Genomic DNA, 55,115 nt, shown 5'->3' on the forward strand with positions numbered 1-55,115 from the left:
TCGGCGATCGCCTTGAGGGCGCCGACCTGATAGGCGGCGCGGGCACCACCACCGGTCAACAGAAGAGCTGTGTTGGGTTTGGCCATGATACTGCGCCTTATGCATGCCACTGGGGGTGTTGCCACCGAGCAATTTAACTATAAGACGCTGTATCAAATATAAAAACAGGCCTGCCAACCATTTTTTTCAGGCCCTTTTTGAGGCTGTTCAGTTGGCGCGGAGGGCGGCGCTCAACTGATCGAACGCGGCGAATGCGGGAGCACTGGCGAGGATGCGACCGTGGCCGAGGCCGCGGGTGCTCACCAGCCGGGTGCGACCATCCTGAGTGGCGCGCAGGGAATCGCCATGCGGGGCGAAGCGGTCCTCCTCGTCGTGCACTATGATGGCCGGCCCGCTGCGGCTGGCGAGCCGCCCCAGCGGGTCGACCGTGCTCAGGGGGTGCTGGTACTCCTGCTCAATCTCCTTGACCACCGCATCGAACAGCCGGATGGAGTAGCCGGAGCGCGCCACCATGCCGTAGAGCTGGGGCACGTAGTCGAGCACCGGCGAGATGAGCAGCAGCGGCAGGGCATCCAGCTCGCGTCGGCGGCTGGAGAGGGTGACGGCGCCCCCCATGCTGTGGGCGATGACGCCCTGCAGCGGGCCACACTCGGCCGTCATCTTCTCTACCAGTTCGTCGAAGGCGCGCACGAAGCGGGGCAGGTGGCCGGTATGGCCGGCGCTGTGGCCGTGGGCCGGGTGATCGTAGGCAATGGCCGTGAAGCCCTGGGCGGCGATGTGGCTCATCAGGGGGTAGAACTGGCCGGCGCTGCCTGACCAGCCGTGCATCAGCAGCCAGACCGGTCCCTGGCCGAGTCGGTAGCTCATCAGGGGGCCTTCGCTGGTGTGCACGGCCTGTTTGACCAGTCCGGCCGGCGCCGTGTCATCCCGCTGGTTGCGCTGGGGGGTGAGCAGCAGCTTGCTGGCGGTGCGCTTGGCATGAGCGGGGGCCAGGGTGTGATGCAAGCGGGTGCCAAGGCCAAGCAGCCATTTGCTCGGGCTGAAGCGGCGGGTGTTGAAGTAGATCTTGCTGCTCATGGTCATCCTGTGGTTTTTATGTGCGAACGGTCGTGCTTTTTTGTCGGTTTTAAAAAAGAGAGGTCAATCCATCAGCGCCAGCCATCCAGCAGCAACTCCACTTCAGGCCAGAAGTGGCGGGCCGGATCCTGACACAGATCGAGTGCATTGAACACCTGATCCGCCAGATAGAGGCCATAGAGGCGATAGACGGCGCGCCAGGGGTCCATGTCGCTGCGCCACTCGCCCTCGCTCTGTCCCTGCACCACCTGGCGGGCCAGGTAGTCGAGCCAGAAGCGCACCAGCTGGCGGGCGGCCTGCTGCACCTCACCTTCCTGAGCCGAGGTCCAGGCGTCGAGGAACATGCAGCGGCCGGCGAAGCACTGGTTCCATGCCAGCCAGGCCTGCAGCAGGGCCGTCAGCTTCGCTCGCTGGCTGCCGTGCTGCTGCTGGCGCACCGGCTGGATCACCCGCTCCCGGAACACCTCGGCGGCGTACTCCAGCACGGCAATCTGCAGGTTGTCGCGGGACTGGAAGTGGGCAAACAGGCCGCTTTTTGACATCTCGCAGGCGCTGGCAAGGGAGCCGATGGTGAGGCTCTCCAGCCCCTGCTGGCTCGCCTGCTCGAACGCAGTCTGCAAAATGTTGTCGCGGGTCAGCCGGCCCTTGCTCATCGCACTCTCCTTCATTGACCGGGGCAGCATAAAGTACGACCGTGCTATTTGTCGAGCGACGAATCGGTCTGCAAGAGGAGATGAGGCGAGCTCAGTCGTCCTTGATATCCATCTGTTGCAGGGCGATAACCGCCTGGGTGCGGTTCTTGACGCCGAGCTTTCTGAAAGATGGGCGTGATGTGGGCCTTGATGGTGGCAAGAGGCTCAGTCGTCCTTGATATCCATCTGTTGCAGGGCGATGACCGCCTGGGTGCGGTTCTTGACACCGAGTTTTCTGAAGATGGCAGTGATGTGGGCCTTGATGGTGGCCTCGGAGACGTTGAGCTCCCAGGCGATCTGCTTGTTGAGGCTGCCGTCACGCAGCATCACCAGTACCTTGTACTGCTGGGGAGTGAGGCTGGCCAGCTTGCTGGCAAAATCGGCGCCCTCACAAGGTTCGGGGTGGAGCGAGATGCCGGCCGGCACCCAGTTGTCACCCCCGATCACCGTATTGAGGGCGTTGACCAGCTCCTTCATCGGCGCCGATTTGGGGATGAAGCCGAGCGCGCCGAGTCGCAGCACCTGCTGGATGATAGCAGGCTCTTCCGAAGCCGACACCACCACGATGGGCAGGTCGGGATATTGGCCGCGCAGGTGGGCGAGACCGGAGAAGCCGTTGGCCCCCGGCATCTTGAGATCGAGCAGCAGCAGGTCGACTTCCGGGTGCTCACCTAGCAGGTGGGCCAGGCTGTCGATGGAGTCTGCTTCCAGCAGCTGGGCATCGTCGATGGCCATGTGCACCGCTTGATAGAGGGCGCCCCGAAACAGGGGGTGGTCATCTGCGATGACGATGGTAAATTGGCTGTCCATTGCTCACATTGTTGCTAACTGATTGTTTTGGAAAATCAAACTAGCACCGCTCCCGGAGAGGGTCAAACCTGCCGGCGCGCAAATGTGAAGCGACCGTCGGATGTCGTGCCATTGGGGCAGATGGGATGGTCAAGAACAACCCATGCAGGAGGCAATAGATGGGATCTCTGGTATTGACGGTGGGCACGGGCTCCACCTGGGCGATGCGGGCGGCGCTGGTGCTGGCCATGAGCGGGCTGGAGTGGCAGGAGCTGGTGTTCGACTTGGAGGATGCCAAGGAGCTGCAGCGGCTCAAGCGGCTGGCACCCGCCGGCCTGGTGCCCTGGCTCGATCACGACGGCGTGCGGATACACGACTCGCTGGCCATCGCCGAGTACCTGCACGAGCTCTGCCCTGCGCGCCGGCTCTATCCCGAAGCGCGAGCCGAGCGGGCGCTGGCCCGCAGTCTCTGCGCCGAGCTGCACGCCGGTTTTCGCCAAATTCGTACCCTGCTGCCCTTCTTCCTCGGCGCCCCGACCCGTAGTGAACCGCCGGTGGAGGCCATCGGCGAACTGGCCCGGCTGCAGACCATCTGGTCCCAGGCGCGGGGCTCCTTCTATTTTGGCGAGGCGGGGATCCTCGATGCCTTCTATGCGGTGATGGCCTACCGGCTGGCGAGCTACGGCATCCAGTTGCCCGGGCAGGCGGGCGCCTATCAGCAGGCGCTGCTGGCCTGGCCGCTGTGGCAGCAGACCCTGGTCAAGGCGCGTCTGCAGTGGCCGGCGACCGCTCGTCAGCCGCAGTGAGCCCGCGGGCATAACCGCTGTAAACAGCTTGTCTGAACGGCTGGTGTAAACAGAGAGGGGAGCCATTGGCTCCCCTCTCTGTTTGGGTTTGATTCCTTAAGCTGGATTACGGCTGGCGGCCGGCGAACACCACCACCACCTTGTCATCTCCCTTCTCCCGCACGAAGGCATAGGGGCTGTCGGCCAGTTTCTTGTGGCTGCCCGCCGCTACCGCCGGGTGGGCGGCGCGGAACTGGCCGAGCCGCTGCCAGTGCTTGACCAGCTCGGCCTTCTCGCCGCCGGCCAGCTCCTGCCAGTTCATGTCGGAACGCAGTGCCTGATCGAACACGCCACCATCCTTGGCGAGCCCGCGGCCGGACTCATCGCCGTAGTAGATCTGTATACCGCCCGGCAGCAGCATGAAGCTGCTGGCGACCCGGCGCTGCAACGGTACGTCCTGATAGTCGCCGAAGAACAGCTTGGTGTCGTGGGAGCTGATGTAGCTCAGCACGTTGAACTCGGGATCCTGATTGATGCGGCTAGCGTAGCCGGCATAGGTGGGCTCGGCGCTAGCCAGACACTGGGCCTGGGGCAGGGCAAACTCGCGCTGATAGTCGAAGTTGATCAGGGAATCGAAGCCGTGTCGGTACCAGAAATCCTTGGCCACCCCGTGATCCCACACCTCGCCCACCATGTAGAAGGGCAGGTCGTCGAGCTTCTTGGCCGGGTTCGCGGCTTTCCACTCCTTGAGGGCGGTGGTGCCGGCCTGCTTGAGGCGGGCCCACACCTCGGGCTCCAGGTGTTTGACCGTGTCGGCTCTGAAGCCGTCGATGCCGAAGCGGCGCACCCAGTCGGTGTGCCAGGCAATGAGATAGTCGCTCACGGTGGCGTTGGGCAGTGCCTTGGCCTTGGTATCTTTTTTCGCCGCCAGCAGCGGCGGCAGCCCCACCGGCTTGGTGGATTCGGTGAGGAAGTCCGGCAGCCCCGCCACCGAGCCGGTGACGTCGTCGGTGCCGGGCTGTGGGTAGCCGGGCAGGCCGGCTCGCACCCAGTCACCGCTCCACCACTGGTTCCACTTCGGCGACTGGTAATCGATGAACTGGTTGTAGCCATGCCAGTTGAGGCCGCCGCTCGGTTGCCACTGGTTCCAGCGGGCCGGCAGTTTGCCGGTGTTCTGGGTGAGATCGGTGAGCCCCAGATCTTGCAGGTCGGCGAGGGTGGCGTAGCCGGCGTGGTTCATCACCACGTCGAGGATGATGCGCATGCCGCGCTTGTGGGCCTCGTCCACCAGGGTCTTCAGGCTCTCCTCGTCGCCGTAGTTGGGATCTATCTTGGTGAAGTCGAGCGCCCAGTAGCCGTGATAGGCGTAGAAGGGGAAGTTGCCCTGCTCGCCGCCGCCGATGAAACCGTGCACCTGCTCTACCATGGGGGTGATCCAGATGGCGTTGATGCCGAGCTGCTTGATGTAGTCGAGCTTGGCGGTCAACCCCTTGAAGTCACCGCCGTGCCAGGTGGCCACTTCATCCTGACCGTCCTGTTGGCGCCCGAAGCTGTGGTCGTTGGCGGTATCGCCGTTGTTGAAGCGGTCGGTCAGCAGGAAATAGACGCTCGCCTGATCCCAGCTGAAGGGAGCCGCCGTAACCGCTTTGACCGGTTCGAGCAGCAGCAGGCCGCCGCTCTCTTTACTCGGCGTCAGGGTCAGCTTGCCGCCCTTGACCACCCCTTGCTGGCCCGAGTAGGCATCCCGCAGCTGGGTGCCGTCGGGCCAGACTCCTTTCAGGGATACGGTAACCGGGCCACCATCCCAGCTGATGCAGGGTTCTACTGGCGGCTGGCGTTTGAACTCGCTCTTCTTGGTGGCTCGCAGCACCTTGAGGCTGGGGGTATCCGGGTTGAAGGTGAACTGATAATCCCCTGCCAGCATCACCCGCAGGTTGAAATGCTGCCCCTTGCTGCACTTGTCCATCGGTTGGGCAGTGCCGAAGGGGAGCGGTTTAGCCTCGCTCGGGCCGAAGCTGGTGCCGCAGCTGTTGCCTGCGTCGCTGATGCGGATCTGGTGGCTCCCCTTGGTGAGCGGATGGGTCAGCTGCACTGCCCCCTTGTCCAGCGCCAGCGGCGCGCCGACTGGCTGGTCATCCACGTAGAGGCGCACCTCGGCGGCCATGGCCTGATGGAGGAAGAGGGGGCTGGCCAGCAGGGCGAGCCAGAGGGAAGAAACCGAGGGAGTGCGACGCATAAGCCATTCCTTGCTGGGGTTAAGCGGACCAGATTGCCGTCAATGGGGCTCATTCTAGGAGGCATGAGGGCGGGCTTGGACAGGCAAACCGTCGATTTGTGACATCAGTTCAAATGGTTACGTTTTCAAGAATGGAAAAGTGTGAGCGGGGTGTCGCGCCCATAAAAAAAGCCGGTCGATAGACCGGCTTGTTGCATTGCCACCTTCGTCACACGGTGAAGAACTTGAAGTTGACGAAGGCCACCGCGATGAAGGAGGCCACCATGCCGCTCAGGCAGAGCACGGCCGGGCGAATGGCCGGCCAGCGATGGGTCAGCAGGATGATTGCCAGCATGGTCGGATAGAGGCCGAACATGTAGCGCGGCATGGCGTTGAGCCCTGTCATCAGCGGAATGGTGCAGCAGATGAACATCAGGGTCGCCTCGGCCCAGCGCTTCTGGCTGAACAGATAGAGGTTCAGAGCCCAGCCGAACATTACCATGATGGAGAGGTAGGATTTGCGTCCGCCCAGCTCGAAGCCGCTCAGCCACCAGTCCAGCGGGCTGTCCATGTAACGGCCCCAGGCCACCTGGATATGCTTGAAGGCCAGCGCGTCACCGGTGAGGTGATAGAGATAGAACATGTAGGCGAACAGGCCGAGCGGGATCATCCAGAGGGTGAACACCACCTTGAAGGCGCGCTCGGTGAAGCGGAAGAACTCGCGCCAGCCGTAGGCCTGCAGCGCCAGGATCAGCACCGGGAACACCATCATCACCCCCAGGTTGCGGGTGGCGGAGATGAACACGCCGAGCAGCGCCACCATCAGCCACTGCTGGCGATAGGCGAACAGGAACATGCCCAGCATCAGCGCCATGAACATAGACTCGGTATAGCCGGAGACGAAGTAGGCGGAGAAGGGGGAGAAGGCGAGCAGCCAGACGCCGAAGCGGGCGGTGTCGTCACCCAGCTTGAGCTGGCGCAGCACCAGCAGCATCAGCGGCAGGCTGATGAAAAACGCCAGGTTGGCCACCAGCATCAGGCCGATCAGACTCTCGACGTTGAGCAGGTTGGAGATGGTGCCGGAGATCATCGGGTAGAGCGGCATGAAGGCCCAGTTGGCCGCATTGCCCTTGCTCAGCCAGCGCGGGTAGAGATCGTAGCCGTTCTCAATGATGCGCTGGAACCAGACACAGTCGAACTGGCAATAGGCCTGCAGCGGGCCTATGTCGGGGGAGCCGTAGAGCTGGACGCCGAAATAGCCCATGCCGTAGAGGGCGGCCCGGCTCAGCACGAAGGCGGCGATGATCATCAGCCAGTCACGGCTGCTGATGGCCAGTGACGGGCGATAGGGGCCCGCATTGTCAGGGGGGATGGAGGTAGTCATGTCATTCATCAGGCAAATACCCAGATCCTGGAGAGGAGGTAGGTGAGCACGGTGACTGTCAGGGTGGCGATCACCACCGGCAACAGACCGGAAAGACCCGCAAACAGCAGACCGCTCAATATCAGGTTACGCACCGCCAGCGAGAAGAGGGCGACCAGCAAGAACTTGCTGGCGGCACCCTGCTTCTGGAAGGTGATGTAACGGTGACCGAAGAAGGAGAACCAGAAGGCGATGGCAAAGGCCAGCGTTGTCACCAGGTGCTCCGAGATGGTGGGCCAGGTGTGAAACAGGGCGATGGAGGTGCCCAGATCGACGAGGGTGGCACCCCCGCCGACAAACCCGAAACGTACCAGCCGCCAGAATTCCTCGCGGGAGATCATTGAGAAGCCTGCTCCTGCTGATCATCAGCGGCTTTCGCGGCAGCAGCCTTCTTGCCGGCGCTCTTCTTGCTGCCGGTGGCGGCGTCTTGCTTCGGCTCTTCATCCTGTTTGGCATATTGGCCGTACACCCCTTCGATGAGGTAGACGGGGCGCTGCTTCACTTCCACAAACATGCGGCCGATGTACTCGCCGATGATGCCGAGCGACAGCAGCTGGATGCCGCCGAGGAACAGCACCACCGACATCAGGGAGGCGTAACCCGGCACGTCGATGCCGAAGAAGACCACCTGAGTGACGATCTTGAGGATGTAGAGGAAGGCGACGAAGGAGACGCCGACGCCGACGTAGCTCCATACCCGCAGCGGCCAGCTGGAGAAACTCATCAGGCCGTCGAGGGCGAAGTTCCACAGCTTCCAGTAGTTGAACTTGGTCTCACCGGCATGGCGGGCGGGGCGCTCGTAGGGGACGCCGACGGCGCGGAAGCCGGCCCAGGCGAACAGCCCCTTCATGAAGCGGTTGCGCTCCGGCAGCTGCTTGATCGCCTCGACCACCTTGCGGTCGATCAGGCGAAAGTCGCCAGCGTTCTCCGGCAGCTTGGTGCTGGTGGAGAGGGCGTTGAAGAAGCGGTAGAAGCCGCCGGCGGTGAGGCGCTTCATCGGGGTGTCGGCGCTGCGATCCACCCGGATGCCATAGACGGTGTCGTAGTCGCCGGTCTGCCACAGCTTGACGAATTCGAGAATGAGTGCGGGCGGATCCTGCAGATCCACGTCCATCGGCACTACGGCATCACCCTTGGCGTGATGCAGGCCGGCGGTCATGGCCGCTTCCTTGCCAAAGTTGCGGGCCAGGTTGACCAGGGTGACGCGCGGGTCGCGGGCGATGGCCTGTTCGACGACCTCACGGGTGCGGTCGCGGCTGCCGTCGTTGACGAATACAATTTCCAGCTGATCCTTGAGCGGCGCCAGTTCGTTATCTATCGCGTTGATGAAGGCATCTATGCTCTCTTCCTCGTTGTAAACGGGAACGATCAGAGAGAGTCGAAAATCGGCATGCGACATGAAAACTTCCTTATTTGGAAAATTATTTTATAAAACAGCGTATTGGAGAATACGTCTTATTGGGCGACGGTCAAGCGCACCGACTGGACATTGAGCGGCGTCGGGGCAGAGAGCGCCAGAAAGTTGGGACGCTTGGGGTCCGAGGTCAGCGACTCGCCCGGCAGGCTGAGACGGATCTCGTTGATGCCGGCCTTGGCCAGCTTGACGGTGGTGGTGAAATCGTGACCCAGCGCCACCTTGAGCAGCGCACCGGCCTGCGGGCTGTTGACCCGGGCCTGGATGGTCAGCTGTTCCGGCTGCGCCTGCTGCTTGGGCAGCACGAAGTAGAGGCCGCCCTGGCCGCTCAGTTCGGTGCCGTCCGCGCTCGGTTTCTTGGCCCAGCCTTCGCTGGAGAGGAAACGGCTCGGCTTGGTCAGATTGAGCTCGTTGCCAGGCTGATAGGTCATGCTGGAGTTGTGCTCCCAGAAGCGGGTCTTGCCTTCCAGGTAATAGAGCTTGTAGGCCAGGCTCACGTTGGGGTGGGCGGCCAGGTAGAGGGTATAAAGGTAGAAACCACTCAGCGCCATGATGGCGGTCAGAAAACCAAACTTTTTGTACGTCATATCACTCTCTGCGCCTCACGGTTTGTAGGCTGATTTCGCGCATATGCTAATCCAATTGCAAAAAAAGCATAGTGGATCACAAAAATATATTTGGTCACATATTAACCCCTTTCCGGCCGGTGTTCCAAATGTTGCTGTTCCCGTATTTTACCTGCCCTGGCGAGTCGGAGAGCCGGTGCAGGCCAGGCGCATTTAGGCCCGGCTTCGACAAGCATAAATGAGGGCGCCGCTCACACGGCTGGAAGCCTGCATCGCTGTGGCAGGATCTGTCGCCATTTTGCCTAGGCCGATTTATGATGGCGTATCACGCAGTCAAGGATGACCCATGAAGCTGAAACTCTGCTGCTGGATGCTCTGCTTGCTGGCGCCGCTGGCCTCGGCAAACACTCTGTGTCCCTCGCCCTTGCGGGTCGGTTTTGACAACTGGCCGCCTTATCACTATTACGCCGCCACGGCGGCCGGGCAGAAGGAGCTGCGCGGCTTTGCCGTCGAGGCGCTCACCGCCATGCTCAAGCGGCTCGACTGCAAGGCCAGCTATGTGGAGATGCCCTGGAAGCGGGGGCTGCACGGTCTGTCGCTGGGCTCGGTCGACATCGCCATGGAGGCCTATTTCAATGAGGACCGCGCCCGCTATGCCTGGTTCTCCGATGCCTACAATCCGGGCCGCAGCGCGCTCTGGATCCGCAAGTCATCCTCCTACTCTGAAACCGATCTGGCCAGCTGGCTGGCCGGCGGCCATACCCTGGGCATCACCAAGGACTACTACTATGGGGCCAAGATCAGCGAGTTGCTGCGCCGTTATGCTGCTCAGGTGAGCGTGGTCAATGACGAGCAAAACTATGGCAAGCTGGTGCTGGGGCGCATCGATGGCTTTCTCGGCGATGTGCTGGCCACCCCCTGGGGCTTGAAGGAGGAGGGGCTGAGCGATCTGATCGTCCCCCACACCATGGCCGTATATGAAGCGCCGACCTTCTTCATGTTTAGCAAGAAGCGGCTGTCACCCGAATTTGTCAGCGCGTTCAATCGCGAGCTGGCTGAATTTAAAGCAACAAATGAGTATGACATTATCTGGCGGCGCTACGCGCCCGCCAGCTAGTAAAGTCGCGGGCATTCACGCATCATGAGCGCCTTGACCGCCGGGTCTGACAGGCTGAAGTGAACCGATCTTGAGGTAAGCATGGGGAAGAAGTATTGGCTGGCATTGGCAAACCTGATCTGGCTGGGCTGCTGGCCGGCGGCCATGGTACAGGCCAGCGAGGGCCAGGTGGTGGTGAGCAATGCTGCGATGCAGCACGACTGGTATCAGAACAGCACGGCGGAGCAGGCCAGGCGTGAGCTGGAGCTGCAGCTGCAGGAAGCCGTACTGGCCCAGTTGCACCCGGATTTTTACACGCTCTGGAAGAAGCTGCAGGCCAAGCCGGCGGATCAGCGTGGCGCCCTCTATGACGAGGCGTTTGGCAGGCTGGCCCGGTTCCAGCAGGCGTGGCGGGCCATGGATCTGGTCTCCCGCGAGCAGATGCAGACCCTCAAGCTCAACCTCAGCAAGCCGCTGGCCCACGAGCCGGCCGGCGACAACCTGCTGGAGCAGGTCAGGCAGCTCAGACCCCAGGTCGCGGAATATGACGCGGTGCGCGAAGAAGTGCGCAAGCTGCTGGCGCTGCCCATGGCCAAGAAGTGGCCGACCCTGACCATGCCGACCCTGCGGGCCGGCGAGGTCTCCCCGGAACTGGGCCAGATCCGCTCCATCCTCAACGAGCTGGGTGACACGGCCCCGCGCCATGACGATGCCACCTACGACGCCGAGACTCTGCAGGCCGTCAAGCAGTTCCAGCGCCGCCACGGCCTGACCGCCGACGGCATCATAGGCCGGCAGACCCGCAGCTGGCTCAATACCGGGCCCGAGGTGCGCGCCAGCCTGCTGCTGCGCAACCTGTGGCGACGTGACCTGGTGGATCAGCTTTCCGGCGCCCGCTACGTGCTGGTCAACATCCCCGACTATCGGCTGAGCGTGGTGGAGTCCGGCAACGAGGTATTCACCAGCCGGGTGATCGTGGGCAAGGAGCAGCGGGCGACCCCGATCCTCGCCAGCGAGATCCGCTCCATCGTGCTGAATCCGGCCTGGCACGTGCCGCGTTCCATCCTGAGCAAGGACATTCTGCCCAAGCTGGGACGGGATCCCGCCTACCTCAATCGCGAGCAGTTCGAGGTGATCGACGGCGAGGGCAATCCGGTGCAGTTCACCGAAGAGGGCTGGCAGCAGGCGCTGGCGTCCGGCTTCCCCTACCGGCTGCGGCAAAAGCCGGGCGATCACAACGCACTGGGTCGCTACAAGTTCTATCTGCCCAACAACGAGGCCATCTACCTGCACTCCACCCCGCGCAAGGCGCTGTTTGAGCAGGGTGCGCGCGCCTTCAGCTCCGGCTGCATCCGGGTGGAGCATGCCGACGATCTGGCCGAGCTGCTGCTGGCGGACTCCCGCTATCAGCCGGACAAGGTGGCCAGCATCCTGAAAGAGACCCAGACCAAGTGGCTGCCGCTGACCACTCCGATCCCGGTATTCACCGTCTACTGGAGCAGCTGGATCGACGAGGATGGACGTCAGCAACTGCGCAACGACATCTATGGATTTGATCGAGTCAGCTACCAGAGTCGCTTGCTGTGATCCTCGCCACAGAGTGAAAAGCCCGGCCTGTGCCGGGCTTTTTCATGGCCCCTTGCGGTTTGACAGCGCCGGCTCGGCGGGTAGTTTCAAGCGCCTGTATCAAATTCATTCAACGGTTTCACCTCAACATAGCGATGGACGGACAAGGGATGCTTGATCAAGAGATAAGCCGACGTCGCCTGCTGCTGGGTGCCGGTTGCCTGCTGGGGGGCTCGCTGCTGTCCTTCCCCGCCACGGCGAGCCGCAGTACGGCAGGACGTGAACTCAGTTTCTTCAATCTCAATACCGGCGAGCGGGTGCGCGCCAGCTATTGGGAAGATGGCCGCTACCTGAAAGACGGGCTGGCCGAGCTCAACCACATCTTTCGCGACTACCGTCGCAACGAAGTATTCAACATCGACCGCAAGCTGTTCGACCAGCTCTACCTGCTGCAGCACAAGCTGGGTCGTCACGGTGAAATCCAGCTCATCTCGGGCTATCGCTCGCCAGTAACCAATCGCCAGAAGCGCAGCCGCAGCCGCGCCGTGGCCAAGCACAGCTACCATACCCTGGGGCAGGCGGTGGACGTGCGCATTCCCGGAGTTCAGCTGGCGCACCTGCGCAAGGCGGCGCTCCATCTCAAGGTGGGCGGCGTCGGTTACTACCCGAGTGACAACTTCGTGCACCTCGACACCGGGCCCGTGCGCAGCTGGTAACGGCCAGCTGCCGGCCACTCCTGCCCGGCGGGTGACTGGTCAGCGGGGTGGCCGAGCTGGTAGGCTCTGGACACCATGCAGAGGAGAACCAGATGAAACATATTTTGCTTGGCGGGCTGATTGCCCTGCTGCTGACCGGTTGCGGCAAGCTCAACCGTGAAAACTACGACAAGCTGAAGATGGGGATCAGCTACGCCGAAGCGAGCAGCATCCTCGGCAAGGCCGAGCGTTGTGACGATGCGCTGGGGACCACCAGCTGCATCTGGGGCGACGAGGGCAAGAACATCAAGATCCGTTTCATCGCCGACAAGGCGACCTTCTTCAGCTCGGAAGGGATCAACTGAGGCAGCCACAGCCCCGTTGCCCATATAAAAAAGCGCCTGACCGGCGCTTTTTTATTGGCTGCAATCCGTACCGGCTTGCCAGAAGCTGGCGCGCTCAGTGCGTGGCGTACTGGTAGTGGAAGGTAGGAAGCCCCCACTTGAAGCGCACCGCCAGGAGGCGCAGCACGAAGCCGATGCCGATGGCGCCGAAGGCGGCCCAGTCGTTGGGCAGGCCCTGATCCAGCGCCAGGCAGTAGATGGCGGCCGTCACCAGCGAGATGGCGGCATAGAGCTCGCGGCGAAACACCAGCGGAATGCGCTGGCAGAGCAGGTCTCTGAGCACGCCGCCGAAGGCCCCCGTCACCACAGCCATGATGCAGGCGATCCCGGCGCCGTGGCCCATCTCCAGCGCCCTTGCCGCGCCGAAGATGGAGAAGACCACCAGCCCCAGGGCATCGAGCGCCATGAACAGCTTGCCAAGGTAGCGCATCAGCGGCGCCGAGATGACGCCGGCCATGGCCGCGCCGGCGACCAGCAGCACATACTCCGGGTGTTCGACCCAGAGCAGGGGGTAATGGCCCAGCAGCACGTCGCGAATGGTGCCGCCCCCGATGGCGGTCGCCGATGCGATGATCACCACGCCAAACAGATCCATCCGTCGCCGGCCCGCTGCCAGCGCGCCTGTCATCCCTTCGGCCACCAGGCCCAGCAAGAAGAGTGCATGTAACATGAGATATCCCAGGGTGCGAGAAAGCTCCGCATCCTATCAACTCGCGCTATAGGGGACAAGCAATGAAGGGTATGCATTATTTTTTATAATGCAAAAATGAAACAGGGCTCCCCAAGGGAGCCCCGTTGTCACCACCAACTAGCTCAGCGTCTAAGCTGCTCCGCGCGGTAGTGATCGACCCACATGGCGGTGGCGCCGCAGATGGCCACCGGCATCACGAACAGGTTCACCACCGGGATGGCGGAGAAGAGGGTGACCAGGGCGCCGAAGCTCAGGCACTTGCCGCGCCGCTGCTTGAGGGCGTCGCGCATGGTGATGAAGTCGATCTTGTGGTTGTCGAACGGATAGTCGACGTACTGGATCGCCATCATCCAGGCGCTGAACAGGAACCAGAGCACCGGCGCCAGGGTTTGGCCCACTACCGGAATGAGGAACAGGATCAGGCAGCCGATGGCCTTGGGCAGGTAGTATTTGAGCTTGGTCCACTCGCGGCCGAAGGTGCGCGGCACATCCTTGACGATGTCCAGCATGCCGGTATCGCTGACGGTCTCGCCGGTGAGGGCCTGTTCCACCTTCTCTGCCAGCAGGCCGTTGAAGGGGGCTGCTATCCAGTTGGCCACCGAGCTGAACAGGAAGGAGAAGACCACCAGGATGGTGATGAGGGCGATGGGCCAGAGCAGATAGTCAAGCCAGTCGAGCCAGCTCGGGAGCTGCTGGTGCAGCCAGCCGAACAGGCCGTCCAGCTGCAGCAGCAGGGCGTAGAAGGCGCCGGCAAACAGCACGAAGTTGACCAGCAGGGGGATCAGCACGAAGGTGCGGATGCCGGGCTGGCGAATGAGCGAGAAGCCGCGCAGGAAGTAGTCTGCGCCGCTGATCGAGTCTTTTACCATACGGGGTGAGTGGCTCATCTGAGCTCCATCTGTTCATGGGAAACTGCCTGCATATTACAAACAAGCTTTTGATTTGGTAAAGTCGCCTGCCCGCCTCCTCTTTATTTCGTTACCCACATAGGCCGCCATGCGTCTGAAATTGATCAAACTCGCCGGTTTCAAGTCGTTTGTCGAGCCGACCCGCATCGAACTCAACGCCGACATGACCGCCGTGGTGGGCCCCAACGGCTGCGGCAAATCCAACGTCATCGACGCCGTGCGCTGGGTGCTGGGAGAGAGTTCCGCCCGCCATCTGCGTGGCGAAAACATGACCGACGTCATCTTCAACGGCTCCGTCAACCGCAGCGCCCACGGCCGTGCCTCGGTGGAGCTGGTGTTCGACAATCCCCACAACCGGGTGCCCGGCGAGTTCGGCCGCTTTACCGAGATCTCGGTGCGCCGCGAAGTGCTGCGCGACGGCTCCAACCACTACCAGATCAACGGCCAGAAGTGCCGCCGCAAGGACGTGACCGACCTCTTTCTCGGCACCGGCCTCGGGCCCCGCAGCTACGCCATCATCGAACAGGGCACCGTCAGCCGGCTGGTGGAGTCCCGCCCGGCCGATCTCAAGCTGTTCATGGAAGAGGCCGCCGGGGTTTCTCGCTACAAGGAGCGGCGCCGCGAGACCGAGCAGCGCATCCGCCATACCCAGGAGAACCTGGAGCGCCTGGGCGATATCCGCGGCGAACTGGGCTCACGCCTCGAGCATCTCAAGGCCCAGGCCGAGACCGCCGAGCGCTACAAGCAGCTCAAGAGCCGTTCGCGCGCCGCCCGCGCCGAGCTGATCGGCTCGGAACTGTGGGCGCTGGAGACGCGCCTTGGCGAGGCCAAGGCCGAACTGGCCCAGACCGAGCAGGCGCTGGCGGCGCTCGATGCCAAGCGTACCGCCGATGAGGGGCGTCACGTCACCCTGTCGGTGGCCCGCCAGGAGGCGCAGGCCGAGCAGGCCAGCCGCCAGCAACAGATTTTTCTCGGCGGGCAGGCCATCGCCCGCCTCGAGCAGCAACAACTGCACCAGAGCGAGCTTGGCCGCGACTGGCAGGCGAGGCGGCAAGCCCTCGGCGAGCGTATCGAGGGGCTCAAGGCCCAGCTGACCGGTCAGCTGGAACAGCTGAGCGAAAGCACGTTGCAGGGCGAGGTGGCATCGGCGCGTCTGGAGCAGTGTGAGCAGTTGCTTACCGACCAGCAGAGCGTGCGGGCGGCGGCGGCCGAGCGGCTCGAGCAGGCGCGCCAGCGCCAGCAGCAGTGGCAGCAGCAGCTGGGGCAGTTGCAGGGACGGCTCAACCAGACCCGCGCCGAGGTGAACGGTCTGCAGGAGCTGCAGGCCAAGACCCGGCTGGCCCGTCTCAAGCTGGAAGATGAACAGGCTGGGCCCCTTGGCGGGGAAGGGGAGAACCTGCAACCGGCGCTCGATGCGCTGGCGGCGGAGCTCGCGCTTTCCCGCGCCCGCCATGAGGAGTCCGAAGCGGCGTGGCAGGCCGCCGTGGCCCGCCACGAAGCACTCAAGGCAGAGCTGGGTCACCAGCAGGGCTCGCTGCGCGAGCTGGAGGCTCGCCTCGCCACCCTGGATCAGATCCTGGGGGAGCAGATGGCGGGCGCCACCCTGGCGGATCGGCTGCAGGTGCCCCCAAAGTGGGCCCGGGGGCTGGACAAGGTGCTCGGTCGCTGGCTCACCGCCACCCCGGCGGATGAGTGCAATCTGACGCAATCCGGGCTCTGGATCGGCCAGGCCCAGCCGGCGGTTGCCGGTACCCTGGCGGCGCAGCTGGGCGGCGAGCACATCCCTTCCTTCCTCAATGCCATCTGGCTGGTGGAGAGCCGGGAGGCAGCATTGGCCCGCCAGCCGAGCCTGGCGGCCGGTGAGTCGCTGCTCACTCCTGCTGGCGACTGGTTTGGTCCCAACTGGGCGGATCTGGGGGAGAGCATGGCCCTCGGTACCCTGGCGCTGCTCGGCGAGCGTGAGCGGTTGCACACCGAGCAGAGCGCAGGCCGGGAGGCGCTGCGCCGGCTCGATGAGCAGCTTGCCGCCGCCGATGCGGCGCGGGCCCAGCTGCACGGCGCCCATGAGCTGGCTCAGCGCACCCTGCGCGAGCAGGAGCAGCAGTGGCAGCAACTGCGCGAAGCCTGGAGCCTGCGCGAGGGGCAGCGGCAGGAGCGGTTGCAGCGCCTCGGCCAGCTGGGGGAAGAGCTGGCCCGACTGGTGCAAGAGCAGGCCGAGGAGGCGCAGCGGCTGGCGTCGGCCGGGGAGCGGCTTGAGCAGGGTGAAGCGGCCCTTGGCGAGCTGCAGGAGCAGGGCGAGGTGCTTGCCGAGGCGCTGCTGCTCGCCCAGGAGCAGGCGAGCGGGGCGGAGCGGGCGCTGGAGGAGGCACGCCTGCGCCGGGAGCAGCAGCAGGCCGCCTGCCAGCGGCTGCAACTGGAGCAGCAGAACCTGCGCCAGCTCATCGCCCTGCGCGAACAGGAGCTGGCCCGCCTCGGGCTGGAGCTGGCCGAGCTCAAGGAGCCGGGCGCTGCGCCGGGTCAGGATCTGTCGCCCCTGCTGGCCGAGCAGCGCAATCTTGAGGCCCAGCAGCTTGCCTGTCATCAGCGGCTCGCAGAGCTGGAGCGTCAGCTGACCGAACTGGAGCAGGCCAGAAGCGCCGATCACAAGCAGCTGGTGCACATTCAGGAGAAGCTGGCGACCCTGCGGCTGGAGCGTGAACGCAACCTGACGCGCCGGCAGGGGCTGCACGAGCAATTCGAAGAGCTGGGCGTGCGGCTGGTGGATCTCGATCAGGCTGTGCTGATTGCCGCTGATCGCGGCAAGCTGCGCCAGGAGATCCAGACCCTGGAGGCACAGGTGGAGGCGCTTGGCGCCATCAACCTGGCGGCACTGGAGGAGTATGAAGAGGCGAAAACCCGCTCAAGCTACCTGGAAAACCAGTGCCAGGACCTAGAGCAGGCGCTGGAAACCTTGAGCCAAGCCATTAAAAGAATTGATAAAGAGACACAAATACGGTTCCGGGATACTTTCGATAAGGTCAACGAAGATTTAAAATCCCTCTTTCCGAAAGTGTTCGGGGGGGGCAGTGCCTGGCTTGAGCTCACCTCCGATGATCTTTTGGAGGCCGGAGTGAGCATCATGGCGAGACCTCCGGGTAAGAAGAATGCTACCATTGCCCTGCTTTCCGGGGGGGAGAAGGCGTTAACCGCACTTGCGCTGGTTTTTGCCATCTTCAGACTCAACCCAGCACCATTTTGTCTGCTGGATGAGGTGGATGCACCGCTCGATGAAGTGAACGTCGGTCGCTTCTGTTCTCTTGTCAAAGAGATGTCGAGCACAGTACAGTTCGTTTACATCAGTCATAATAAGGTCTCCATGGAGATGGCTGAGCAGCTGGTTGGCGTCACGATGCAAGAGCCCGGGGTTTCGCGCATAGTGTCGGTCGATATCGGTGAAGCCGTCGCTTTGGCTGAGCAAAACTAGAAAGAGAAGCAGCTAATGCAGGAATTGCGTTACATCTTGGTTGCCCTGGGCGGTATTGCCATCGCGGCATTGCTCATTCACGGGTTGTGGAGCAACAGAAAGAATCGTCAGGCACCGATCAAAGAGAAACCTCTGGGCCGGATGGAATCCAAATCACGGGATCGTGACAACGACGCCTTCGACAGCGATGGCATCGGTCAGGTGCGAGTGGTCAGCGGTGGCCGTCGTGCCGAGCCCAAACTCCACCATGATGAGCCCCGCCAGCCGGAAGTCAGCCGTCGTGCGCCTGCGCCCGCCTTCGATGATGAAGATGACGATGCCGATCTGCCGCCGCCCGTGGTACGCAAACCTGCCGCCCGCCCCGTGCCGCCGCCCCCCGTCTATGAAGAAGACGAGGAGGAGTTCGAGGAGCCGGTTGCCGCAGCCGTCGAGGAAGTGCCTGCCGCGCCGGTGCGCAAGCCCGCCCAGGTCATTCGCCGTACCCCGGTCCACCGTTCCCGTCCCCAGCGCGAGCCGCTGCTGCAACCGCTGGACGAAGAGCCGCTGGTCGAGCCCGCCTACGCGACCGCACCCACTTTCGGTGCCCGCGAGCCGGCCCCGGTCGCCGCTCCCGAATACCAGGCGCAGCCCCGTCATGCAGCCCCCGAGCCTGCCTACGAGGAGCCCGTCTATGAAGAGCCGGTGCGTGCCGCGCCGGTCGAGAAGATCTGGCAGGATGTCTATGTCATCAACCTGATGGGCCGTCCGGGTCACGATCTGCAAGGGGCCACCCTGCTATCTTCCCTGCTGGCGCTGGGCTTCAAGTTTGGCGAGATGGATATTTTCCACCGTCACGAAGACCCGAACGGCAAGGGTGAAGTGCTCTTCTCCATGATCAACATGGTCAAGCCGGGCACCTTCAACCCGTACCGGATGGAGCAGTTCGCCACCCCGGGCGTGTCGCTCTTCATGCAGCTGCCGCTGCGCAGCAATGCTGCGTTTGCTTTCGAGGACATGCTGCAGGCCGCCGATCAGCTGGCAAGCGATCTCGATGCCATGCTGACCGATATGGAGCGCAGCCCGCTGAGCGACGAAACCATCGCCCGTTACCGGCATGAGCTGGCCGCCTACGAGGCCAGTCGCGACTAATACGCCATGCGGGTCGAATGAATAAAAAGTGCGGTACCCAGGTGCCGCATTTTTATTGGTCCGCTGGCCGGTTTTTCCATCACACTTCGAGACTTTTTCATGAGCGATATCCTCTCCCGCCACCGTCAACTGTGTGAGCTGCTGATCGAGTACGGTCATCAGTACTATGTGCTGGACAACCCCACGGTGCCGGACGCCGAATACGATCGGCTGATGCGCGAGCTGATCGCGCTGGAAGCCGAGCATCCCGAGCTGAAGACGCCGGCCTCGCCGAGCGTGCGGGTGGGGGGCCAGCCGCTGACCGCCTTCAAACAGGTACGCCACGAGATCCCCATGCTGAGCCTGGACAACGTGTTCAGCGGCGAAGAGCTGCAGGCCTTCGAACAGCGCATGCGCGATCGCCTCAAGCGGGAGGTGAGCTTTACCTTCTGCTGCGAACCCAAGCTGGACGGTCTGGCGGTGAGCCTGCTTTATGTGGACGGCCAGCTGGTGCAGGCCGCTACCCGGGGCGATGGCACCACGGGTGAGGAGATCACCGAGAACGTGCGTACCATCAAGGCCATTCCCTTGTCCCTGCGTGGCGAGGGCTGGCCGGCAAGGCTGGAGGTGCGTGGCGAGGTGTTCATGCCCAAGGCGGGGTTCGAGGCGATGAACGCCAAGGCGCTGGCCGCCGGCGAGAAGGTGTTCGTCAACCCGCGCAATGCCGCCGCCGGCAGCCTGCGTCAGCTCGACTCACGCATCACCGCCAGCCGCCCGCTGGCCTTCTACGCCTATGGCGTGGGGGTGGGCGGCGAGCAGCTCGGTGGCTCTCACTTCGGTCGCCTCAATCAGCTCAAAGAGTGGGGGCTGCCGCTCAGCCCCGAGGTGAAGCTCAAGGAGGGGGCGGCCGGTTGCCAGGCGTTCCACGACGACATCCTGGCGCGCCGCGGCGAGCTCCCCTACGAGATTGATGGCGTGGTCTACAAGGTGGATGCCATCCCCCTGCAGGAGGAGCTGGGCTTTGTGGCCCGCGCCCCGCGCTGGGCCACCGCTCACAAGTTCCCGGCCCAGGAGGAGATGACGGAGCTTGAGAACGTCGAGTTCCAGGTCGGCCGCACCGGCGCCGTGACCCCGGTAGCCAAGCTCAAACCTGTGTTCGTCGGTGGCGTTACCGTCTCCAACGCTACCCTGCACAATGCCGACGAGATCGAGCGCCTCGGCGTGATGATTGGCGATACCGTGATCGTGCGCCGGGCCGGGGACGTGATCCCGCAGATCGTGGCGGTGGTGGAGGCGCAGCGCCCGGCGGATGCCCGCGCGATCCTGTTCCCGACCGAGTGCCCGGTGTGCGGCTCGGCGGTGGAGCGGCTGGAGGGAGAGGCGGTGACCCGCTGCTCCGGCGGCCTGTTCTGCGAGGCGCAGCGCAAGGAGGCGATCAAGCACTTCGCCGCCCGCCGTGCCATGGACGTGGACGGCCTCGGCGACAAGATAGTGGAGCAGCTGGTGGACAAGGGGCTGGTGAAGACCCCGGCGGACTTGTTCAGCCTCAACGCCATTCAGCTGGCCGGGCTCGAGCGGATGGGGCAAAAATCGGCCCTCAATCTGGTGGCGGCCATCGATGCGGCCCGCAGTACCACGCTGCCCCGCTTCCTGTTTGCACTGGGGATCCGCGAAGTGGGGGAGGCGACTGCCTTGAACCTCGCCAACCACTTCCTGACTCTGGACGCCCTGCGCGCCGCCTCGGTGGAGCAGTTGCTGGAAGTGGCCGACGTGGGGGACATAGTGGCCAAGCACGTCTACTACTTCCTGCGTCAGCCCCACAACATCGAGGTGCTGGAGGCCCTGCTGGCCGCCGGCATCCACTGGCCGGCCATCGAGAAGAAGGAGGCAAGCGATCAACCTTTTGCCGGCAAGACCTTCGTGCTGACCGGCACCCTCACCACCCTGTCGCGCAACGACGCCAAGGCGGCGCTGCAGGCGCTGGGGGCCAAGGTGGCGGGCTCGGTGTCGGCCAAGACCGATGTGCTGGTGGCGGGGGAGGCGGCAGGCTCCAAGCTGGCCAAGGCGCAGGAGCTCGGTATCACCGTCTGGAGTGAAGAAGAGCTGCAACAGGCGTTGCAGGGCTGAGTCGCAGCGTCAACCAGATAAACAAAGAACCCGGCATGGCCGGGTTCTTTGTTATGGGGGCACTGATCAGCGCTCAATCACGCCAGAGGATCTTGTAGCGCCACTTGTCGGGCAGGGTGAGCTGCCAGCGGGCCAGCTCGCTCTTGCTGAACACATACTCGCCACGCAGGGCGGCGCGTGGTGCCAGGGTTTTGGGCTGGGCGCCCGCCAGGATGGCGTTGACCAGTTCGGCCGCCTTGGCCCCCTGATCGCGGCCATCCAGCACTAGGCCACCGATGGCCTTGCCCTTGCCCACCGAAAACTCCCAGAAACAGAATAGCGGCACCGGGCTATGGGCGCTGGTCCACTCCAGCAACTTGTTCTCATCCACATGGCGGCCCTGATCGTCGCTGAGGGTGTGGTAGAGGCCGATGAAGATGGCTTCATAACCACTCTGCTTGGCATTGAGCACGGCCTCCTGCCACAGGCTGTAGTCACCAAGGAGCTGGCTGTTGACCCGGGTCTGGCCGACCCGCAGCTCGGTCTGGGTCTTGAACTCATCCTGGATGGCGGTGAGCGCCACGTTGCTCGAGTCAAACAGCACCAGTACCTTCTTGATCCCCCCCATCAGCTGGCTCATCTCGCTGATGTTGCGTTTGAGCAAGGGTCGCTCCAGCACACCGGTGATCTTGGGGTGGCCGACCAGCCCCTTGTGGCGCGGGTTCTCGTTCATGCCGAGAAACACCACAGGGGGGCCGAGGGAGGCGATGTCGCTGGCCAGGTAGTTGATGGCGTTGTCATCGCCGAGCACCACCAGATCCGGTTTCACCTGGCGATAGTAGGCGAGCGCCTGCTCGGCTATCTGATCGAACTCCTCGGGGGGGCGGCGTTTGGTATCCATGTAGAAGTGGCTGATGTGGTGGTCACCCTTGAGGTTGGCGGCCAGGCTGGCGTTGTAGCTCTGATCCCACAGGTATTCGGGGTGGTAGCTGCTGATCACCAGGATTTCGGCCGCCCACAACCGCAACGGCAGGGCACACAGCAGCAGTAGCAGCAATAGCGGGTTGGTCATGTCGCTTCCCATCGAACAAGAGGAGTTGTCATTCATTATGTCCATCTTGGTGCAAACCTGTCCCGGTCAATTACTGTCGGAAGGGAAATCTTTTTCCCTCTGGCCGGTATCGGGCGCCAGCCCGCATCAGGCTTGAATTGGGCCTTGTATGGGGCCGTTTGTGACTGGTCGGGAACTGCGCCACTCGCCTCAAAACCTGTTCTGGATCAAGAAATACGGTCACGCTTTGGTGCCTAATAGACACCACATATAGGGCTGCATTCGTTTTTAATCCCTATATGTTGTGTTATTAAGCTGTGTACAAGCTGTTCCCTTCTCATCGTCAGCCCTGGCTTGTCAAGCCTCGGCTGAATTTATTTGCGCCGAGGACGAGGCGTGGAGAAGGGGGCCAAACAAGGGTAAGCCGAGGGCGAGAGCCTGGCCTTTTTAACGGGGAAAATCCATGAAACCGGTTGTGATCAAACGTGATGGATGTCGCGCACCATTCAATGCCCAGCTGATTGCCGAGGCGGTGGGCCGAGCGGCAGAAGCGGTCAATCAGGCCAGTCCGGCGCTGGCCGAGCGCATTGCCGCCGCCGTCACCCAGGAGCTGGAAGGACGAGGGGAAGTGGACATCCACGAGATCCAGAACCGGGTTGAGAACCACCTGATGGCTTCCGACGACAAGGCCATCGCCCGTGCCTACATCGAATACCGTCACGACCGGGATCAGGCCCGCGAGGCCCGTGGCCGGTTGGCTCAGGAGATCCGCGGCCTGGTGGAGCAGACCAACGCGGCCCTGCTCAACGAGAATGCCAACAAGGATTCCAAGGTGATCCCGACCCAGCGTGACCTGCTGGCGGGCATCGTCGCCAAGCACTACGCCACCAGCCACATGCTGCCCCGCGATGTGGTGCAGGCGCACGAGAGCGGCGATCTGCACTTCCACGATCTCGACTACTCCCCCTTCTTCCCCATGTTCAACTGCATGTTGATCGACCTGAAAGGGATGCTGACCCACGGCTTCAAGATGGGCAACGCGGAGATCGATACTCCCAAGTCCATCAGCACCGCCACCGCGGTCACTGCCCAGATCATTGCCCAGGTAGCGAGCCATATCTATGGCGGCACCACCATCAACCGCATCGACGAAGTGCTGGCCCCCTATGTGACCATCAGCTGGGAGAAGCACCGGGAAGTGGCGCTGGAGTGGGGTATCAGCGATGTAGATGCCTACGCCATGGCCCGCACCGAGAAGGAGTGTTACGACGCCTTCCAGTCGCTGGAGTACGAGGTCAACACCCTGCACACCGCCAACGGTCAGACCCCGTTCGTCACCTTCGGCTTTGGCCTCGGCGACAGCTGGCAGTCACGCCTGATCCAGCGTGCCATCCTCAGCAACCGTATCGCCGGCCTTGGCAAGAACAAGAAGACCGCCGTGTTCCCGAAACTGGTGTTCGCCATCAAGGATGGCCTCAACCACAAGCAGGGCGATCCCAACTACGACATCAAGCGGCTGGCGCTGGAGTGCGCCTCCAAGCGGATGTACCCGGACATCCTCAACTACGACCAGGTGGTCAAGGTGACCGGCTCCTTCAAGACCCCCATGGGCTGCCGCTCTTTCCTCGGGGCCTACGAGGAGCACGGCGAGCTGGTCCACGAAGGGCGCAACAACCTGGGGGTCGTGAGCCTCAACCTGCCACGCATCGCCCTGAAATCCCGCGATGAAGCGGATTTCTGGGACAAGCTGGACGCCGCCCTGCGGGTAGCCAAGACCGCACTGATGTACCGCATCAAGCGCCTCGACGGGGTCAAGGCCCGGGTCGCGCCCATCCTCTACATGGAAGGGGCCTGCGGGGTACGCCTCAAGGCCGACGACAATGTCAGCGAGATCTTCAAGCATGGCCGCGCCTCCATTTCGCTTGGCTACATCGGGGTACACGAGACCATCAACGCCCTGTTTGGCGATCAGGTGCACCTGTTTGACAGCGCCGAACTGCAGCAGAAGGCCATCGCCATCATTGCGCGGCTCAAAGCTGCCACCGACGAGTGGAAGGAGGAGACCGGCTATGGCTTCAGCCTCTATTCCACCCCGAGCGAGAACCTCTGCTCCCGCTTCTGCCGCATCGACGCCAAGGAGTTTGGCGTGGTGCCGGGGGTGACCGACAAGGGTTACTACACCAACAGCTTCCACCTCGACGTGGAGAAGCAGGTCAATCCGTACGACAAGCTGGACTTCGAGGCGCCCTATCCGCCCATCGCCAGCGGCGGCTTCATCTGCTACGGCGAGTACCCCAACATCCAGCACAACCTGGAAGCGCTGGAGAACGTCTGGGACTACAGCTATGACAAGGTGCCCTACTACGGAACCAACACCCCCATCGACGAGTGCTACGACTGCGGCTTCACCGGCGAGTTCGAGTGCACCTCCAAGGGCTTCACCTGCCCGCGCTGCGGCAACCACGACCCGGCCAAGGTGTCGGTGACCCGCCGTGTCTGCGGCTACCTCGGCAGCCCGGATGCGCGCCCCTTCAATGCGGGCAAGCAGGAAGAGGTGAAGCGCCGCGTCAAACATATGTAGGCCGAGCCCTCACCCTAGCCCTCTCCCAAAGGGAGAGGGAACCATCCGGGGTGCTGTTGGCGCCGCGTTGCTCCCTTCTCCTGCTCACGTTGCAAATCGTGGGAGAAGGGCCGGCGAGGAGGGGCCGCAATAGAGAGAGAAGATGCACTACCACCAATACTACCCGGTCGATGTGATCAACGGCCCCGGTACCCGCGCCACCCTGTTTGTCTCGGGTTGCGAACATCAGTGCCCCGGTTGCTACAACCAGAGCACCTGGCGGCTCGATGGCGGCAAACCGTTCGATCAGGCGATGAGCGATCGCGTCATCGCGGATCTCAACGACACGCGCATCAAGCGGCGCGGACTGTCGCTCTCCGGCGGCGATCCGCTCCACCCCGCCAATGTGCCTCAGGTGCTGGCGCTGGTGCAGCGGGTGCGCGCCGAGTGTCCCGGCAAGGACATCTGGTGCTGGACCGGCTATCTGCTGGGCGAGCTCAGCCCGGCCCAGCGCGAGCTGGTGGCCTTGCTGGACGTGCTGGTGGACGGCAAGTTCGAGAAGGCGCTGGCGGATCCCGGTTTGCTTTGGCGTGGCAGCAGCAATCAGGTCATCCACGACCTCAACGCCTGGCGGGAAGGGGGTGAGCGCATTCCCTGTCTGGTTTGCAGTTGAAGCCAGGGATGTTTATGGTTAGCCCATTGCTATCCCTGTGACATCGTTGACGAGGAAATCCGAGATGAACAATCTGCTCAAGATCCTGCTGGCCATCTTTCTGCCCCCGGTCTGTGCCTTTCTTCAGGTGGGCTTCAGCCTGCATTTTCTGATCAACATAGTGCTGACCCTGCTCGGCGGCCTGCCCGGCATGGTGCATGCGCTCTGGCTGGTGGTGAGCGACAAGCGCGGCTGACGCTGAGCCGCTTTGCCAAAAGCCAACCCGATGGGGTTGGCTTTTTTTATGCTGCTCAAACGGGTTTCGATTGTTACAGTAATGGGCCGGCAACCCTGCCGGGGAGGGGTGACCCCTCTGATCTGACTCAACAAGGAGTGTTGAATGGGTTTGAAGGTCTTGCTGCTGGGCACTGTGCTCGGTCTGCTGGGGGGCTGTGCCAGCCCCAGTCCCACCGTGAAGCTGAACCAGCCACCGCTGGAGGTGACCATGGCGGAGCTTGGCAAATACTGGGTGCAGGATGGCGAAGTGCCTCCATTTGAACCGGTGGGCGGCGCGCCAGCCAAGCGGCCCGTCAAGGGCTATGTGGAGATCCGCTATCTCATCGACTCCAACGGCAATCTGTTCAGCCCGGAGATTGTGGCCTCGGAGCCGCCCGGGGTGCTGGACCTGATCGCCCTGTCGGGGCTGGCCAAGACCCGCTATCGAGTGTCGGAGCAGAACCCGCAGGCCATTCCGGTGCGAGTGGTGGGTCGCTACGAGATTGAAGTGGAGTAATGAACAACCCCGGCCTGGCCGGGGTTGCTGTTTACTGCTGCTTGCAGTCGTTGTAGACGCTCTGCCACTCGCCATCCTTGTCGCGCATCTCGACAAAGCCTTCATCTCCCTTGTTCCACCAGACGGCCTCATGGTCGTCGGTGTAGCGGGCACCGGAGGCGGAAACGCTCTGTGGCAGGGTATAGTCCTTGCCGTCTGGCAGTGCCAGCTTGACGAAGTTCAGGCTCTGATCGGAGAGGGCGAAGTAGCGTACCTGCACCCGTTGGCCCTGTTCACACAGATAGGTGACGGGGTCGCCGCCGGTCACGCTCAGAGTGCCGGCGCCGCGTTCGCAGCCGCTCAGCAGGGTCAGGCTCGCGATGCCCAGCAGCAGAAGGTTGGCGTGCTTCATGTTGATTCTCCATCGGTGTCATCCGGGCGTGATCCTAACAGCTTGCCAAAGGTGCGCAATGGGCCTCGACCCGGCTTGCGTCGATATGCGTCCATGGGCGTCAAAAGAAGCGCTAATGAGCAGCGGCTCAATGTAGGCCGAGTCTGGCCTCGAAGGCGCGCACCAGTGCCTCGTAGGTGCCGTTGTTGCGGATCTTCTGCAGCCCCTCCTCGAAGCGCTTGGCCATCGCCTCGCCCTGGGGATGGGCGCGGGAGAAGGCGAGCCAGAAGCCGTCGGTGGAGATCTTGCCCACCTTGACCACCTTACCACTCAGCTGTTTTTGCTGGATCTTGAGGTAGCCCGGCATCTCGTTCATCAGGATGTAGTCGACCCGGCCACGCACCAGCATCTCGATGATCTGGGCATCGGACTTGGCTTGGAAGCGGGTGATCCTGGGGTTTTCCATGAAGTCGGTGGGGTAGGTGTAGCCAAGGGTGATGCCCACCGTCTTCTGTTCCAGCGAGGTGAGCTTGAGATCCCGGCGGGGTTCGCGGGCCAGGGCGAAGATGGCGAGATCCTCCTCGAACATGGGGGTCTCGTGCCAGAAGTACTGGTAGCGGTTCTCCTCGGTGATGGTGGCATCGAAGCAGCCGAGCACCTTGTCGCTGCGCGCCTCGTACATGCAGCGGGCGAAGGGGATGGTTCGAAACTCGACGTCGACCCCCTCGGCGGCGAAGGCCGCCTTCACCAGCTCGGGAGCCAGCCCCTGCGGCTGACCGCTCTGCTTGTCGAGGGCGCAGTAGGGGGCCCAGTCATCCTCGGCGGCAATGAGCACCTGCTCTGCCCGGGCACAGGTCATCCCCAGCAGCAGAGTGATTGCCAACCAGTGGATGTATGCTGCTCGTGCCATGGTCTCTCTCCTGTTGCCGACTGCCCTAGCAAGCATAGTTGCTGGGGCTGGCCGCAGGTGCCGCCAAACGGAAGGCAAAAAAACGCCCCGGTAGGCATAGCGGGGCGAAAGGCAGCACATCCTTGAGCCAACAACAGGGGGTCAATAACCGAACCGAGTGGCCTCGAAGCGGTTAAGCAGTCGGTGGATGAGGTAACAGGCCAGCAGGGTGGCGACGATGGCAAACAAGATGCTGCTGACCCGGTAGAGGGCGCTAAACACCAGATCGTTGCCCGGCGTCAGGTATTGGCCGAACAGGATGCCGAGGGTGGTGAGGGCGCCGAAGCCGACCCCGGAACCGCTCGCCTCCTTCACGTGGGCATGGCTGAACAGCATGGCGCCGAGCCAGAGCATGGGGGCGACCAGCAACAGCAGTCCCGACCAGTCGTATAGCACCAGCTGGCTGATCAGGCCGAAGCTCACCCCGAGCAGGGTGCCCATGGCCCGTTTGCGGGCATAGCTGAGGGCGCCGTCCCAGTGCATGGGGAAGAGCACCAGCAGGGTCGTGGCCTGGGCCGACATGGAGTCCCGCAGATCGAAGATCTGGAACACCATGAAGGAGAGGGTGGCGATACTGGCGCCAAGCAGTGCCTCGTGCCGCATCCGGTGCGGTGCCTTGGGGGAGGGGGTCGGTTTGGGGCGCTCCTCCACGTCCGGGATCAACGCCGTCATCAGGTAGGCGATGAGCACCGACAGCACGCTGGCCCACAGGTTGCTGAAGATGAGGTCGTTGAGATCGGTCTGCGGGTAGCTGGCAAAGTGCAGCATGATGCTGAGACTCAACACCCCGTTGGCACCGAACAGGAACAGACTGCCCCGCGACATGGCGGCAAAGCGGTAGAGAAACAGCAGGAAGGCGATGGGAACCATCAGGCCGGGATGGCCGCCAAACAGCCCCCCCAGCAGCCCCACTTCCAGCCCGCAGACCACGGCGGCGGCGATCAGCTGGCGGGCGGCATGGCCGTTCATCACTGGCACCATGCCCAGCAGCAGCACCGGGGTGACGGTGTAGAAGACGCCGTAGTTCCAGCCGAACAGCTTGCAGAGCAGAAAGCCGGTGGTGCTGCCAAAGGCGATGCGCAGGCATTGGCGCAGTTCGTTGGCGGTGAGGGGCCTGTGCCACAAAGTCATTGCCGTCACCTCAGTAGATGTAGTGCAGCAGGCTGAGCAGGCGGATCTGGGCGCGGGCCAGCAGTCCGGTCAGGGCGTTGTCGGGCAGCAGCTGCACGGTGGCGCGGGCACCGGCCGGCAGATGGGCGGGCAACTGCTCCAGCGCCAGGTGCAGGCGCAGACGCTGGGCGTCGCGCACCCAGCGATCCGACTCGGTAGGGCTGGCCAGGAGGCCGTTGGCATCGAACTGGCCGGCGCTGACCCCGGCATCCAGGCTGGTGACCCGGGCGGGATAGAGGCGACCCGGCTCGCCATCGAAGGCGACCAGTGCCTGGCTGTCCTGATTGACGTGGCGCAGGCTCTTCTCGCGAAAATCGGCGATCACGTCCACCTGCTCGGAAACCAATGCCAGCAGCGGTGCACCCGCCGCGGCGAAGCTGCCCGGCTTGAGCTGCAGGTTGGTGATGATGCCGTCCTGGCTGGCGTGTACCCGGCTGTAGGCGAGGTTGAGCTCGGCCTGGGCGAGGCGGTTGCGGGCTTGGCGCAGCAGCAGGTTGTCGTCGCCGGGCAGACCGCGGTTGACCCGGGCCTGGGTCATGCGGGCCTTGCTGGCCAGCAGGTTGGCCTGGGCGGTGCGAAACGCGCTGTCGGCATCATCCTTCTGCTGCTCGGAGACCATGTGGCGGCGATAGAGGGCATCGATGCGTTCCGCTTCCCGCAATTTGAGGGCGGCCTGGGTCTGCAGCGAACTGAAGTCGGCGCTGGCGGCATTGAGGGTGGCATCGAGCTGGCGATTCTGCTGCTCGGCCTGGGCCAGGGCGAGGCGGGCCTGCTCCACCGCCAGCTCAAAGGGGGCGGGATCGAGCACGAACAGCAGGTCGCCCTGCTTGACGTGCTGGTTGTTGCCGACGGCCACCTCGACTACCTTGCCGCTGACCTGGGGCGCCATCTTGGTCACGACGCGGGTCGCCATGGCTTGCGGGGTGAGCGGCATCTTGAGGTCGGCTAGCAGGAAGTAGGCAAACACCAGTACGAAGGCGCCCATGGCCCATTTTATCCAGCGCTTGAATTGTTGATCCGGGGTCATTTCACTCTCTCTCTTCACTCTGTGTACCTATCTTGCCAAGGGCATTGGCGCAGATGCGGTGCACGATATCTTCAAACTGTTCCAGCTCCCGCTGGCTGATGCCGGCGAGCAGCTCCCGGCGTATCTCCATGATGCGATCTTCAATCTGGTCGAGCAGCGCCTTGCCGGCCGGGGTCAGGGTGACGATGCGGGCCCGCTTGTCCTGACTGCAGCAGTGGCGCTCCACCAGCCCCTGCTCTTCCAGCTGGCCCAGGGTGCGCATCAGGGAGGGCAGTTCGATCTCCAGCGCTTCGGCCAGGGTCTTCTGGCTGAGGTGGCCACCGAGCCGGCTCAGCTTCCACAGCGCTGTCCAGCGGGGATGGGTGAGGCCGAGGGGGGCCAGTTCGAGATCGGCCACGGTGCGCCACAGCCGATGCAGTCGGCCGACCCGCTCGGCGAGGGACAGCTCGCGCAGCATTTCCAGATCCTTCATCATGAGACTCTCCATTTACTTAGCTTGCTAAGCATTGTAGTTGTTTAGCAGGCTAAGTAAATAGTGTGATCGCGATCTTGTTTATGAAAATTGGAGGTAGGTTTCTTGTGGAGCTTGCTTGCTAGGCTTGAGCACCCCGCCGGCAGCAACCTGTGTCTGCCGCGAGCCTATTTGGGTGAACAATTCCCGCCATGGGCCGGTGAAATAACCAAATCATGTCACCCATCGTGCTGAAAATAGTCTTGGAATAGCCATGACCGATAATGTTGGCAGCAGAAAAATATTATCAGCATTCGGCAGACTATTTTTTATCCACTAATATTGATGGGTCAGCTAAACAGGGAGGCGATAGCTGTGGAACGATATGAATCGGGTGACCCCCATTTTTCCATCGAGAGTCTGTTGCTGGAGGTGGAATATGTTGCCGATGGCCATTATGGGCTCAGCCTGGAAAGTACCGAAACCTGTCATGAATTTGACCCTGCCAATATTCCACTGTTATTAGCCGAATAGTTTTTCGGTTGGTGTCATGAGGCCGTCATCATCATCTGACGGTCTGTTGCAGGGCCCGCTTGTATCGGCTCAAACGCTCCCCTGAGGCAGGCACGGCCTGCCATGGGCAGATCATCCTTGTGGGCCTCTGCGTGATCGCCTGTCCTCAATCTTCCAGTTGTCTCTTCCGGTCTGCGGCGGTTTATCCGATTGGGATTTACTGATCTTGAGATCGCCAGTCAATCCTTGCTTGTGATCAGTCGAAATAGCATCGAGTGGCGAAAGCATGGTTTCCCATTATTGAGATGTATGCCGCCCATTATTTAATCGTTATTTGATAATAGCCCCATAAAGAGCCTGTTGGCATTGAGGGATGAGGGCTCTCCGGTTTGATTGGCGCAGCACAATAGTGCGCCTGAATAATGCCAATGACAGGCTGGGCGACATCCTCTGCCAGTCATAACGTTTAAGAATTTAATGTTTTTATATGCCTTTGCAGACAGGCTAACCGACAGGGGTGAGAGAGATGGCTAGAGTGGCGCCACACCACACGCTGGAGCATAACAATGAAAAACCTCTCTACCCCACAGACCCGGATCGCGCTGTTTGGCGACCGGCAGATTGCCGGCATGCCCATGATGATCTTCCTCGGGCTTGCCACCTGCGTACTCTTCTCGGGCTGGAACGGCTCTCTGCCACTCGGCATGGTCGGTGCGCTGGCATTGATGTTCGTGCTCGGCACCCTGCTGACCGAACTGGGGGAGCGCATCACTCCCATCCGTGAATACCTGGGGGGCGGCACCATACTCGCCATCTTCGGCGGCGCCGCCCTGTTTGAATACCGGATCCTGCCCGTCGAGGCGGGCCAGGTGATCATCGGCTTCATGAAGGAGGGGGCTTTCTCAACTTCTTCATCGCCAGCCTGGTGACCGGCTCGGTGTTCGGCATGAGCGGCGCCCTGCTGAAAAACGCCGCCATGCGCTACCTGCCGGTGATCCTGGGGGGCGTCGCGCTGGCGCTGCTCAGCGTCGGTCTGGTGGGCGCCCTGATGGGGTACGGCTTCAAGAATGCGGTGCTGCTGATCGGCCTGCCCATCATGGGGGGCGGCATGGGGGCCGGCGCCGTGCCGCTGGTGGAGATCCTCTCCGGGCCGCTGCAGATGTCGAGCGCCGACCTGCTGTCGCGCATGGTGCCGGCGGTGGTGATCGCCAACACCCTGGCTATCCTGGTGGGCACCCTGTTGGCCCGCCTCGGCCGCCGCTACCCCTCCCTGACCGGCAACGGCAAGCTGATGATAAAAGAGAGTGCTGCTGGCGTGGCCGAGGAGAAGGCGCAGGCGCCGACGCTGGAGAGCCTGGGTCTCGGGCTCTTCATCAGCTCCAGCATGTTCGTGCTGGGCTCATTGCTCGGCAACTTCATCCCCATGCATCCCTTCGCCCTGATGATCCTGGCGGTGGCCGTCATCAAGGTGAGCGGCCTGCTGCCCCGTCGTTACGAGCAGGCGGCGGCCGACTGGTACCAGTTCGTGGTCAGCAACCTGACTCCCTCCCTGCTGGTGGGGATCGGTGTCGCCTACACCAGCATCCCCGAGCTCATCAGCGCCTTCTCCGTCAGCTACTTCGTGCTGGTGTTGGTGACCGTGGTCGGCGGTGCCCTGGGGGCGGCGCTGGTGGGCCGAATGATCGGCTTCTACCCCATCGAGGCGGCCATCACCGGCGGCCTCTGCATGGCCAACATGGGGGGCACTGGCGACGTGGCGGTGCTCTCGGCGGCCCAGCGCATGACGCTGATGCCGTTTGCCCAGATCTCTTCTCGTCTCGGGGGCGCCGTCATGCTGATCCTGGCCACCCTGCTCATTTCGCTGCTGGCATAAGGAACAAGATAATGAACGACATCATGATGGGCACCAGCCTGCCCTATGCCGAACGCAAGCGACAGGGGCTGATGGGGCGCATGCCCCACAAGGAGGAGTCGCTGGCCCAGCAGCGGCGCCGCATCTACCGGCTGGTTTCGGCCATGCAGAGCCCGTTTGATCAGCACCTGCTGCTGCGCCAGCTGCAGGAGGACAACCCGGTACTGTTCTACGAGCTGGTGCGCCACCACCTGCCGGAGCTGTTGCCCATCATCTACACCCCGGTGGTGGGAGAGGCGTGCCAGCGCCACAGCGACCTTTATCTGCGCAGCCACGGCCTCTACCTCTCCTGGCACGACCGGGACGAGCTGGACGACATCTTCGCGGCGGTGGAGCAGGAGGTGGATGTCATCGTCATCTCCGATGGCGAGCGGGTGCTGGGGCTCGGCGATCTCGGCATCGGCGGCATGGGGATCTGCATCGGCAAGCTGGCGCTCTACTCCGCCGCTGGCGGCATCAACCCGGCGCGCACCCTGCCGCTGTGCGTCGACGTGGGCACCAATAACCCCGAGTTGCTGGAAGATGACTCCTACCTCGGCTGGCAGGCACCGCGGGTAGATGGTGAGCCCTATTACCAGTTCATGGACAAGGTGGTGGCGGCCATTCGCAAACGCTGGCCCCAGGTGGTGCTGCAGTTTGAAGACTTTGCCGGCAAGCATGCCGCCAATCTGCTGGCCCGCTACCGCGATGAGCTGTGCATGTTCAACGACGACATCCAGGGCACGGCGGCGGTGGCGTCGGCCTGCGTGCTGGCGGGCCTGCAGCAGGCGGGCAGTGTGCTGGCCGATACCCCGGTGCTGATCGTCGGGGCCGGATCGGCCGGCTGCGGCATCGCCGCCATGCTGGCCCAGCTGGCGGGCGGTACGGAGCGGGTGCAGCTGTTTGATCAGGATGGTCTGGTCTGCCTGGACCGTACCGGGCTCACCCCGGCTCAGCAGCCGTTTGCCCGCCCGGCGGCGGAGGCGTGCAACGCCTTGGCCGCGCTCATCGAGCGGCTGCGTCCCGGGGTGCTGATCGGGGTGAGCGGTCAGGGCGGCCTGTTCGACGAGGCGGTGCTGACGGCCATGGGGGAGGTGTGCGAGCGGGCCGGTGATCCTGCCGCTCTCCAACCCCACCCGCAGCGCCGAGGCGACCCCCACCCAGGTGTGGCAGGCTACCGGTGGGCGCGCCCTGCTCGCCACCGGCAGCCCCTTCCCGCCGGTGGCGGTGGACGGCGCGCCGCGGGTGGTCTCCCAGTGCAACAACGTCTATGTGTTTCCGGGCATCGGCCTCGGGGCCTGCGCGGTCAAGGCGCGGCGCATCAGTGACGGCATGTTGCGGGCGGCGGTGCAGGCAGTGGGCGCCTATCCGCTGGCCGAAGGGCGGCTGCTGCCTCCCATCGAGCAGGTGGGGGAGGTGGCCCGCGCCGTGGCGAGGGCGGTGGCACTGTGTGCCCGTGCCGAGGGGCTGGCGGATTTTGCCGGCGATCCCGCACCTTTGATTGACCAGACCTGGTGGCGCCCGCACTATTGGTCCGCGTCCTGATGTTGCAAGGCTAATCGATGAAACTGCGTCACCAACTGGTCACCCTCTCCCTGGGCTTGTCACTGCTCCTGATCGTCATCCTGGGCAGCCTGCTGGCGCTCTTCATCCGCCACCTGCTGGAAGTGAACCTGGAGGAGAAGGGGGGCGATCTGGCACGGGTGCTGGCGGCGGACCAGCGGGTAGTGCAGGCACTGGAGTGGGGCAGCGATCCGGGTCTGCGCGACTATGTGCAGGGGATCTGCAGCCGCACCGATGCCGCCTACATGGTGGTGACCGACGAGCACGCCCGCCGGCTGAGCCACCCCTCCCCGGAGCTGGTGGGTGGCCTGTTTCGCGGTGAGGATATCTGGCCCTCCCTCAACGAGCGCAGCAGCTACTGCTCCAAGGACGTAGGCACCCTGGGGCCGGCCATTCGCTGCTTCGCCCCGGTGATCGGGGCGGACGGACGCGCCATCGGCGCCGTGGTGGTGGGCTATCTGATGCAGACGGTGGAGGGCATCTATCTGGATCGGATCGCCCTGCTCATCAGCGCCATCGGCGCCGTGCTGGGCTGCGGCCTGCTGCTGGCGCTCTGGATCCAGCATCGGCTGCGCCGCACCCTGCTGGATCTGGAGCCGGAGACCATCGTCAACCGATTCGTGCTGCAGGAGCTGGTGCTGGAGCACATCTCGGAGGGGGTGATCGCTCTCGACAGCCTGGGCCATATCCGCATGCTCAACAGTGCCGCCTTTTACCAGCTGCGTCTGCCCGGCACCGGCCGCCACTCCCTGCTTGGCCAGCCGCTGGCAGAGCTGTCGCCGCCGCTTGCCCCGGCCCTGACCCAGGTCGAGACCGAGCTCGGCTTCACCGTGCACGGCGAGTCGTTCATCGGGCGCTGGCAGGCGGTGGAGGGCAAGATCCCCGGTCGGCTGCTGATCTTCAGTCGCCCCGAGGTGACCGGCAGCCTCGGCATGCAGGTGACTCACCTGCGCCAGTATGCCGAGATGCTGCGGATGCAGACCCACGAGTTCGCCAACAAGCTCAGCAGCCTCTCCGGCCTGCTGCAGCTGGGCCACGTGGATCAGGCGGTGGAGCTCATCCAGCAGGAGAGCGAGGCGTGCCAGACCATGCTGCACGATCTGCTGCGGGCCATCGAGGACAAACCGGTAGCCGGGCTCATCCTCGGCAAGTTCAGCCGGGCTCGCGAGCTCGGGGTGGAGCTGGTGCTGGATCCCGATTCGGCGCTGGGCGAGTACCCGGCAGCGGTGTCGGCGGATCTCATCACCCTCATCGGCAACCTGCTGGACAACGGCATCCGCGCCGCCTGGGCCCGGCGCAAGCAGTGTCCGCCACGGGTGCTCATCTCCCTCAACGACTTCGGGCGTCGGCTGGTGATCGAGGTGGAGGACAGCGGTGAGGGGGTGGACGAGGCGCTGGCGGATCATCTGTTTGATTACGGCATCAGTCGCCAGACCGGCGATCACGGTGTCGGCCTGTTCCTGGTCAAGGAGACGGTGGCCAGGCGAGGGGGTGTGATAGAATGGCGCCGCACCGCCGAACAGACGACCCTGTTCGGTATCTACTTGAATAAAAACCAATTGGTGTGATCTATGGAGCCCATTTTCACTCTGGTGATCGAGGATGACGAACGGATAGGATCCATTCTGGCCGAACTGGTCTCCTCTACCCCCGGATTTTCCCTGCTGGGTCGGGCCGAGAGCCTGACCCAGGCCGATCTCATGATGCGCGCGGCCCAGCCGCAACTGCTGCTGGTGGACATTTCGCTGCCTGACGGCTCAGGCCTGGAGTGGGTGAACCGGCTGCGCAGCCACAACCGCGAAGCCTACGTCATCATGGTGACCGCCTCCTGCGACGTGGAGACCATCCAGCAGGCCCTCAATCAGGGGGTACAGGATTACATCATCAAACCGCTGCGGCTGTTTCGCATCCAGCAGAGCCTGGACGAGATCCTCACCCTGCACCGGCGCATCTGCGAGCGCGGCTCCCTCGAGCAGAGCGACCTGGACCGCTTGATGGGCAAGGTGAGGCCCCTGGGGCGCGAGGTGCGCGACACCCCCAAGGGGATCGACGCCATCACCCTGCGCCAGGTGCTGGAGCTGCTGGCGGGCGAGCCGGACAGCGCCTTCTCCACCGACACGGTGGCGCTGCGCTTGTCCCTCAGCCGCACCACGGCGCGCCGCTATCTGGAGTATCTGGAGTCGGAGGACCGGGTGGACGTGGATCTCAACTACGGTCAGCGTGGCCGGCCCGAGCGCCGCTACCACTGGCGGCGGGGCAGTTGAGCCGCTTGCCGCCGCGGATGCATACCAACAAAAGAGGGAGCCTGAGCTCCCTTTTTTGTGTCTGTTGTTGGTGTAAAAACCGGTACGGCAGGCCGCTCAGGCCTCTTCCAGCAGGGCCGGACGGGCCTTCGGCTTGAACTGGGAGAGCATGACCCCCGCCAGGATGAGGCCGCCGCCGAGCAGGTGATAGCCGTGTATCGGCTCCCCCAAGCTGATGACGGCGATCAGCGCCGTGCACAGCGGCATCAGGTTCATGAACACCGAGGTGCGCTCCGCCCCCATGCAGGCGAGGCCGCGCATCCAGCAGTAGGCGGCGAAGAGGGAGGAGGCGATGCCGGCAAACAGCACCAGGCCCCAGCCTTCGGCCGGCACCGCCAGCGACTCGGCGCAGAGGGCCACCGGGATCAACAGCAAGACCGCCAGCAGGATCTGCAGGTAGAGGTTGAGCCAGGGGCCGAACGGCAGCTGCCAGCGGCGGATCAAGAGGCCATAGAGGGCGTAGCTGGCGGAGCCGAGCAGCATCAGGCCGTCGCCCTGATTGATACCGTCGTGCAGCAGTGCCAGCGGTTGGCCCAGGCTCAGCAGCCAGAACACCCCGAACAGGGAGATACTCATGCCGAGCAGCGCCTGTTTGCCCGGCCGCTGGCCGAAGAAGAGGGCGCTCTGCAGCAGGGTCAGCAGCGGGATGAGAGAGCCGATGACCCCCATGTTGGTGGCCGAAGTGGTGTGGGCGGCGTAGTAGGCGAGGCACTGGTAGAGCACCATGCCAAGGGCTGCCAGCACCAGCAGCTTGCCGAGCCAGGGGCGGACCTCGCCACGGCGGCGCCACAGCTGCGGCAGGCAGAAGGGGGTCAGTGCCAGCGCGGCGATCACCCAGCGGTAGAAGGAGATGGCCGCGGGATCCAGCACATCGGCAGCGGCCTTGGACACCACGGTATTGGTGGCCCAGATCAGCACGGCGAGCAGCGGAAACATCAGCGGGTAGAAGATACGCATCAAAGACTCCTTATTATCGAGGTGACCAGTCTACCCTTGTCTTTCTGATATCAAGTAACGTAAAACTGACAAATCATCCCGCGCAAAGGACAATCCGCCCGCCATGGCCATACGTCACTACCATCCGACGGACCTGCATCTGCCAGCGCCCAATCCGCTCTATCTGCGCTACCAGCAGATCCAGGCCGAGAGCGCATGTGCGCCCCACAGCCACCCCTGGGGCCAGCTCAGCCTCATCAGTCTGGGGGTGATGGAGATAGTGCTGGACGATCACCGGCTGGTGGCGCCGGCCGACTACCTCATCTGGGTGCCGGCGGATCTGGAACACGCCTCCTACAACCAGCAGGCCCTCGACTACACCTCCATCTACGTCAATGACGCCCTGGCGGCGCGGCTGCCGGCCGAACCCAGGCTGCTGCAGATGACCCCGCTGATCCGCGCCATCCTAGCCGATTTTTGCGATCGCAAGCTGGGCCACATGGAGGATGAGTGGGACGTGCGTCAGGCCGAGCTGCTGGTGGAGAAGCTGACTCGCACCCGCTGCCAGGACAGCTACCTGCCCATGAGTCAGGACAAGCTGCTGGCCCCCATGCTGGCGGCGCTCTACAGCGACCCCGCCGACCCGCGCACCCTGGCCCAGTGGGCCGAGCAGCTGCACACCACTGAGCGTACCCTGGCCAGGCGCTGCGTGCGGGAACTGGGGATGAATTTCGGCCAGTGGCGGGCCCGGCTCAAGCTGCTCAAGGCGTTGGCCTGGCTCAAGGGGGAGCTGCCGGTGCAGGAGATTGGCTGGCGGCTCGGTTACGGCTCCACCTCGGCCTTCATCGCCATGTTCAATCGGGAGCTGGGCTGTTCGCCCCAGCGTTATCGCCAGCAGCTGGGTATCGGAGCCGGGCAGGCGGCGCTCTAGCAAGGAGCGCTCTGGCAATGAAAAGGGCGCCCGCAGGCGCCCTTGTTGATCATGGGAGGAGCTTAGAAGAAGCCGAGGGGATTGATGTCGTGGCTCACCAGCAGGTTCTTGGTGTTCTGGTAGTGGTCCAGCATCATCTTGTGGGTTTCGCGGCCGATCCCTGACTTCTTGTAGCCGCCGAAGGCCGCGTGCGCCGGGTAGGCGTGGTAGCAGTTGACCCAGACCCGGCCGGCCTGGATGCCGCGCCCCATGCGCCAGGCCAGGTTGCTGTCGCGGGTCCACAGGCCCGCCCCCAGCCCGTACTGGGTGTCGTTGGCAATCGCCAGCGCCTCCGCCTCGTCCTTGAAGGTGGTGACCCCGAGCGCCGGCCCGAAGATCTCCTCCTGGAACACCCGCATCTTGTTCTGGCCCGAGAAGATGGTGGGCTGGATGTAGAAGCCCCCCTCCAGCCCGCTCACCCTGGCCGGGCCGCCGCCGATCAGCATCTTGGCCCCTTCGCCGCGACCTATCTCCATGTAGCTCAGGATCTTGTCGAACTGCTCGCGGGATGCCTGGGCGCCGACCTGGGTGGCAGTGTCGAGAGGGTTGCCCTGCACTATGGTGCGGGCGCGGGCCAGCACCTTGTCCATGAAGTCGTCATAGATGCTGGCCTGCACCAGGGCGCGGGAGGGGCAGGTGCACACCTCGCCCTGGTTGAAGAAGGTCATCAGCATCCCTTCCACCGCCTTGTCGATATAGCTGCTCTCGTGCTGCATCACATCGGCGAAGTAGATGTTGGGGGACTTGCCACCGAGCTCCACGGTGGAGGGGATCAGCTTGTCGGCGGCGCAGCGCAGGATATGGGTGCCCACCTCGGTGGATCCGGTAAACGCCAGCTTCTGGATCCGGTTGCTGGTGGCGAGCGCCTGGCCCGCCTCGGCGCCGAAGCCGTTGACCACGTTGACCACCCCGGCAGGCAGGATGTCCTTGATGAGATCCATCATCAGCATGATGGTGACCGGGGTCTGTTCGGCGGGCTTGAGCACGCTGCAGCAGCCGGCCGCCAGCACCGGGGCCAGCTTCCAGGCCGCCATCAGCAGCGGGAAGTTCCACGGGATGATCTGGCCGACCACCCCGATGGGCTCCTTGAAGTGGTAGCTGACGGTGTTCTGATCCAGCTCGGCGGCGGAGCCCTCCTGGGCGCGGATACAGCCGGCGAAGTAGCGGAAGTGATCCACCACCAGCGGCAGGTCGGCGGCCAGGGTTTCGCGTACCGCCTTGCCATTCTCCCAGGTCTCGGCGATGGCGAGCACTTCGATGTTCTGTTCGATGCGATCGGCGATGCGCAGCAGCAGGTTGCTGCGCTCGGTGACGCTGGTCTTGCTCCAGCTGGCGAACGCCTTGTGGGCGGCGTCCAGCGCCAGCTCGATGTCGGCGGCGTCGGAGCGGGCCACTTCGCAGAACACCTTGCCGTCCACCGGCGAGATGTTTTCAAAGTAGCGGCCGGCGCGCGGCGCCACCCACTCACCACCGATGAAGTTGTCGTAACGGGACTTGAAGCTGACCAGGGCACCTGCCTGACCGGGAGCGGTATAAATCATCTCATCATCCTTATGTGTGTGGTCCTGACCGGGCTGGCGGGCAACCCGGTTGCTGCTATGTATCGCAAGGGGCGTGCCAGAGGGTCTGACCAGCACAGCAAAAGTTACAAAAACGTTATCAAACGGGATGTGGCAGCGTATCTTGGTTAACCAATGACCAGGGCGAAGGTGAGGAAACTGTGCCGATTCTGGACAGTGACCGTGACAGTCGTGCCGTTTATGAACAGGAGGCGTGATGAGCGAATTATCTCAATCCAGTGCCAGCCCGATCGAGCGTTCCTGGCAGCGCTGCCTGCATCAGGGGCTGAGCCGCCGGCAGAGCGCCGAGCTGGACTTGCTGCCCCAGGGAGAGCTGTCGGCCCGTCAGGAGCAGCACAGGGTGCTGATCGCCAGCTTCCAGCGTTTCGTGTTGCCGCTGTTTGGCCAGTTGCTGGCAGGGCGCCCCTGTCGGTTGCTGCTGTGCGATGGCGAGGGTGCCATCCTGGCCGCCAGCGGTGACGACGGCTTCGCCCGCCACGCCGAGCGCATTTTTTTGCGCAGCGGCGCCCGCTGGGGGAGGCGAGCAAGGGCACCAACGCCATCGGCACTGCGCTGGCCGAACAGAGCGAGGTGCAGGTACTCGGCAATCAGCACTTCTTCGCCCAGCACAGCTTTCTCAGCTGCAGCGCCTGCCCGCTGCTCGGGCCAGACGGGCAACTGCTCGGGGTGCTCGACATCTCCACCGACGCGGCCCATCACGATGGCGACATGCTGGGCACGGTACGGCTGCTGGCCATGACCCTGGAAAACGCGCTGCTGGCGCGCCAGCCGGGCTGGCTGGTGGATCTCGAGCCCCAGAGTCTCTGGTCCGCCCGTCTGCTGCTGGGGGAGGAGGGCGAGCTGCTCGGGGCCAACCGGGCCGGTCGGCTCTGGCTCGGCCAGCACCCCTTCGACGGCAAGCAGCTGCTGCGGGATCGGCGTGGCTTGCGATTGGTGCCGGAGGCTCATCCCGTTGCGACCCTGCCCGGCCTGCCGGCCGATGCCGGCGGCTCGCTCGGCCAGCAGGTGCCGCTCAAGATGCTGGAGCGCGGCATCTCGCTGCTTATCGAGGGGGAGACCGGCAGCGGCAAGGAGCATCTGGTGCGCGAACTGCACGGGCAGTCGAGCCGGCGGGCGCAACCGCTGGTGTGCGTCAACTGCGGCGCCCTGCCGGCGGAGCTGGTGGAGGCCGAGCTGTTTGGCTATGTCGGCGGGGCTTTCAGTGGTGCCCGGAGCCAGGGCAGCCAGGGGTATCTGCGCGCCGCCCACGGCGGCATCCTGATGCTGGACGAGATCGGTGAGCTGCCGCTGCTGGCCCAGACCCGCCTGCTGCGGGTGCTGCAGGAGCGCGCCGTCACCCCGGTTGGCAGCCACAAGCCCGAGCCGGTGGATTTCTGGCTGGTCAGCGCCAGCCACCGGGATCTGGCGGCCATGGTGGCGGCCGGTACCTTTCGCGAAGATCTCTACTACCGTATCTGCGGCTGGCGGCAACTGCTGGCGCCGCTGCGCGATTGGCCGCCCCGCGAGCGGCAGGCGCTGGTCCGGCGGCTGCTGGCCGAGATGGATCCTGCCCTGCGCCTGACCGATGAGGCCGAGCGCCAACTGCTGGCCCACCCGCTGCCCGGCAACGTGCGCCAGCTCAAGCAGGCGCTGGAAGTGGCCTGCGTGCTGGCGGAGGGGCTGGGCTGGATTGAGCCTGCCCACCTGCATCTGCCGACCGTGGCGGTGGCGCCGGCCGCCACCACGGCGGTGGCGGGCAGCACATTGCGCCAGCAGAACCGGCAACGGGTGCAGCAGACCCTGACGGAGTGCGATGGCAATGTGAGCGAGGCGGCTCGCCGGCTCGGCATCAGCCGTACCACCCTCTATCGGGCGCTGCGGGAGGCAGGCTGAGGTGTTTGTTACCCGAGCTTTTTCGTGGTTAAGATGGGTCCACAAGAGACCCTTTGATGATTCTTGTGCATGGCATGGAGTGCTTTATGACGCGTACCCGATTTGATTGGCAAGACCCCTTCTTTCTCGATGCCCAGCTCGGCGAAGAGGAGCGGCTCATCCGCGACGCCGCCCGCGACTACTGTCAGGCGCGGCTGATGCCCAGGGTGCTGGAGGCGAACCGCCGCGAGCAGTTTGACCGCACCATCATGAACGAGCTGGGGGAGCTCGGGCTGCTCGGCGCCACCCTGCCGGAGCAGTATGGCTGCGCCGGGGTCAATCACGTGGCCTACGGCCTCATCGCCCGGGAGGTGGAGCGGGTCGACAGTGGCTACCGTTCGGCCATGAGCGTGCAGTCGTCCCTGGTGATGCACCCGATCCACGCCTATGGCGACGAGGCCCAGCGCCAGCGTTGGTTGCCGGGGCTGGCCCGGGGCGAGCTGGTGGGCTGCTTCGGCCTCACCGAGCCGGACGCGGGCTCCGACCCTGGCTCCATGAAGAGCCGCGCCGAGCGGGTTGACGGCGGCTATCTGCTGACCGGCAACAAGATGTGGATCACCAACTCCCCCATCGCCGATCTGTTGGTGGTGTGGGCCAAGCTGGATGGCGAGATCACCGGCTTCGTGCTGGAGAAGGGGATGGCCGGGCTCTCTGCCCCCAAGATCGAGGGCAAGTTCTCCCTGCGCGCCTCCATCACCGGCGAGATAGTGATGGAGCGGGTCTTCGTGCCAGAAGCGAACCGGCTGGCGGGGGTGAGCGGCCTCAAGGGGCCGTTCGGCTGCCTCAACAAGGCGCGCTACGGCATCGCCTGGGGCGCGCTTGGCGCCGCCGAGTTCTGCTGGCATGCCGCCCGCCAGTACGGGCTAGATCGCCAGCAGTTCGGCCGCCCGCTGGCCGCCACCCAGCTGTTTCAGCTCAAGCTGGCCAACATGCAGACCGAGATTGCCCTCGGCCTGCAGGGCTGCCTGCAGGCCGGGCGCCTGATGGACGAGGGGCGCTGTCCGGTGGAGCTGGTGTCGCTCATCAAGCGCAACAGCTGCGGCAAGGCATTGGAGATAGCCCGCGTTGCCCGCGACATGCACGGCGGCAACGGCATCAGCGACGAGTTTCACGTCATTCGCCACGTGATGAACCTGGAGGCGGTCAACACCTACGAGGGGACCCACGACATCCACGCCCTGATCCTGGGGCGGGCCCAGACCGACCTGCAGGCGTTTGAGTGATGGGGCCCCTTGCCGGCGTGCGTGTGCTGGATCTCAGCCGTGTGCTGGCCGGCCCCTGGGCCAGCCAGCTGCTTGCCGATCTCGGTGCCGATGTGGTCAAGGTGGAGGCCCCCGGGCGCGGTGACGACACTCGCCACTGGGGCCCACCCGAGCTGGTGGCGGGGGAGGCGGCCTACTTTCATGCCGCCAACCGAGGCAAGCGCTCCATCGCCCTCGACCTGGCCCGCGATCGCGAGACCCTGCTGGCCCTGGTGGATCGGGCCGACGTGGTGATCGAAAACTTCAAGGTAGAGGGGCTGGCGCGCTACGGCCTCGATTACCCGAGCCTCAAGGCCCGCCGCCCGGGGCTCATCTACTGCTCCATCACCGGTTTTGGCCAGGACGGTCCCTGGGCTCAGCGACCCGGTTACGATCTGCTGATCCAGGGGCTGGGCGGATTGATGAGCATCACCGGCCAGCCGGACGAGGCCCCCGGCGGCGGGCCGGTCAAGGTGGGGGTGGCGCTTGTCGACATCCTCACCGGCCTCTACGCCACCATCGGCATCCAGGCGGCCCTGCGCCACCGGGAGCGAACCGGGGAGGGGCAGCAGATCGATCTGGCCCTGCTCGACGTGTCGGTGGCGGTGCTGGCCAACCAGGCGATGAACTATCTCGCCACCGGTCAGGCGCCCGGGCGCCTTGGCAACGGCCACCCCAATATCGTCCCCTACGACGTCTATCCCACCCGGGATGGTCATCTGATCCTCGCGGTGGGCAACGACGGCCAGTTTGCCGCGCTAGCAGCCCTGCTGGGGGAACCCGGCTGGGCGACGGACCCCGACTTTGCCAGCAACAGCGCCCGGGTGCGCCACCGCCACCGGCTCAATGCCCTGATTGCCGAGCGGCTACTGGTTCGTAGCAGCGCCGAGTGGAGTGCCATGCTGGAGGCAGCCGGGGTGCCGGGCGGCCCCATCCTTACCCTGGATGCCCTGTTCGCCCTCGAGCAGGGGGTGGTGCGCGGCTGGGTGCAGCAGGTACAACGCGGCGATCAGCCCTTGCCCACCCTGGCCAATCCGCTGCATCTGTCGGCAACCCCGGTGCGCTACGGGCGCGCCTCGCCGGCGCTGGACGGGGACCGGGATAGCGTGCTGCGCGACTGGCTCGGGCAGGGCTGAACCGGTTGCTTTAGGCGGGGAAGTTGCGCCTGCCCGGCGCCATGCTCCCCCTTCTACCCTTATGTCCTCTCATCTGCCCCGGTGCTGGAGCCCGGGGCCGTCCCCCGTTATGATGCGCCCCGTCCATTCATCTGTTGAGGAACTTCCCATGGCACAACACATTGGCGCCCTGGCCCTGCTGGTGGCCGATTACGACCAGGCCATCACCTTCTTTACCCAGGGACTGGGGTTCGAACTGCTGGAAGACACGCCCCTCGACGAGCCGGGCAAACCGGGCAAGCGCTGGGTGCGGGTTGCCCCCAAGGGGGCCCCCGGCTCCGCCCTGTTGCTGGCGCGGGCCGCGACCCCGGAGCAGCAGGCCGCCATCGGCCAGCAGGGGGGCGGTCGGGTCTTCCTGTTCCTCGAGACCGACGACTTCTGGGGCGATTACCAGCGCATGCAGGCGTACGGTGTCCATTTCTGTGAACAGCCGCGTATCGAGGCTTATGGCACCGTGGTGGTGTTCGAGGACATCAGTGGCAACCGCTGGGATCTGCTGCAACTCGCTGCTGCCAACTGAATCTGAAAACGTTTATCATCCCGCCTGTCATAAAGTCATAAAAGTGTCACAGAAAGTTCTAATAATTGGCGCACCCATCTTCACAGAGGAGAGAGAAGGGATATGGCTAAGCGAATTCTGGTGGTCGAGGACGAAGCACCGATCCGCGAAATGCTCTGCTTCGTGCTCGAGCAGAAGGGATATGAAACAGTAGAAGCTGAAGATTTTGCCGACGGATTGGCGAAGGTGCGCGAACCCTACCCCGAACTCATCGTGCTGGACTGGATGATGCCGGGCGGCAGCGGCATCCAGTTCATCAAGCAGCTCAAGCAGGATGAGGTGACCCGCCAGATCCCGGTGGTGATGTTGACCGCCCGCGGCGAGGAAGAGGACAAGGTGCGCGGGCTGGAGGCGGGGGCCGATGACTACATCACCAAGCCGTTCTCGCCCAAGGAGCTCACTGCCCGTCTGCATGCGGTGATGCGTCGCGTCTCCCCCACCTCGGTGGACGAGGTGATCGAGGTGCAGGGGCTCAAGCTGGACCCCGTCTCCCACCGGGTCAGCGCCGAGGAGAAGGCGCTCGACATGGGGCCGACCGAATTCAAGCTGCTGCACTTCTTCATGACTCACCCGGAGCGGGTCTACAGCCGCGAGCAGCTGCTCAACAATGTCTGGGGTACCAATGTGTACGTCGAGGACAGAACCGTGGATGTGCACATCCGTCGCCTGCGCAAGGCCATTGAAGAGACGGGGCACGATCGCTTGATCCAGACGGTGCGCGGCGCAGGCTATCGCTTCTCAACCCGTCTGTAGAGGAAGTTATGTTGCAACCTTATGCCTGGCGGCGCCAGTTGTGGCGAATGGCGTTCTTCTATGCGCCCTTCGCCTTGGTCGGCTGGTTGACGAATACCCTCGCCCTTTGCCTGCTGGCGGCCACCGTGCTGCACCTGGGCTGGCACTATCGCTTCCAGAAGCGGCTGTCGGACTGGCTGTGGCACGATCGCAGCCTGGTGCCCCCCAACGGCAGCGGCAGCTGGGAGTACATCTTCAACGGCATCTACAAGTTGCAGCAGCGCCACCGGGCCCGCCGCCGCGAGCTGGCGGGGCTGATCCGCCGCTTTCGGGAAGGGGCGGAGGCACTGCCCGATGCGGCCGTGGTGTTTCGCACTGACGGCAGCATCCTCTGGTGCAACCGGCTGGCCGAGCAGCTGCTCGGTTTTCGCTGGCCGGAAGACGCCGGTCAGCACATCGGTAACCTCATTCGCAATCCCGCCTTCGGCGCCTACCTCGGCAAGGGGCAGTATGACGAACCGTTCGAGATGACCTCGCCCATCAACGAGGAGAAGTTTCTCGAGTTTCGCATCATGCCCTACGCCGAGGATCAGGCCATGCTGGTGGTGCGGGACGTCACCCGGCTGCGCAGCCTGGAGAAGACCCGCAAGCACTTCGTCTCCAACGTCTCCCACGAGCTGCGTACGCCGCTCACCGTGCTCAAGGGCTATCTGGAGATGACCGAGGAGCCGCCGCCGCCCGCCATGTGGGCCAAGGCGCACAAGGTGATGATGGAGCAGACCATCCGCATGGATAATCTGGTCAATCAGCTGCTCACCCTGTCGCGGATCGAGGCGGCGCCGACCGTGGATCTCTCCCACCTGGTGGACATGCCCGCCATGCTGGGGTTGCTGGAGCAGGAGGCGCGGGCGCTCTCCGGCGAGCGGGCCCACCAGATCGAGTTCATGGTGCAGCCCAATCTGTTGGTGCGCGGCGATCAGGATCAGTTGCGCAGCGCCGTCTCCAACCTGGTCTACAACGCCATCCACTACACCCCGGCGGGGCGCAAGATCACGGTGGAGTGGCGCAAGCAGGGGGCGATGGCGCTGTTTGCGGTACAGGACGAGGGGGAGGGGATCCCGCCCGAGCACCTGGCGCGGCTCACCGAGCGCTTCTATCGGGTCGACAAGGCCCGCTCCCGCCACACTGGCGGCTCGGGGCTCGGGCTTGCCATCGTCAAGCATGCCTTGAGTCACCACGACTGCCAGCTCGACATCGAGAGCCGGGTCGGCCTCGGCAGCCGCTTCAGCTTTCTCATCCCCGGCCGCATGGTGGTGGTAAAATAGTCTTTGCCAGCAAGGGGTTGGCATCAAAAGAGGGCGGCGATGGCGGCCCTTTTTTCATTTGTTAAACAAGCCCGCCATGTCATTAAAGTGTCACATTAAATCCATAAATTTGTCACTGCCAGGTCAGATACTGGCGCCGTCTTGAGAACGGACCTGTCGCCGGTTTGGCGCAGGGAGAGTACGAAACGCGACCGGCCGATCGCAGTGCTCGGGATGTGACCACTTTCGGCCTCAGATTGACGCTTGCCTTCTGCCACCGCAGGACTGGGGGAAGAGGGCAGGAAATGACACTCAGCGCATCGTCCGGCGTGGCCGGCGGTGAGCCAAGTTAACCCGTGTTTTGATGGACTGCGTTCTGCAACCTTGGAGAGATTGGATGAAACTCAACAAACTGGCTGGTGTAATCGGATTCACCGCAGCTACCCTGTTTTCCGTCAGCACCCTGGCTGCCGGTGTGGATAAAAACCTGCCGGATTACACTCCGACCAGCGGCATCTCGGGCAACCTGTCCTCTGTCGGCTCGGATACCCTGGCCAACATGATGACCCTGTGGGCCGAAGAATTTAAGCGCATGTACCCCAACGTCAACGTGCAGATCCAGGCCGCCGGTTCCTCCACCGCACCGACCGCACTGACCGAAGGCGTTGCCCAGTTCGGCCCCATGAGCCGCGCCATGAAATCCGGCGAGGAAGAGGCCTTCGAGAAGCGCTACGGTTACAAGCCGACCGCCATCCGCGTCGCGGTCGATGCCCTGGCGGTGTTCGTCAACAAGGACAACCCCATCAAGGGGCTCACCATGCCGCAACTGGATGCCATCTTCTCCAGCACCCTCAAGTGCGGTGAAGCCAAGGCGGCCACCAAGTGGGCTGATCTGGGTCTGGACGGCAACTGGTCCTCCAAGGATCTGCAACTGTTCGGTCGCAACTCGGTGTCCGGTACCTACGGTTACTTCAAGGAACACGCCCTGTGCAACGGTGACTTCAAGAGCGGCGTGAACGAGCAGCCGGGGTCTGCCTCCGTGGTGCAGTCCGTCTCCTCCTCCCTGAACGGCATCGGCTACTCCGGCATCGGTTACGTCACCTCCGGCGTGCGCGCCGTACCGCTCTCCAAGGATGGCAAGACCTTCATCGAGGCCAGCGCCGACAACGCCATCACCGGCAAGTACCCGCTGTCGCGCTTCCTGTACGTTTACGTGAACAAGCACCCGAACAAGCCGCTCTCTCCGATGGAGCAAGAGTTCCTGAAGATGGTGCTCTCCAAGGCGGGCCAGAACATCGTTGCCAAAGATGGCTACGTACCGGTACCAGCCAAGGTGGTCGAAGCCGACCTGAAGAAACTGGGCATCATGTAAGCCGGTTTCCTTTGCCAGACGGGCCCTGCGGGGCCCGTTTTGTTTTTTGGTCGCAGTCCGATTGCGGTATGTGACCGCTTTCGCCAGACCGGGTGATTTGCCGACTTGCACCGGACGCCCGCATTTCCGAAAATAGGGCATCTTTATGGTGAAGGACACCTCCATGACATCTCCCCTGTTCAAGCTTGGCCTGGCGGCACTCTGTTCCACCCTGCTCGCCAGCTGTGCCCAGTCTCCCACCGGCCGCAGCCAGATGCTGCTGTTCTCGCCTCAGCAGATGAGCAAGCTGGGGGCCGACTCCTTCGAAGAGATGAAGAAGCAGGAGAAGGTGAGCACGGATGCGAAGATGAACGCCTATGTCTCCTGCGTCGCCAAGGCGGTGACCGCCCAGGTGCCGAGCCAGTACGGCATCACCAACTGGGAAGTGGTGGTGTTTGACTCCAAGCAGGTCAACGCCTTCGCCCTGCCCGGTGGCAAGATCGGGGTCTACAGCGGCCTGCTCAAGGTGGCCAAGAACCAGGATCAGCTCGCCACCGTCATCGGTCACGAGTTGACTCACGTGCTGGCCCAGCACTCCAACGAACGGCTCTCCCGAAGCCAGCTGACCGGCCTTGGGCTGGCGGCGGCCGACATCGCCATGGGCAGCAGCGAATACCGCGGTGCCACCATGGCGGCGCTGGGGCTTGGGGTGGAGGTTGGCGTCATGCTGCCCTATGGCCGCGAGCAGGAGAGCGAGGCGGACCGGCTGGGTCTGGATCTGATGGCCCGCGCCGGTTTCAATCCCGCCGAAGCCATTCCCCTGTGGCAGAACATGAGTGCGGCTGCGGGCGGCAAAGCACCGCCCCAGCTGCTCTCCACCCACCCCAGCAACGAGAACCGGATCGCCGAGCTGCAGGCCCAGCAGGCTGAAGCCGTGCCGCTCTACGAGCAGGCCCGCGCCTCCGGTCTGGTACCCCAATGCAAGGCATAAGCCTGCGCATGGCGCGGCCCGATGACGCTGCCGCCATGACGGTGATGCAGCGGGCCAGCTGGCTCGCCGCATACGGCGGTGTGCTCGGTGCCGACATGCTGGCCCAGCTGGCGGTGACCGAACATCTGCAGATCTGGCAGCGCCGGCTGGCGGAGACGGGCCCAAGGCCCATGCTGCTGTGCCAGGACGAGGTGGTCATCGGCCTGCTCTACTGGCAGCCGGAGACGACGGGGGAGTACCCCACCGCCTGGATCCGCGCCTTTTACCTGCATCCCGACCATTGGCGCCAGGGCCACGGCAAGCGGCTGTGGCAGGCGGTGGCGATGCAGATGCGGCGCGCCGGCTGTGAAGGCGTCAGATTGTGGCTGCTTGATGGCAACCACATCGGCGAGGGGTTCTACCTGCGCCGCGGCTTCATGTTTGATGGTCAGGAGCGCACCCTGATGAGCCTCGGCCAGCCCTGCCTGCAGCGACAAATGTTTCGTTTGCTTTGATCTCTCTCCCGTTTTTCGCCTCCGGTCACTTTATTTTTTTTGCGAATTAATACAATGTCCCCCTCTGGACAGGCTGAGGTGAGGCGACTCATCGACAAGGGAGTGTGGCATGTATTACGGCTTTGATATTGGTGGCACCAAGATAGCGTTCGCTGTGTATGACGGCGCCTTGAATCTCTGTCACGAGGAGCGCATGAGCACTCCCGGCAATGATTACGAAGGGCTGCAGCAGCTGATCCGCGCGCGGGTCGAACAGGCGGATGCCCGTTTTGGCGCCCGTGGTGTGGTGGGCATCGGCTTTCCCGGCATTCTCAACCGGCACGACCACAGCATAGTGGCGGCCAATCTGCCCTCCATCAATGGTCGCCACCTGGGCGCCGATCTGGCCGAACTGCTGGAGCGTCCGGTCAAGGTGGACAACGATGCCAACTGCTTCCTCTGGTCCGAGGTACATCAGGGGGCGGCGGGTGGTGCCGACAGCGCCCTCGGCGTCACCATCGGCACCGGCATCGGTGGCGCCGTCTATCTGGCGGGCAAGCTTATCCAGGGCCGCAACTGGCTGGCGGGGGAGATAGGCCACTACCCGCTGCCGGCCACCATGCTGATGAAGTACCCCGACCTGCCTCGTCCCCGTTGCGGCTGCGGCCGTCTGGTCTGTTTTGAAACCTATGCCTCCGGCACCGGGCTGGAGCGGCTCTATCACCACTTCCACGGTCAGCGTGCCAGCGGCCACCAGATAGTGGGGCGCTTCGAAGCGCACGAGCCTCATGCGGTGGCCACGGTCGACTGCTGGCTCGAAATCATGGCTGCCGGGCTTGCCACCGCCATCTCGGTGGTCGACCCCGATGTGGTGGTGCTGGGGGGCGGCCTGAGCGGCCTGCCCGCGCTCTACGAACAGCTGCCGCTGCGCCTGCCTGGCCATCTGTTGCCCGGGGTCGCCCTGCCCGAGATCCGCGAGGCCCGCTTCGGCGGCGCCGGCGGGGTGCGCGGGGCTGCCTTGCTCAATTTATGAGATCAGATCCGGGGTCTGATCTCCCCAATAAAGGAGTCCATCATGACCTCTCTTGAAATCTGTATCGACAATCTGGAATCCCTGTTTACCGCCCAGGAGGCTGGCGCGAATCGCATCGAGCTCTGCTCTGCGCTGGGGCTGGGCGGCCTGACTCCCTCCTATGGCTTCATGCAGCTGGCGGCGCGCCATGCCACCGTTCCCGTCTACGCCATGATCCGGCCCCGGGCCGGCGACTTCTGCTTTGGCGAAGGGGAGTTCGAGATGATGCTGCAGGATATCGCGGCGGCCCGCGCCGCCGGCCTGCAAGGGGTAGTGGTCGGTCTGCTGGACGAGCAGGGACGGGTGCCTGCCGCCAAACTCACCCAGCTGGTTGAGGCGGCAGGGCCCCTTGGCGTTACCTTCCACCGCGCCATCGACCTCTCCTCCGACTGGCGTCTCGACTTGGAGACCATAGTCGCCGCCGGCTGCGAGCGCATTCTGAGCTCGGGCCACGCGCCGACCGCGCTGGCGGGGCTCGAGACCCTGCAGGCGATGCAGCAGGCGCTGGCAGGGCGAGCCAGCCTGATGCCGGGCGCCGGGGTCAATGCCGACAACGTGCGCACCATAGTGGAGTTCACCGGGGTGAACGAGGTGCACATGTCCGGCATGGGCTGGCGCGGCGGCATGGTGCCCCATGGCGTCAACATGGGCACCTCGGACGACGGCCGGGTCAATATCACCGACGGCGCCAAAGTTGCAGCGGTGCGGGCTTTGCTAGACAAGGCCTGATACGGACCGTGCGGCGGCATGGTGCCTCTCTCTGTGACATCAACATGAGTACCTCGGACGATGGTCGGGTCAATATCACCGACGGCGCCAAGGTGGCGGCGGTGCGGGCTCTGCTGGACAGGGCCTGATGCGGGCCGCGCGGCGGCATGGTCTCTCTTCATGGCGTCAACATGGGCACCTCGGACGACGGCCGGGTCAATATCACCGACGGCGCCAAAGTTGCAGCGGTGCGGGCTTTGCTGGACAAGGCCTTATACGGACCGTGCGGCGGCATGGTGTCTCGTCATGGGGCGTCAACATGGGTACCTCGGACGATGGTCGGGTCAATATCACCGACGGCGCCAAGGTGGCGGCGGTTCGGGCTCTGCTGGACAGGGCCTGATGCGGGCCGCGCGGCGGCATGGTCTCTCTTCATGGCGTCAACATGGGCACCTCGGACGACGGCCGGGTCAATATCACCGACGGCGCCAAAGTTGCAGCGGTGCGGGCGTTGCTGGACAAGGCCTGATACGGCTTGAATGTGAGCAGGGACGATGGTGCTCTGTTTTCCTCCCTTCTCCCCTTGCGGGAGAAGGGGCGGGGATGAGGGGGCTGATGTGAGGCACCTCCCACCTGGGGGCAAAACCGGGGACGGGTCGGCAGCACCCGGCGCAAAAGTCTGATATTATCCCGTCTCTTTTACCCTCAGGACCCGGAGCAACTTCTCAATGTCCCAATACGACTCTATCGAACAGAAGGCCAGCTATGGCATCGGCCGCAACATGGGTGATCAACTGGCGCAGCAAGCCTTCGCCGGTCTGGATATCCCGGCCCTGCAGCAAGGTCTGGCAGATGCCCTGAATGGTCTGGAGTTCGCGGTCAGCCGTGACGATATCAACGATGCCTTCCAGGTCATCACCGCCCGCATGCAGGAAGAGCAGGAAGCCGTCGCCAAGGCTGCCGCCGCCGAAGGCGAAGCCTTCCTGGCCGACAACGCCAAGCGCGCCGAAGTGAAGACCACCGAGTCCGGTCTGCAGTACGAAGTGCTGGTGGAAGGCAACGGTGCCGTGCCGGTAGCCGGTCAGTCCGTGCGCGTGCACTACCACGGTACCTTCACCCACGGTGGCGTGTTCGACAGCTCCGTCGCCCGCGGCCAGCCGGCCGAATTCCCGGTAACTGGCGTGATCGCCGGCTGGGTAGAAGCGCTGCAACTGATGCCGGTTGGCTCCAAGTGGAAGCTCTACATTCCGCAGGATCTGGCCTACGGCGCACGCGGTGCCGGTTCCATCCCGCCGTACTCCGCCCTGGTATTCGAAGTGGAGCTGCTGGACATCCTGTGATCCGGCTGGCTTGATTGATACAGACGGCGACCCTCGGGTCGCCGTCTGTTTTTTTGCGCCGCGCGCGGCGGGGCATGGGCAGCGCCTGCGCTTTTGGATATAGTCATGGCTCCTGCTGGGAGAGCGCCCATGACTGCCATCATTGAAGTCGTCGATCTCGTCAAGCACTTCCCCGGCGTCAGGGCGGTGGATGGGCTCAGCTTTGCCATTCCTGCCGGCAGCTGTTTCGGCCTGCTCGGCCCGAACGGGGCGGGCAAGACCACCACCATCGAGCTGCTGGAGGGGATCCTCACCCCGGACAGCGGCCAGATCCTGTTCCACGGCGCCCCGCTCGGCCCCGACTACCGCTCCCGCATCGGCATCCAGTTCCAGCACACTGCGCTGCAGGATTTCCTGACGGTGCGCGATACCCTGCGACTGTTTGCCAGCCTCTACCCGGCCCCCTTGCCCCAGGCCCAGCTCATCGAGCTGTGTGCGCTGGGAGAATTTATCGATCGGGACAGTCGCAAGCTCTCCGGCGGTCAGCGGCAACGGCTGCTGCTGGCGTTGGCGCTGCTCGGCGACCCCGAGCTGCTGTTTCTGGACGAGCCCACCACGGGTCTCGATCCCCAGGCCCGCCACCACTTCTGGCAGCGCATCGAGGCGATCAAGGCGCAGGGCAAGACGGTGGTGCTCACCACTCACTACATGGACGAGGCCCAGCAGCTGTGCGATCAGATTGCCATCGTCGATCACGGCCATCTGCTCAGCCTGGATACCCCGGTCGCCCTGCTGGCACAGCATTTTGACGGTGTGCTGGTGCGCCTTGCGGCTCACCCGGCCCTCGTCAGTCTCGGCTATCCCCTGCGCCCGCTGGGCGAGCAGGTGGAGCTGAGCTGCCCCGACGTGGCTGCGCTGCTGCCTGCGCTGCTTGCGCTCGGCGTGCCGCTGACCGGCATGCAGGTGCGCTCCCCCAATCTGGAGGATCTCTTCCTCCACCTGACCGGCCACAGCCTGCGGAGCGGCGCATGAAGGCGGCCCCGTGGCACCCCGCAGCGGCGCCTGCCGGCATGTCGCCCCAGCCTGTCAGCCCAAGGAGCACCAGATGACGGGATCCCTCAAGCGCATCGGCGCGCTCTTCTATGCCCGCAACCTGGAGTTCGTGCGGGATCGGGCCGCGCTGATCTGGAACCTGGCCTTTCCGCTGTTGCTGGTGCTGGGGTTCACCCTCATCTTCTCCGGCCCGCCCAAGCCGCTGGTGCAGATGGGGGTGGTGGGGGAGTTGCCCGCGGCCTATGCCCCGCTGCGTGCCGTGCCGCTGCTCAAGATCATCCCCTATGACGAGGAGGAGAAGGGCCGGCTCAAGGTGCGCCACCATCAGCTGGATCTGCTGCTCTCGCCCGGCACGGGCCGTTACTGGATCAACCCGGACGCCCCCCAGGGAGTCATGGCCGAGTACCTGCTGCGCCAGGCCGTGCCGGTGCCGCTGGTGCGGGAGACCCTGAGCGGGCGCGCCATTCGCTACGGTGACTGGCTGCTGCCCGGGGTGATCGGCATGAACCTGATGTTCTCCGGCCTGTTCGGGGTGGGCTTCGTCATCGTCCGCTACCGCAAGAACGGGGTACTCAAGCGGCTTGGGGCCACTCCGCTTTCGGCTGCCGAGTTTCTCTGCGCCCAGCTGCTGTCGCGCATCCTGATCACCCTGGTGGTGAGCCTGCTGGTATTTCTGGTGGCTTACTTCTTGCTCGGAGTGCCGTTGCTGGGCTCGGGCTGGCTGCTGCTGTTGATCGCCCTGCTGGGCGGGGCGTCCATGGCGTCCCTCGGTCTGCTGGTGGCGGCCCGCATCCAGAACGAGGAGCTGGCGAGCGGGCTGCTCAACGTCATCAGCATGCCGATGATGTTTCTCTCCGGCGTCTGGTTCTCGCTGGAAGGGGCCCCCGCCTGGCTGCAGCAGCTGGCGGCCTGGCTGCCGCTCAGCCAGATCATCGCGGCGGCCCGTGCCGTCATGCTGGAAGGGGCAGGCTGGGCCGAGGTGGCGGCGCCACTGGGCTGGGTCCTGCTGTTTACGCTCTGCTGCATCACCCTGGGCAGTGCCCTGTTCAAATGGAGTCACCGATGAAGTCACTACCTCTGGTTGGCGGGGCCCTGCTGGCCCTGCTGCTCTGTCTGCCGGCCAGTGCCGGCGCCATGCGCTGCAAGAATGCGCTGATAACAGAAGGGGACAGCACCGCCGAGATGCTGCTCAAGTGCGGCGAACCCATGCTGCGCGAGGAGCTGACCCGCAACGAGGAGAACCAGTTCGGCAACCTGATGCAGGTGAAGTATGGGGAGCGCTGGACCTACAACTTCGGCAAGAACGAGTTCATGCGCTTTGTCACCGTGCGCAACGGGGTGATCACCGACATCGAAAACGGCCCGCGCGGCGAGTAGCCGGCGGGCAAAGACGTGCATGGACGCAGACTACAAAACAGAAAGGACTATGGAAGTTACCCCAACAGCAGGG

51 protein-coding genes and 6 pseudogenes (2 of these 57 cut by a window edge) are annotated in these 55,115 nt (G+C 63.9%); 36 read left to right on the plus strand and 21 right to left on the minus strand.

The features are described 5' to 3' along the window. The 5 genes and pseudogenes from ACPDZI_RS05605 to ACPDZI_RS05625 form a co-directional block, all read right to left on the minus strand. Window positions 1-86, minus strand: the start of a protein-coding gene (locus ACPDZI_RS05605) for a patatin-like phospholipase family protein (protein WP_024946021.1). The gene continues 1,060 nt to the left of window position 1, outside the view; 86 of the gene's 1,146 nt are visible here — the first part of the coding sequence; its start codon is at window positions 84-86; the stop codon falls past the left edge of the window. A 121-nt stretch (window positions 87-207) separates the two neighbouring features. After that, window positions 208-1,077, minus strand: coding sequence for an alpha/beta hydrolase (locus tag ACPDZI_RS05610; RefSeq protein WP_268031466.1), 870 nt, complete (start codon window positions 1,075-1,077; stop codon window positions 208-210). Window positions 1,078-1,148: 71 nt separating this feature from the next. After that, a complete protein-coding gene (locus ACPDZI_RS05615; RefSeq protein WP_043163093.1) occupies window positions 1,149-1,730 on the minus strand; it encodes a TetR/AcrR family transcriptional regulator in 582 nt (193 codons plus the stop codon). Between the two features lie 91 nt (window positions 1,731-1,821). Then, window positions 1,822-1,927, minus strand: a pseudogene (locus ACPDZI_RS05620) (LuxR C-terminal-related transcriptional regulator); the annotation flags it as partial. Between the two features lie 7 nt (window positions 1,928-1,934). After that, window positions 1,935-2,579: a response regulator transcription factor gene (locus ACPDZI_RS05625; protein ID WP_005303387.1), complete on the minus strand. Its 645-nt coding sequence runs from the start codon at window positions 2,577-2,579 to the stop codon at window positions 1,935-1,937. Between the two features lie 158 nt (window positions 2,580-2,737). Here ACPDZI_RS05625 and ACPDZI_RS05630 point away from each other — a divergent pair, with 158 nt between their 5' ends. Further along, the gene (locus ACPDZI_RS05630) at window positions 2,738-3,364 is read left to right on the plus strand and encodes a glutathione S-transferase N-terminal domain-containing protein (protein WP_438834167.1); all 627 of its coding nucleotides are present in this window, start codon (window positions 2,738-2,740) and stop codon (window positions 3,362-3,364) included. A 106-nt stretch (window positions 3,365-3,470) separates the two neighbouring features. On the opposite strand, the gene ACPDZI_RS05635 is transcribed toward ACPDZI_RS05630, so the two are convergent. From ACPDZI_RS05635 to ACPDZI_RS05655, 5 genes are all read right to left on the minus strand, one after another. After that, a complete protein-coding gene (locus tag ACPDZI_RS05635; RefSeq protein ID WP_438834168.1) occupies window positions 3,471-5,579 on the minus strand; it encodes an alpha-amylase in 2,109 nt (702 codons plus the stop codon). A 208-nt stretch (window positions 5,580-5,787) separates the two neighbouring features. Beyond that, complete coding sequence (locus ACPDZI_RS05640) at window positions 5,788-6,951, minus strand: membrane protein (protein WP_045529436.1); 1,164 nt, start codon at window positions 6,949-6,951, stop codon at window positions 5,788-5,790. After that, the gene (locus ACPDZI_RS05645; RefSeq protein ID WP_005303379.1) at window positions 6,951-7,322 is read right to left on the minus strand and encodes a GtrA family protein; all 372 of its coding nucleotides are present in this window, start codon (window positions 7,320-7,322) and stop codon (window positions 6,951-6,953) included. Before ACPDZI_RS05645 ends, ACPDZI_RS05640 begins: the two co-directional genes overlap by 1 nt. Beyond that, entirely contained in the window at window positions 7,319-8,380 is a 1,062-nt protein-coding gene (locus tag ACPDZI_RS05650) for a glycosyltransferase family 2 protein (protein ID WP_029301561.1), read from the minus strand. The genes ACPDZI_RS05645 and ACPDZI_RS05650 overlap by 4 nt, the downstream gene beginning before the upstream one ends. Window positions 8,381-8,436: 56 nt before the next feature. After that, window positions 8,437-8,982 carry a hypothetical protein gene (locus ACPDZI_RS05655; protein WP_016349902.1) on the minus strand — a complete coding sequence of 182 codons (546 nt, stop codon included), beginning with the start codon at window positions 8,980-8,982 and terminating at the stop codon, window positions 8,437-8,439. A gap of 325 nt (window positions 8,983-9,307) precedes the next feature. Between ACPDZI_RS05655 and ACPDZI_RS05660 the strand changes: the two genes are divergently transcribed. The 4 genes from ACPDZI_RS05660 to ACPDZI_RS05675 all read left to right on the plus strand — a co-directional run bounded on the left by ACPDZI_RS05660 (window position 9,308) and on the right by ACPDZI_RS05675 (window position 12,683). Continuing rightward, window positions 9,308-10,078, plus strand: coding sequence for a substrate-binding periplasmic protein (locus ACPDZI_RS05660; RefSeq protein ID WP_438834169.1), 771 nt, complete (start codon window positions 9,308-9,310; stop codon window positions 10,076-10,078). 81 nt (window positions 10,079-10,159) lie between these two features. After that, window positions 10,160-11,644 carry a L,D-transpeptidase family protein gene (locus ACPDZI_RS05665; RefSeq protein ID WP_438834170.1) on the plus strand — a complete coding sequence of 495 codons (1,485 nt, stop codon included), beginning with the start codon at window positions 10,160-10,162 and terminating at the stop codon, window positions 11,642-11,644. A 149-nt stretch (window positions 11,645-11,793) separates the two neighbouring features. Further along, window positions 11,794-12,339: a DUF882 domain-containing protein gene (locus ACPDZI_RS05670; protein WP_029301559.1), complete on the plus strand. Its 546-nt coding sequence runs from the start codon at window positions 11,794-11,796 to the stop codon at window positions 12,337-12,339. A gap of 92 nt (window positions 12,340-12,431) precedes the next feature. Next, window positions 12,432-12,683, plus strand: a complete 252-nt coding sequence (locus ACPDZI_RS05675; protein ID WP_005303367.1) for a hypothetical protein — start codon at window positions 12,432-12,434, stop codon at window positions 12,681-12,683. Between the two features lie 94 nt (window positions 12,684-12,777). On the opposite strand, the gene ACPDZI_RS05680 is transcribed toward ACPDZI_RS05675, so the two are convergent. Both ACPDZI_RS05680 and cysZ read right to left on the minus strand, forming a co-directional pair. Then, window positions 12,778-13,392, minus strand: a complete 615-nt coding sequence (locus ACPDZI_RS05680) for a trimeric intracellular cation channel family protein (RefSeq protein ID WP_011705141.1) — start codon at window positions 13,390-13,392, stop codon at window positions 12,778-12,780. 143 nt (window positions 13,393-13,535) lie between these two features. Beyond that, a complete protein-coding gene (cysZ, locus tag ACPDZI_RS05685) occupies window positions 13,536-14,300 on the minus strand; it encodes a sulfate transporter CysZ (RefSeq protein WP_438834171.1) in 765 nt (254 codons plus the stop codon). 109 nt (window positions 14,301-14,409) lie between these two features. Between cysZ and ACPDZI_RS05690 the strand changes: the two genes are divergently transcribed. The 3 genes from ACPDZI_RS05690 to ligA all read left to right on the plus strand — a co-directional run bounded on the left by ACPDZI_RS05690 (window position 14,410) and on the right by ligA (window position 21,018). After that, window positions 14,410-17,784, plus strand: a complete 3,375-nt coding sequence (locus tag ACPDZI_RS05690) for an AAA family ATPase (RefSeq protein WP_438834172.1) — start codon at window positions 14,410-14,412, stop codon at window positions 17,782-17,784. A 15-nt stretch (window positions 17,785-17,799) separates the two neighbouring features. After that, window positions 17,800-18,912: a cell division protein ZipA gene (gene zipA, locus ACPDZI_RS05695; RefSeq protein ID WP_041217782.1), complete on the plus strand. Its 1,113-nt coding sequence runs from the start codon at window positions 17,800-17,802 to the stop codon at window positions 18,910-18,912. A gap of 99 nt (window positions 18,913-19,011) precedes the next feature. Then, on the plus strand, window positions 19,012-21,018 hold the full coding sequence (ligA, locus tag ACPDZI_RS05700) for an NAD-dependent DNA ligase LigA (protein ID WP_168966128.1): 2,007 nt from the start codon (window positions 19,012-19,014) through the stop codon (window positions 21,016-21,018). Window positions 21,019-21,091: 73 nt separating this feature from the next. Here ligA and ACPDZI_RS05705 read toward each other — a convergent pair whose 3' ends face one another. Beyond that, window positions 21,092-22,069: an ABC transporter substrate-binding protein gene (locus tag ACPDZI_RS05705; protein WP_438834173.1), complete on the minus strand. Its 978-nt coding sequence runs from the start codon at window positions 22,067-22,069 to the stop codon at window positions 21,092-21,094. Between the two features lie 442 nt (window positions 22,070-22,511). Between ACPDZI_RS05705 and nrdD the strand changes: the two genes are divergently transcribed. The 4 genes from nrdD to ACPDZI_RS05725 all read left to right on the plus strand — a co-directional run bounded on the left by nrdD (window position 22,512) and on the right by ACPDZI_RS05725 (window position 26,053). Further along, window positions 22,512-24,629, plus strand: coding sequence for an anaerobic ribonucleoside-triphosphate reductase (gene nrdD, locus ACPDZI_RS05710; RefSeq protein ID WP_438834174.1), 2,118 nt, complete (start codon window positions 22,512-22,514; stop codon window positions 24,627-24,629). 142 nt (window positions 24,630-24,771) lie between these two features. Next, window positions 24,772-25,281, plus strand: coding sequence for an anaerobic ribonucleoside-triphosphate reductase-activating protein (nrdG, locus tag ACPDZI_RS05715; RefSeq protein ID WP_187268155.1), 510 nt, complete (start codon window positions 24,772-24,774; stop codon window positions 25,279-25,281). A gap of 64 nt (window positions 25,282-25,345) precedes the next feature. Next, window positions 25,346-25,516, plus strand: a complete 171-nt coding sequence (locus ACPDZI_RS05720; protein ID WP_005303354.1) for a YqaE/Pmp3 family membrane protein — start codon at window positions 25,346-25,348, stop codon at window positions 25,514-25,516. 144 nt (window positions 25,517-25,660) lie between these two features. Next, window positions 25,661-26,053: an energy transducer TonB gene (locus ACPDZI_RS05725; protein ID WP_041217846.1), complete on the plus strand. Its 393-nt coding sequence runs from the start codon at window positions 25,661-25,663 to the stop codon at window positions 26,051-26,053. Between the two features lie 31 nt (window positions 26,054-26,084). On the opposite strand, the gene ACPDZI_RS05730 is transcribed toward ACPDZI_RS05725, so the two are convergent. The 5 genes from ACPDZI_RS05730 to slyA form a co-directional block, all read right to left on the minus strand. Further along, window positions 26,085-26,444, minus strand: coding sequence for an MliC family protein (locus ACPDZI_RS05730; protein ID WP_042065413.1), 360 nt, complete (start codon window positions 26,442-26,444; stop codon window positions 26,085-26,087). Window positions 26,445-26,571: 127 nt separating this feature from the next. Continuing rightward, window positions 26,572-27,333, minus strand: a complete 762-nt coding sequence (locus ACPDZI_RS05735; RefSeq protein ID WP_029301550.1) for a substrate-binding periplasmic protein — start codon at window positions 27,331-27,333, stop codon at window positions 26,572-26,574. 141 nt (window positions 27,334-27,474) lie between these two features. After that, entirely contained in the window at window positions 27,475-28,503 is a 1,029-nt protein-coding gene (locus ACPDZI_RS05740) for a DUF2955 domain-containing protein (protein WP_438834175.1), read from the minus strand. A 10-nt stretch (window positions 28,504-28,513) separates the two neighbouring features. Further along, window positions 28,514-29,569 carry an HlyD family secretion protein gene (locus ACPDZI_RS05745; protein WP_016349913.1) on the minus strand — a complete coding sequence of 352 codons (1,056 nt, stop codon included), beginning with the start codon at window positions 29,567-29,569 and terminating at the stop codon, window positions 28,514-28,516. 1 nt (window position 29,570) lies between these two features. Next, complete coding sequence (gene slyA, locus ACPDZI_RS05750) at window positions 29,571-30,044, minus strand: transcriptional regulator SlyA (protein WP_076361138.1); 474 nt, start codon at window positions 30,042-30,044, stop codon at window positions 29,571-29,573. 318 nt (window positions 30,045-30,362) lie between these two features. Here slyA and ACPDZI_RS05755 point away from each other — a divergent pair, with 318 nt between their 5' ends. The 5 genes and pseudogenes from ACPDZI_RS05755 to ACPDZI_RS05775 all read left to right on the plus strand — a co-directional run bounded on the left by ACPDZI_RS05755 (window position 30,363) and on the right by ACPDZI_RS05775 (window position 36,251). Continuing rightward, complete coding sequence (locus tag ACPDZI_RS05755) at window positions 30,363-30,554, plus strand: hypothetical protein (protein ID WP_411636715.1); 192 nt, start codon at window positions 30,363-30,365, stop codon at window positions 30,552-30,554. A gap of 545 nt (window positions 30,555-31,099) precedes the next feature. Next, a pseudogene (locus ACPDZI_RS05760) lies at window positions 31,100-32,406 on the plus strand (2-hydroxycarboxylate transporter family protein). A gap of 11 nt (window positions 32,407-32,417) precedes the next feature. Beyond that, a pseudogene (gene maeA, locus ACPDZI_RS05765) lies at window positions 32,418-33,969 on the plus strand (oxaloacetate-decarboxylating malate dehydrogenase). A gap of 17 nt (window positions 33,970-33,986) precedes the next feature. Continuing rightward, window positions 33,987-35,555, plus strand: a complete 1,569-nt coding sequence (locus tag ACPDZI_RS05770) for an ATP-binding protein (RefSeq protein ID WP_076361142.1) — start codon at window positions 33,987-33,989, stop codon at window positions 35,553-35,555. 3 nt (window positions 35,556-35,558) lie between these two features. After that, complete coding sequence (locus tag ACPDZI_RS05775) at window positions 35,559-36,251, plus strand: response regulator (protein ID WP_201354554.1); 693 nt, start codon at window positions 35,559-35,561, stop codon at window positions 36,249-36,251. Window positions 36,252-36,347: 96 nt separating this feature from the next. Here the strand turns inward: ACPDZI_RS05775 and ACPDZI_RS05780 are convergent, their stop codons facing one another. Beyond that, window positions 36,348-37,247: a DMT family transporter gene (locus tag ACPDZI_RS05780; RefSeq protein ID WP_268014515.1), complete on the minus strand. Its 900-nt coding sequence runs from the start codon at window positions 37,245-37,247 to the stop codon at window positions 36,348-36,350. 103 nt (window positions 37,248-37,350) lie between these two features. On the opposite strand from ACPDZI_RS05780, the gene ACPDZI_RS05785 reads away from it, so the two are divergent. Further along, window positions 37,351-38,157, plus strand: coding sequence for an AraC family transcriptional regulator (locus ACPDZI_RS05785; protein ID WP_029301544.1), 807 nt, complete (start codon window positions 37,351-37,353; stop codon window positions 38,155-38,157). Window positions 38,158-38,219: 62 nt separating this feature from the next. Here ACPDZI_RS05785 and exaC read toward each other — a convergent pair whose 3' ends face one another. Next, entirely contained in the window at window positions 38,220-39,737 is a 1,518-nt protein-coding gene (exaC, locus tag ACPDZI_RS05790; protein ID WP_438834176.1) for an acetaldehyde dehydrogenase ExaC, read from the minus strand. A gap of 235 nt (window positions 39,738-39,972) precedes the next feature. On the opposite strand from exaC, the pseudogene ACPDZI_RS05795 reads away from it, so the two are divergent. The 18 genes and pseudogenes from ACPDZI_RS05795 to ACPDZI_RS05880 all read left to right on the plus strand — a co-directional run bounded on the left by ACPDZI_RS05795 (window position 39,973) and on the right by ACPDZI_RS05880 (window position 55,042). Next, window positions 39,973-41,648: pseudogene (locus ACPDZI_RS05795) on the plus strand (sigma-54-dependent Fis family transcriptional regulator). 86 nt (window positions 41,649-41,734) lie between these two features. Further along, window positions 41,735-42,910, plus strand: a complete 1,176-nt coding sequence (locus tag ACPDZI_RS05800) for an acyl-CoA dehydrogenase (protein WP_438834177.1) — start codon at window positions 41,735-41,737, stop codon at window positions 42,908-42,910. Next, a complete protein-coding gene (locus tag ACPDZI_RS05805) occupies window positions 42,910-44,064 on the plus strand; it encodes a CaiB/BaiF CoA transferase family protein (protein ID WP_268031451.1) in 1,155 nt (384 codons plus the stop codon). Before ACPDZI_RS05800 ends, ACPDZI_RS05805 begins: the two co-directional genes overlap by 1 nt. 148 nt (window positions 44,065-44,212) lie before the next feature. After that, window positions 44,213-44,623 carry a VOC family protein gene (locus tag ACPDZI_RS05810; RefSeq protein WP_194760156.1) on the plus strand — a complete coding sequence of 137 codons (411 nt, stop codon included), beginning with the start codon at window positions 44,213-44,215 and terminating at the stop codon, window positions 44,621-44,623. A gap of 102 nt (window positions 44,624-44,725) precedes the next feature. Then, a complete protein-coding gene (gene phoB, locus ACPDZI_RS05815; protein ID WP_005298527.1) occupies window positions 44,726-45,415 on the plus strand; it encodes a phosphate regulon transcriptional regulator PhoB in 690 nt (229 codons plus the stop codon). Between the two features lie 8 nt (window positions 45,416-45,423). Then, window positions 45,424-46,719: a phosphate regulon sensor histidine kinase PhoR gene (gene phoR, locus ACPDZI_RS05820; protein WP_011705169.1), complete on the plus strand. Its 1,296-nt coding sequence runs from the start codon at window positions 45,424-45,426 to the stop codon at window positions 46,717-46,719. A 376-nt stretch (window positions 46,720-47,095) separates the two neighbouring features. After that, window positions 47,096-48,070, plus strand: a complete 975-nt coding sequence (locus tag ACPDZI_RS05825; protein WP_017408555.1) for a PstS family phosphate ABC transporter substrate-binding protein — start codon at window positions 47,096-47,098, stop codon at window positions 48,068-48,070. A 163-nt stretch (window positions 48,071-48,233) separates the two neighbouring features. Beyond that, entirely contained in the window at window positions 48,234-49,040 is an 807-nt protein-coding gene (locus ACPDZI_RS05830; protein ID WP_076361149.1) for a M48 family metallopeptidase, read from the plus strand. After that, on the plus strand, window positions 49,028-49,534 hold the full coding sequence (locus ACPDZI_RS05835) for a GNAT family N-acetyltransferase (protein WP_011705172.1): 507 nt from the start codon (window positions 49,028-49,030) through the stop codon (window positions 49,532-49,534). Before ACPDZI_RS05830 ends, ACPDZI_RS05835 begins: the two co-directional genes overlap by 13 nt. Before the next feature lie 109 nt (window positions 49,535-49,643). Next, window positions 49,644-50,546: an ROK family protein gene (locus tag ACPDZI_RS05840; protein ID WP_263675809.1), complete on the plus strand. Its 903-nt coding sequence runs from the start codon at window positions 49,644-49,646 to the stop codon at window positions 50,544-50,546. A gap of 42 nt (window positions 50,547-50,588) precedes the next feature. Next, the gene (locus ACPDZI_RS05845) at window positions 50,589-51,314 is read left to right on the plus strand and encodes a copper homeostasis protein CutC (protein WP_438834178.1); all 726 of its coding nucleotides are present in this window, start codon (window positions 50,589-50,591) and stop codon (window positions 51,312-51,314) included. Between the two features lie 8 nt (window positions 51,315-51,322). Next, entirely contained in the window at window positions 51,323-51,442 is a 120-nt protein-coding gene (locus ACPDZI_RS05850) for a copper homeostasis protein CutC (RefSeq protein ID WP_438834179.1), read from the plus strand. A 3-nt stretch (window positions 51,443-51,445) separates the two neighbouring features. Beyond that, window positions 51,446-51,565 (plus strand): annotated as a pseudogene (locus ACPDZI_RS05855) (copper homeostasis protein CutC); the annotation flags it as partial. Window positions 51,566-51,699: 134 nt separating this feature from the next. Next, window positions 51,700-51,822: pseudogene (locus ACPDZI_RS05860) on the plus strand (copper homeostasis protein CutC); the annotation flags it as partial. A gap of 199 nt (window positions 51,823-52,021) precedes the next feature. After that, the gene (locus ACPDZI_RS05865) at window positions 52,022-52,633 is read left to right on the plus strand and encodes an FKBP-type peptidyl-prolyl cis-trans isomerase (RefSeq protein WP_005298548.1); all 612 of its coding nucleotides are present in this window, start codon (window positions 52,022-52,024) and stop codon (window positions 52,631-52,633) included. 129 nt (window positions 52,634-52,762) lie between these two features. Then, window positions 52,763-53,644, plus strand: coding sequence for an ABC transporter ATP-binding protein (locus ACPDZI_RS05870; RefSeq protein ID WP_438834180.1), 882 nt, complete (start codon window positions 52,763-52,765; stop codon window positions 53,642-53,644). Window positions 53,645-53,717: 73 nt separating this feature from the next. Further along, on the plus strand, window positions 53,718-54,731 hold the full coding sequence (locus tag ACPDZI_RS05875; RefSeq protein WP_207137153.1) for an ABC transporter permease: 1,014 nt from the start codon (window positions 53,718-53,720) through the stop codon (window positions 54,729-54,731). Beyond that, a complete protein-coding gene (locus tag ACPDZI_RS05880; RefSeq protein WP_161785110.1) occupies window positions 54,716-55,042 on the plus strand; it encodes a DUF2845 domain-containing protein in 327 nt (108 codons plus the stop codon). Before ACPDZI_RS05875 ends, ACPDZI_RS05880 begins: the two co-directional genes overlap by 16 nt. A gap of 56 nt (window positions 55,043-55,098) precedes the next feature. Here the strand turns inward: ACPDZI_RS05880 and ACPDZI_RS05885 are convergent, their stop codons facing one another. Further along, a protein-coding gene (locus tag ACPDZI_RS05885; RefSeq protein WP_016349931.1) for a DUF1107 domain-containing protein crosses the window boundary here: on the minus strand, window positions 55,099-55,115 show its end. 199 nt of this gene lie beyond the right edge of the window; only the last 17 of its 216 coding nucleotides appear in the window; its start codon lies off the right edge, out of view; it ends in the stop codon at window positions 55,099-55,101.

This window comes from Aeromonas oralensis (genome assembly GCF_049665575.1).
GTDB classification, from domain to species: domain Bacteria; phylum Pseudomonadota; class Gammaproteobacteria; order Enterobacterales; family Aeromonadaceae; genus Aeromonas; species Aeromonas hydrophila.

What these genes read in the sequence shown, in the direction of transcription:
- ACPDZI_RS05785 (WP_029301544.1), top strand. Translation starts at nt 37,351, where the DNA reads ATGGCCATACGTCACTACCATCCGACGGACCTGCATCTGCCAGCGCCC.
- ACPDZI_RS05810 (WP_194760156.1), top strand. Translation starts at nt 44,213, where the DNA reads ATGGCACAACACATTGGCGCCCTGGCCCTGCTGGTGGCCGATTACGAC.
- ACPDZI_RS05730 (WP_042065413.1), bottom strand. Translation starts at nt 26,444, where the DNA reads ATGAAGCACGCCAACCTTCTGCTGCTGGGCATCGCGAGCCTGACCCTG.
- ACPDZI_RS05780 (WP_268014515.1), bottom strand. Translation starts at nt 37,247, where the DNA reads ATGCGTATCTTCTACCCGCTGATGTTTCCGCTGCTCGCCGTGCTGATC.
- ACPDZI_RS05800 (WP_438834177.1), top strand. Translation starts at nt 41,735, where the DNA reads ATGACGCGTACCCGATTTGATTGGCAAGACCCCTTCTTTCTCGATGCC.
- ACPDZI_RS05645 (WP_005303379.1), bottom strand. Translation starts at nt 7,322, where the DNA reads ATGATCTCCCGCGAGGAATTCTGGCGGCTGGTACGTTTCGGGTTTGTC.
- ligA (WP_168966128.1), top strand. Translation starts at nt 19,012, where the DNA reads ATGAGCGATATCCTCTCCCGCCACCGTCAACTGTGTGAGCTGCTGATC.
- ACPDZI_RS05675 (WP_005303367.1), top strand. Translation starts at nt 12,432, where the DNA reads ATGAAACATATTTTGCTTGGCGGGCTGATTGCCCTGCTGCTGACCGGT.
- ACPDZI_RS05805 (WP_268031451.1), top strand. Translation starts at nt 42,910, where the DNA reads ATGGGGCCCCTTGCCGGCGTGCGTGTGCTGGATCTCAGCCGTGTGCTG.
- ACPDZI_RS05865 (WP_005298548.1), top strand. Translation starts at nt 52,022, where the DNA reads ATGTCCCAATACGACTCTATCGAACAGAAGGCCAGCTATGGCATCGGC.
- ACPDZI_RS05775 (WP_201354554.1), top strand. Translation starts at nt 35,559, where the DNA reads ATGGAGCCCATTTTCACTCTGGTGATCGAGGATGACGAACGGATAGGA.
- ACPDZI_RS05630 (WP_438834167.1), top strand. Translation starts at nt 2,738, where the DNA reads ATGGGATCTCTGGTATTGACGGTGGGCACGGGCTCCACCTGGGCGATG.
- ACPDZI_RS05870 (WP_438834180.1), top strand. Translation starts at nt 52,763, where the DNA reads ATGACTGCCATCATTGAAGTCGTCGATCTCGTCAAGCACTTCCCCGGC.
- ACPDZI_RS05725 (WP_041217846.1), top strand. Translation starts at nt 25,661, where the DNA reads ATGGGTTTGAAGGTCTTGCTGCTGGGCACTGTGCTCGGTCTGCTGGGG.
- ACPDZI_RS05640 (WP_045529436.1), bottom strand. Translation starts at nt 6,951, where the DNA reads ATGAATGACATGACTACCTCCATCCCCCCTGACAATGCGGGCCCCTAT.
- ACPDZI_RS05880 (WP_161785110.1), top strand. Translation starts at nt 54,716, where the DNA reads ATGGAGTCACCGATGAAGTCACTACCTCTGGTTGGCGGGGCCCTGCTG.
- ACPDZI_RS05830 (WP_076361149.1), top strand. Translation starts at nt 48,234, where the DNA reads ATGACATCTCCCCTGTTCAAGCTTGGCCTGGCGGCACTCTGTTCCACC.
- ACPDZI_RS05690 (WP_438834172.1), top strand. Translation starts at nt 14,410, where the DNA reads ATGCGTCTGAAATTGATCAAACTCGCCGGTTTCAAGTCGTTTGTCGAG.
- ACPDZI_RS05665 (WP_438834170.1), top strand. Translation starts at nt 10,160, where the DNA reads ATGGGGAAGAAGTATTGGCTGGCATTGGCAAACCTGATCTGGCTGGGC.
- ACPDZI_RS05720 (WP_005303354.1), top strand. Translation starts at nt 25,346, where the DNA reads ATGAACAATCTGCTCAAGATCCTGCTGGCCATCTTTCTGCCCCCGGTC.
- ACPDZI_RS05740 (WP_438834175.1), bottom strand. Translation starts at nt 28,503, where the DNA reads ATGACTTTGTGGCACAGGCCCCTCACCGCCAACGAACTGCGCCAATGC.
- nrdG (WP_187268155.1), top strand. Translation starts at nt 24,772, where the DNA reads ATGCACTACCACCAATACTACCCGGTCGATGTGATCAACGGCCCCGGT.
- zipA (WP_041217782.1), top strand. Translation starts at nt 17,800, where the DNA reads ATGCAGGAATTGCGTTACATCTTGGTTGCCCTGGGCGGTATTGCCATC.
- ACPDZI_RS05835 (WP_011705172.1), top strand. Translation starts at nt 49,028, where the DNA reads ATGCAAGGCATAAGCCTGCGCATGGCGCGGCCCGATGACGCTGCCGCC.
- ACPDZI_RS05655 (WP_016349902.1), bottom strand. Translation starts at nt 8,982, where the DNA reads ATGACGTACAAAAAGTTTGGTTTTCTGACCGCCATCATGGCGCTGAGT.
- ACPDZI_RS05735 (WP_029301550.1), bottom strand. Translation starts at nt 27,333, where the DNA reads ATGGCACGAGCAGCATACATCCACTGGTTGGCAATCACTCTGCTGCTG.
- ACPDZI_RS05845 (WP_438834178.1), top strand. Translation starts at nt 50,589, where the DNA reads ATGACCTCTCTTGAAATCTGTATCGACAATCTGGAATCCCTGTTTACC.
- phoR (WP_011705169.1), top strand. Translation starts at nt 45,424, where the DNA reads ATGTTGCAACCTTATGCCTGGCGGCGCCAGTTGTGGCGAATGGCGTTC.
- ACPDZI_RS05745 (WP_016349913.1), bottom strand. Translation starts at nt 29,569, where the DNA reads ATGACCCCGGATCAACAATTCAAGCGCTGGATAAAATGGGCCATGGGC.
- ACPDZI_RS05680 (WP_011705141.1), bottom strand. Translation starts at nt 13,392, where the DNA reads ATGTTACATGCACTCTTCTTGCTGGGCCTGGTGGCCGAAGGGATGACA.
- ACPDZI_RS05705 (WP_438834173.1), bottom strand. Translation starts at nt 22,069, where the DNA reads ATGACCAACCCGCTATTGCTGCTACTGCTGCTGTGTGCCCTGCCGTTG.
- cysZ (WP_438834171.1), bottom strand. Translation starts at nt 14,300, where the DNA reads ATGAGCCACTCACCCCGTATGGTAAAAGACTCGATCAGCGGCGCAGAC.
- ACPDZI_RS05625 (WP_005303387.1), bottom strand. Translation starts at nt 2,579, where the DNA reads ATGGACAGCCAATTTACCATCGTCATCGCAGATGACCACCCCCTGTTT.
- ACPDZI_RS05610 (WP_268031466.1), bottom strand. Translation starts at nt 1,077, where the DNA reads ATGAGCAGCAAGATCTACTTCAACACCCGCCGCTTCAGCCCGAGCAAA.
- nrdD (WP_438834174.1), top strand. Translation starts at nt 22,512, where the DNA reads ATGAAACCGGTTGTGATCAAACGTGATGGATGTCGCGCACCATTCAAT.
- phoB (WP_005298527.1), top strand. Translation starts at nt 44,726, where the DNA reads ATGGCTAAGCGAATTCTGGTGGTCGAGGACGAAGCACCGATCCGCGAA.
- exaC (WP_438834176.1), bottom strand. Translation starts at nt 39,737, where the DNA reads ATGATTTATACCGCTCCCGGTCAGGCAGGTGCCCTGGTCAGCTTCAAG.
- slyA (WP_076361138.1), bottom strand. Translation starts at nt 30,044, where the DNA reads ATGATGAAGGATCTGGAAATGCTGCGCGAGCTGTCCCTCGCCGAGCGG.
- ACPDZI_RS05635 (WP_438834168.1), bottom strand. Translation starts at nt 5,579, where the DNA reads ATGCGTCGCACTCCCTCGGTTTCTTCCCTCTGGCTCGCCCTGCTGGCC.
- ACPDZI_RS05875 (WP_207137153.1), top strand. Translation starts at nt 53,718, where the DNA reads ATGACGGGATCCCTCAAGCGCATCGGCGCGCTCTTCTATGCCCGCAAC.
- ACPDZI_RS05615 (WP_043163093.1), bottom strand. Translation starts at nt 1,730, where the DNA reads ATGAGCAAGGGCCGGCTGACCCGCGACAACATTTTGCAGACTGCGTTC.
- ACPDZI_RS05650 (WP_029301561.1), bottom strand. Translation starts at nt 8,380, where the DNA reads ATGTCGCATGCCGATTTTCGACTCTCTCTGATCGTTCCCGTTTACAAC.
- ACPDZI_RS05840 (WP_263675809.1), top strand. Translation starts at nt 49,644, where the DNA reads ATGTATTACGGCTTTGATATTGGTGGCACCAAGATAGCGTTCGCTGTG.
- ACPDZI_RS05670 (WP_029301559.1), top strand. Translation starts at nt 11,794, where the DNA reads ATGCTTGATCAAGAGATAAGCCGACGTCGCCTGCTGCTGGGTGCCGGT.
- ACPDZI_RS05660 (WP_438834169.1), top strand. Translation starts at nt 9,308, where the DNA reads ATGAAGCTGAAACTCTGCTGCTGGATGCTCTGCTTGCTGGCGCCGCTG.
- ACPDZI_RS05770 (WP_076361142.1), top strand. Translation starts at nt 33,987, where the DNA reads ATGAAACTGCGTCACCAACTGGTCACCCTCTCCCTGGGCTTGTCACTG.
- ACPDZI_RS05825 (WP_017408555.1), top strand. Translation starts at nt 47,096, where the DNA reads ATGAAACTCAACAAACTGGCTGGTGTAATCGGATTCACCGCAGCTACC.